This is a genomic window from Acidovorax sp. GW460-11-11-14-LB4 (genome assembly GCF_059423685.1).
The window spans coordinates 1-54,310 of sequence record NZ_JBWKYJ010000027.1 but is presented as its reverse complement, the minus strand read 5'-3'; the positions used below and the strand labels follow the sequence as shown (position 1 = coordinate 54,310).

The window sequence follows — 54,310 nt, the reverse complement described above, 5'->3', positions numbered from 1 at the left end:
GCCCTCAGCCCGATCGAATACCGGGTGAGTCTTGGACTTGCGGCATAAAACCAGTCCAAGTTTTTATCCGCACCCCCGGTGGCTCAATTTTGAATCGGCGCCAACACTCAGCCGCGATAGTTGCAGCAGCACGCGCGGTGCTCGCACGTCCAAAATACCCCCCACACTCTTGCACCCCAGCCGAAGACCAAGGCAGTTTTCATATGTCCGCCCAAAGCAAGCGAGCAATTCGCTGAATCGCCCACTGCAGTTCATCGCCTCCATGTTCGTCATGCAGGCGGTGGTAGGGCGGGGAACTCCCTTCAATTCAAGATACCTTGCCCGGACGTGTGCATTGCATTCATCTGGCGTGCAGATCAGAATGGGCCATGGCCCTCGAAGACGATATCGCTACCCTCTCCGCACTTGTTCAGCGTATGGTTGATGAATCAGGAACACCAGTAGGTTTTGACGCGCGGGCTTGGCTTGACCAATGGCTGTTGGAATTGGCACCGACATTTGGTCATCGTCGTCCACTGGATGTTCTCAGCGGACCCGGCGGGCTGGATTTGGTGCGTAGCCACCTCCTGCGCGCGCAATCCGGGGCCTATTCCTGAGCGCAATTGTGGTGCTCTCCATTCATTGAATGCGTCACTGCCCACTAATTCATTGGGCCATCGCACACGCCTTGAAAGCCGCCTTGGATTCCCGTGTGGGCCGACCAGCTTCTCAGCATCCCATCGTCGAAGCAGAAAGACTCGCATTGGCTGCCTCGAAGAACTCGACCACCTTGCCATCCTGATCAAGCCTGAAGACCTGATTCCAGCACCGGTTTCCGCCATGCACGACGATGTCCGCCAGAATTGCCTCACTGCGAAGAACACAACCGGAAGCCCAAGCCTGTTGCGCCAGATTCACGCTTGACTGGGACGAATACCATGCGCAAGAAAACCGATAAAAATATCGGCCACTTCGTCGCTTCCAAGGCTGCCATCGATATGCATCCATTGGGTAATCGAGCTAACAGCGCCCATGAACCAGAACACCGCCAATTTCACGTTGCACGGGGCAATGGAACCATCCTGAACACCCCCCTCGAGCACTTTGCGCAGCTCTTGATCAAACTTTCGCCGACGCAAAGTGATTTTTTTCTGATCCGCCACAGTCATACCGGAGAAATCCTGGAGGATCGCCGGTGCGCCCATTTCATCCGTTAGCAACGAGATGTAGTTCTTAATGAAGACCGAGATCCGACCGAAACCAGTATTTTCCGAAGCGATCGCGTCTTGCAAGACGCGATCTCCCAAATGCATGGCGAGCTCGTGGCATTCGTAGACAAGTTCCTGCTTGTTCTTGAAGTAGTAGTAGAGGGCAGGCTTGGTGACGTTGAGCGTTTTTGCAATCTCGTCCAAGGACACATTCTTGTACCCATGGCGGCCAAATGCGCGCGAAGCTTCCGCAATGACAGCTTGCTTTTTGAGCTGGTACTGCTCATCCGCGCCGCTGACCGCATTGTTCCATTTTGCGCCCTTGCCCGATCTTTTGGCAGCATTGCGTGTCAGTGACTTGGGCTTTGCCTCAATTGGCGTACTCATTGGTGTTGTTTTCCTTGAGGGCATTCGTATCGCTAACTGAGGCAAAGTGTATCGAACTGCTTTCGCCGATAGGCCTGCGGAGAAAGGCCGTGCTCATCAGCCAGCCAAGATACTGCGCGCAATGATCAACTTTTGAATGTGACTAGTGCCTTCGTAGATCTTTGTAACGCGCACATCGCGATAATAGCGCTCGACCGGGAAGTCGTTGACATACCCGTAGCCACCATGCACTTGCAGCGCCGCAGAGCAAACCTTTTCAGCCATTTCGCTGGCATAGAGTTTAGCAACGGAGGCCTCCTTACTGGTTGGCAGGCCCGCATCCGTAAGACGAGCTGCATACAGCATGTACTGGTGCGCCACCTCAACCTGCATGGCCATTTCCGCCAAATCAAAGCTAATGGCCTGCAGTTCGGTGAGTGGCTTGCCATAGGCCTCGCGCTCTTTGGCGTAGCGGATGGCTGCCTCCAGCGCTGCACGGGCAATGCCGATGGCCAGGGCGGCGATTGCGATGCGCCCATCGGACAACAGCGATAGTGCTTTGCCATACCCGCGCCCTTCCTCACCGATCATGTTCTGAACTGGAACACGCATGTTGTCCAGCTGAATCTGAGCCGTGTGGGCCGTGTGCTGGCCCAGCTTCCTTTCGATACGCAAGCATTGGTAGCCTGGATCTTCGGGGTCCGCGATGAACAGGCTGAAGCGGTGACGGGCACCTGGTTCCGCAGTTGCTGCCACGACGAGCGCAAAGCCCGCTTCACTGCCATTGGAAATCCATTGTTTGCTGCCATTGATCACATAAACGTCGCCGTCCCGCTTAGCCGTGGTCCGGATGGCTGCGGTATCCGAGCCTGCATGGGGCTCTGACAATAAAAAGGCACCAATGCGCTTGCCACTGGCCAGATCCGGCAGATGGCGGGCCATCTGTTGTTCGGTTCCAAAACTACGTAACACGTGCGCAGCTGAGTTGTGGACGTGCATCATGGTGGCGAAGCCACCATCGGCCGCTGCGAATTCTTCAATAGCCAGGCAATACTCCACGAATGAAAGCCCGGAACCGCCGTATGCTGGCGGGGCGAGCATGCCCATGAAGCCTACGTCGGCAACTGCCTTGATTTCGTCGTGTGGCCAAGCCCCCGTGCGATCACGTTCGGCGGCCGTGCTACCCACCACTTCAGTCGCGACACGCCGGGCAGACTCCCGAATAATGACTTCTTGTTCGCTCAGCAATGCATTGGAAACGATGCTCATAAACCCATCCTTGAAAACTTGGAAAACGACTGACCCAATGCGGTCAACCCAGCCAGCGCTTGCGGCGGCGGTAATGTTTCATGTCGCGGAAACTCTTGCGCTCCCCATCGACCGTCAGGCCGAGGTAGAACTCTCGAACGTCCTCGTTGGTCTTTAAGCTGTTGGAGGGGCCCTCTAACACGATCCGTCCGCTCTCCATCACATAGCCGTAGTCGGCTAAATCCAGAGCGACGCGGGTGTTTTGCTCCACGATCAGCAGAGTCAGACCGCTGGTCTTGAGGTCACTCAGCAAACCATAGACCTCATCGACCATCAGCGGAGCCAAGCCGAGCGAAGGCTCGTCGATCATCACCAACTTAGGCTTGGCCATCAGGGCCCGTCCAATTACCAGCAATTGCTGCTCGCCGCCCGACAGGTAACCTGCTGTGCGAGTACGCAAGGCTTTCAGACGCTTGATGCGGCTATACACCTCATCAAGCATTTCCTTGGCATCGCCAGCGCTGCCCATATGACCGCCCACCACCAGGTTCTGCTCCACTGTCATGTGGCGGAGAACCTTGCGCCCTTCCATGACATGTACCAACCCCTTGCGAACGACATCGACGGGGTTGGCACCGGTGATGTCCGCACCATCAAATTGAATACTCCCCGCCGTCACACGACCATCCTCTGTCCTGACCAGGTTGGAGATGGCCTTGAGCGTGGTGCTCTTGCCAGCGCCATTGGCGCCCAGCAAGGTCACGCACTGTCCAGCGGGGACTTTGGCGGTAATGCCTTTGACAGCAAGAATGACGTCGCTGTAGAGGACTTCAACGTTGTTCAGTTCAAGCACGGGTAGCTCCAGATGATGTGGCCTGGGTCTCGGTGGCCCGAGACCCAGGCCGATTTGCAATTACCACTTGTTCAACACAGGAACCGGAACGTTCTGCTCGAGAAGTTTGTACTTTCCCTTTTCGACGGTGCCGATGTTGACGGCTGTGCCCGAGGTCGGGAACGGCGCATCATTGTTGAACTTGATATTGGGCAACAAGCCAAAACTGCGCTCGGTAGGCATGGGGGTGGACAGCAGTGCAGCGCGAACCTCTTCGCCCGTCACACCGCCAGCACCTTTGACCTTGACAACATTTTCAACGGCACGAACCGTCAACATCGCTTGGCTCATGCCCATAATGCAGGCAGAGTTATAGGCGGCTTGCAACTTGTATTGGCTGCGCAGTTTCTCGAAGAAGTCCCGTGCCGGTGTTGCGCCTTCGGCGGCCATGGCCATGCCATAGACCTCATAGTTTCCATCCATTTGGCTCAGGTCACCCAGCGCTTTCCCCGACGAAAGCAACCCGTTATGAGCGCTAACCACTATCGGAATATTGGTTTTTCCAAGGCTTTGCAGGGCGCGCCGTGTCGCCACTACCGATGCTGTATTGTTGAACACCTGCAGTACCGTGGCCCCCTTGCGGACCAGGCGGCTGACCTGCTGGGTAAGGTCGGTCGGCTGTGCTTCGGTATAAATCGTTTCAACGACTTCAATGATCTTCGGATTGTCCTTAGCGAACTTCTCGACACCTTTGTGGATGTCCACGTAGGCCGGCGATACTTCCGATGAAATCACCCCCACCTTGAGAGGAGCAGACGAACCCGACTTCTTCTGCATCCACACATAAAACGCAGCCGCTTCGTGCGGGTAAGTGGCACGGGCATTGAACACCCAGTTATCACCCTTCCAAGCAAATCCATATCCTGCTGTCGACTGGACAAGAGGCACCTTGTCACTAGGCAAGCGCTGCTGCAGCGCATTGGTATCTGCACCGCCCACACCCAGAACAGCCACCGGGTTGAGCTCGGACTTGATGCCTGGCCAGAGGCTGGCCACTTGGGCGACGTCATAGCGGGTGTCGAAATCCTTGATTCGCAATGCGACGCCCTGCGCTTTACCGACCTCTTCGCTCCACCAGTCGAGCACCGCACGGCGGCATCCCGTCATATCTTTCATGATGTCTGCGAAAGGTCCGGTGAAGTCAGCCAGGCCAGCCACGTTGTAAGTAGTCTGAGCTTGTGCCATGCCGCCAAGGCACAAGGCTGACGCCAGTAAAGCGCCGCGTTGCCCCAGTTTGACCATTGCCGACAACTTTGCTCGATTCGTTTTCATAAAAAAAGTCTCCTTTTGTAGTAGCGCTTTGCATTGGAGCAGCCCTTCCCAGCGCCTAAGGTGGCTGCAGAAAACAGGATTGCGGTCAATATGGGTAAGGCCACATGCGATAAGACCGCTTGACGATGTTCCACCGGTGCATCAGACCGCGTGGCTCAAAGATCAGAAAGGCCGCGATGACTCCACCCAGGAAAATATTCATCACTGCGAAAACAACATCTCCGCTCAGGAAGGAAAAGTTCTCGACCAGTGAAGGGCCCACGATGGTGATCGTCTCCTGGGCAGTACGGATAACAAACACGCCGATCAGCGCGCCCGTCACCGACCCCATGCCACCCACAATGATCATCGCGATGAACCATATCGAGTGGATCAGGGTGAACTGGTCAATCGCCACGAACCTGACGTAGTAAGCCCAGAGCCCTCCACCGATGCCCGCGTAAAACGCACCCAGCAAGAAGGCAAGTACCTTGGTGCGCACGACATTGATGCCCATCATTCCTGAGGCCACGTCGTCATCGCGCACTGCCGCAAAAATTCGACCATGGCGGCTGCGTGCGACGCCGTAGGCGCCCGCAATCATGATGAAGGCCACTACCAGACACAGGTAGTAAATGCGGGTATCGGTGTTGAAAACGAAACCAAGGAGCTGTGCTGGTTCCAGAGTGATGCCGTTAGATCCCCCCAGCCACTTGGCAGGCAGGTTGAGCACAAAGAAGTGGAACAAAATCTGCGCAGCAATCGTGGTCAAGGCAAGGTAAAAACCCTTTATGCGCATTGCGGTTAATCCAAACACCAGCCCAAAAAGCGCCGCGCACAGCCCGCCGATGGGCAAAGCCAGCCAGAAAGGCAGGTGGCCTTTCGTCGCTAGGAGCGCTGTTGCATACGCACCAACCCCCATGAACGCAGCTTGACCCAAATTGATCTGACCCGCTAGACCAGTATTGATCTGCAGCCCCATGACCACCACTGCAGTAATCAGCATAGAGGTCATGATCGCCACCCAGCGGACCTCGCTGATCAGGGGCAGCGCAAACAACGCTATAACAAACAGGCCCAATGCCACCGCCTGGCTGCGCGTGCGAATTAGTGCTTGGTCTTTGGCGAAAGAAGTCGCGAATACACCTGCGGGATCCATGCTCATACCCTCTCAATGGTTTTCCACCCGAACATGCCGGTGGGACGAATTAACAACACCACCAGCATGATGATGAAAGGAAAGACGGAGCCCAGCGCTCCCCCCACCAGGGGATCGAGATAGGCCGAAGCCAAACCCTGAATCACACCCACCAAAACACCGGCGATCAGCAAACCTGCGAGGGACTCCAACCCAGCCAGCAAGGCCACCGGCAAGGCAGCCAGGCCGATGTCGGAGCTCATCATGTTGATGGAGCGGCCACTCAAATGCACTATCGCCCCCAGTGTGGAAAGCACGGATCCCAGCACCCACGCAAAGGCAATGGAACGCTGCACCGAGATGCCCATGGACATGGCCACCTGGTGGTCTTCCGCCACGGCCGTCATGGTCAAGCCAGCCCTTGTCCGGTTGAAAAACCAGGAGAGGCCAACGCCGATGAAGATGGTCATAATTCCACCGTAGAGCATCGAACGGGAGACGATGAGATCGCCAACGATGATCGGATCCAGAGGAAAGATGATCGGAAAAGCACGCACCTGTGGACCAAAAAGCACCAACACAACGCCTCGGATCAGAATCAAGAGACCGATCGTCACCATGACCATCGAGAAGACGGATTCCCCAACCAGACGGGCAAAAAATATCCGCTCAATCATGAAACCAAAAATTGCAGCACTAACGAATGCCACGGGCAATCCGACCCACAGCGGTAGACCCATCTGAATAATCGTCCACCACACCATGTAGCCGCCAAAGACCACCAACTCACCTTGTGCAAAGTTGAACACCTTTGACGCGCGATAGATCACGACGAAACCCATGGCGATCAACGCATACAGAAGCCCTGACAGCGCACCGTTTATCAGGTAGTTAATAAAATCGATCATTTCCGTCCTCTGCTTCGGGCTGCGCCCAGGTGGTCTGACCCTGCGGCGTCCGTGTCATGGATGGACACCAGAGCCTCGAAATTGCCGCGCCGACCGTCCTGGTAGGTCACAGGAATATCGATACGCACGGCGTGCAAGCCGTCATATAAACCGTTGATCAGCGTGGCGTATCGCACCTCCAGGAATTCGCGCCGCAGCTTTCTCGAACGTGTTAGTTCGCCCTCGTCCGGATCAAGCTCTTTTGGAAAATTGGCGAATCGCTTGACCCGCGCATGCGCCGGCAAAAACTGATTCACACGGGTAATTTCCTGACTGATCAACTCTGCGACCTCTGGCCGCTGTGACAAATCGGTAAAGGTTGAAAATCCGATCCGCTTGTCTTCTGCCCACCGCGACAGAACAGCCATGTCGATATTGATGAGAGCGGCCACGAAGTCCCTCGTCTCGTCTCCCACCGTCATGATGTCCTTGATGAAGGGACTGAACCGAAGGCGGGTCTCGACGAACTGCGGCGGGAAGGTTTCTCCGCTGCGCAAACGCTTGAGGTCCGACAACCGCTCCAGGAACACGAGCTCGCCTAGCTCAGTTTTCGTTACGGCATCGCCCGTGTAGAACCAGCCATCTTTCACCTTCGACTCTACGGAACCCTCTCTGCGGTAGTAGCCCAGAAACGGGCTTCCGCCACGAATCTGCAGCTCTCCGTCCGCACTCAAGCGCCATTCCAATGGTGGGCCCGCCTCTGGATGCGCCTTCATCCAGTGCCCTACGGTCTCCAGATCAAATCGGTCACCCTGGTGGCATGTCAGCAACCCGGTTTCGGTGGAGCCATAGATGTTGCGCAGAGGTATACCCATGGCATGGAACATGCGAAACACATCCGGTGCCATGGTGGCACCACCGCAGCTGGCACAGCGCAGCCGGGTCAGGCCGAGCAGATCTCGCAACGGGCGCAGAACCAGTGCATTGGCGATAGGAAACAGCAACCGGTCCAGCAGGCCAACGGGTTTTCCATCCAAGCGCCCCACATTAACGGTGTGACCGATCTTCATGCCCCACTCGTAGACACCTCGTCGAATGGGTCCTGCGTCGAGCATGTGCGCCTGCACAGAGGACGCCATGCTTTCCCACTGGCGCGGAGCAAATGTCATACCTTCCACCGCCAATTCCCGAATGTTGGACAACACCTGCTCCGGGCCCTCGGGGAAGTTCACTACCATGGGCAATCCCAATCCCATGGTGATGCCATATATTTGTTCAGTGGCCCAGGATGGCGCGATGTAACTCAGGTATTCCATACCCGGCTTCACATCCATGGAATCGATCAAGCGCTGGGCGTTGTCGATCAAAAAGCGATGCGTGAGGATCACGCCCTTGGGCTGCCCCGTCGTGCCGGAAGTGTAAGAAAGAACCGCTATGTCATCGGGGGCTCCCGCATCCACTAGCGCGTCGTACATCTTTCCGTTACGTTGATGGATTTCACGCCCTTGCCGCTGCATGCCATCGAAGGTTTGCAGGATGGGGTCGTTATACGACCACATACCCGTTTCATCCCAATACACAATGTGGCGCATCTTCAACGTCTTGTTCCGGACATCCAGGCCCTTGTCAACCTGCTCTTGGTCCTGCGCGAACAAGATGACTGCTTCGCTGTCGTCCAAAAGATAGGCCACCTCCTCCGAAGTGAGGTCCGGGTACATGGATACAACTTTGCATCCCAGTGCATGCGCGGCATACTCGGCCCAGTAATGCTGCGGCTCATTCTCACCAATGATGGCAATGGTCTCACCCGCTTTGACGCCTGCTTGGTGCATGCCCAGCGCAATCTCTCGAACGTTGCGCTGCACATCCGCAAAGCTGTACTCCCGCCAAATGCCGCGCTGCTTATGGCGCTGGGAAAGACGGTTGGGGTTAGCATGCGCATGCTTGCGCAGCAACTGGGGAAGGGTCGCGATTTCGAGTTTCATTGGACGCCCTCCCCAAGATAGGCTTTAAGCACTGCGGGATTAGCCTGGATCTCCTTGGGCGTTCCATCGGCGATCTTGCGTCCAAAGTCCAGCACAGCGATGCGGTCAGCCAGGTCCATCACCACACCCATGTCGTGCTCCACCAAAACAATAGGAATGCGCTTTGCCTCGCGCACATCCAGAATGAAACGTGCCAAGTCTTCTTTCTCTTCAGTATTCATACCGGCCATAGGCTCATCCATCAACAGAATCTTCGGGTCTTGGGCCAGTGCGCGCCCCAAGTCCACGCGCTTGCGAAGCCCATAACCGAGGCTGCCCACCGGCGCATGCCGGATGGATTCAATTTCAAGAAATTCAATGATTTCTTCCACCACCTCCCGATGCAAAACTTCTTCCCGTTTTGCCGGGCCGAAATGGAAAAATGACTGCACGAGATTGGCCCGCATGTGCATGTGGCGCCCCACCATCAGGTTCTCGATAACGGTCATGCCCGAAAAAATGTGCGTACCTTGAAAGGTGCGCGCTAGGCCCTGTGCCGCCACGTCGTGAACCGCCATGTCGCGCACGTTGTGCCCGGCCAGGGATATCTCGCCTTTCTTGGGGCGGTAGAACCCGCTCAGGCAGTTCATCAGAGAAGACTTTCCCGCTCCGTTCGGCCCGATGATTGCCAGCAGCTCGTCCTTGCGCACATCAATCGAAACATCATTCAGCGCCACAACTCCACCGAACTGCAGCAGCAGATTCTGGGCTGTCAGCACCACGCCTTCCCGCTGGCTTTGAATGGCTGCATTCATTGGTACCTCCACTCTGAATTCTTGGCTTTGTCCATCGAATTTCCTTCATAAGACCTTTGCAGGGTCTACGCATCCATTTGCGGGAATGCTCGCAGCGATCAATGGACCACGACTAACAACGGACACCCGCATCCAGGCTGATCGTGGTGGCATTCAAATAGGCGTTTTCCACAACGTGCCGAACCAGTCCACCGAACTCTTGTGCCTGCCCCATGCGATGAGGAAAGAGGATGACGTTGTCAATAATGTTTTGCGACACCTTCGTTGGCATGCCTGCAGACATGGCGGTCTCAAACAGACCAGGCGCCACGGCCACCACTCGGATTCCGTGTTGCGCAAGATCCCGCGCCACCGGAAGCGTCATTCCAATGACCGCCGCTTTGCTGGCGCTATATGCGGCCTGGCCCACTTGACCCTGCCACGCAGCACCAGATGACGTGTTCACGATGACCCCCCGTTCACCGTCGACATTGGGCTCGTTCTGCGACATGGCCAACGACGCATAGCGCACCACGTTGAATGTCCCGGTCAGGTTGATGGCGATCACCCGGTTCCAAAGATCCATCGGGAATAACTCGCCCTTTGAAAGCGTCTTGCAGGGACCCAGAATTCCCGCGCAATTTACCGCCACATGCAGCGCACCAAATTCCGCCACTGCCGCGTCTACGCCAGCCTTCACACTGGCCTCGTCCGAAACATCAACCTTCTGGATTCGCACGCGCTCGCCCATCGGCAGCACCTCGCTCGCAAGGCGCTCTTCGTCCAGATCAACCGCCATGACGCTCGCTCCGGCCGCAAGCAATGCCTTGCAAGTGGCGAGCCCCAGGCCTGAAGCAGCTCCTGTGACGAAGGCAATGGTATTTTTGACATCCATACTGTTTCTCTTGTCTCTTATTGAGTGCAGCGCTCAGCGCGCCAAGATGGTGATACAGGCAACAGCTTCTTCAATGCCCTCAAGACCGCCACCGTTTTCTGCCAGCGCAATCCTTGCGTCAGTCACCTGCCGCAGTCCGGCTTCCCCGCGAAGCTGAGTTACCAACTCATGGACTTGGGCAATACCGGTGGCCCCAACAGGGTGCCCCTTAGACTCCAGGCCGCCGGACGGATTAACGGGAATGCGGCCACCAATCCGGGTATCACCCCGCTCGGCAATCACACCGCCCATGCCGAACTCACAGAAACCGAGGTTTTCTGTCTGAATGATTTCACCCATGGCCGTGGCATCGTGCACCTCGGCCACCGAGATATCTGCTGGGCCAACACCTGCCAGTTCATATGCCCTGCGCGAAGCCAGTGCTGTGCAGTGGTTGGTGTAGTCGTCTTCGCTCCGGTCGGAACCGCTTTGCACTACTGCCGCCAACACCTTGATGGCACGCTTTTCATCGATGTTCAAGCGCATAAGCGCCGAGCGTGTGCAAATGATGGCTGCTGCTGCGCCATCAGACACCGGGGAGCACATGGGCAGAGTCAATGGGTAGGTGATCGGCGGCGCGGCGAGCACCTCTTCGATGCTGTAAGCCATCCGGTACTGCGACAGCGGGTTGTGCATGGAGTGCGCGTGGTTCTTGGATGAAACGGCGGCTAACTGGCGCTGCGTCGTCCCGAAAGTGCGCATGTGCGATCGTGCAAACGCCGCATACACGTCCATGAAAACGCTGTACGGCCTGGGTGAGGTACTCCCCTCGGGCACCGCCACGTCGCGCCCCATCTTCATCAACTCCCCACGAATCTCTTCTGCACGCGAGAGATCCCAGGCACTGTCAAACACCGAGAACATCTTGAGCTTGTCGGATGAGAACATCTTCTCTGCACCAACAGCCAAAGCGACATCGCCAGCACCCGACTTGAGGTGATTGCAGGCTAGAACGAACGCCGACGAGCCGCTTGCACAAGCGTTTTCGACGTTCACCACCGGAATGCGCCCAATCCCCATGGCCCGCAGCGCAATTTGCCCACGAATCATGTGCTGGCCATCCATATGCCCCTGGGAAGTGTTCCCAAAAAAGGCCGCTTCCAAGTCTTCTTTTTCCAATCCCGCGTCCGCCAAAGCAGCCGCCGTGGCCTCGCGTGTGAGCGCCTTGATGTCTTTGTCCAGATGCCGTCCGAATGGCGTCATCCCCACACCAACCACATAGATATCTTCCATCGCATTTCTCCGTGGCGGATCTTCTTGATCCATGAAAGTCAAATAAATTACTTTGCGTAAGATGTTTTTACTGTACAGTAAAATTCTCAACTGCTTGCCAGGGATTACCCTTGGTATCACATTCGCGGCTCAGCAAAGCGGCAGGAATCGCATGCCCCGCGCAGTCTCAATATCGCCCTGCTCAGTCACGCTGTACAAACCACGAGCCACGTTGTGGGGATGAGCGGCGGCTTCGGCCATGGTGAGCACCGGCGCAAAGCAACTGTCAGTGCCTTCCATCAGTGCATTCCAGTACGTACTAGGTTGGGAAGCAAAGCGCTGCGCAATCCGCGCCTTGAGAGACGGCCACAAAGTCTTGTCCATTTGCCGTGCGGGGTCGACATCCGTCAGCTGCAATTGCGTCAACAGCAATGCATAGAACTGTGGCTCGATTGCACCGACCGTGATGTATCGCCCATCGCTGCACAGATAGCGGTCGTAGAAGGGTGAGTCATGGAAGACACTGGGTTCGCTGCCTTCCAATCCGCCACCTTGACGAATCAGTTGCACGAGCGGCGACAGCATTGCCAACACATCAATGATGGCGCCGTCAACCACGCAGCCCTGGCCCTTATCCCGCGCGCCTAGCAACGCCGACACCATGCCAAATGCAAACCCGAGGGCGCCGGCAGCATCCCCAACCACTGTGGGTGGAAGCATGGGAGGGTGTCCCGGTTGCTCGGTGATCGACATGAGCCCAGTGAGAGCGACATAGTTCATGTCGTGCCCGGCGGCCTGAGCCAGCGGCCCATCCTGCCCCCAGCCCGTCATGCGCCCATACACAAGCCGCGGGTTGTATTCACCACATACATCGGGACCCAAACCCAGGCGCTCCATCACACCCGGGCGGTTGCCCTCAATCAACCCGTCGCTTTGCGCGACCATGTCCAGCGCCCGCGCCTTGTCCTCGTCGTTCTTGAGATTCAATGTGACGCGTCGTTTGCCGCGCGACAAGAGCGCCCCGTCCTTCGGAGTGAGCTCATCAGGCAATGCGCTCGCACCTGGCCGCCCGACCACAGTAACGTCAGCGCCCATCTGCATCAACATGAACCCAGCTAAGGGCCCTGGGCCGATCCCCTCGAACTCGACGATCTTGATACCCGATAGCGGGAACATGAGCGGGCTGCTCTTACTTCGCATGAAGAACTCCATTTGTTTAATTGTTTTACTTTAGGGTAGAATTTTTAACCTATGGGTAATGGAAAACCCCATGTCCCTCAAAACAGAGGCAAAAGCAGAATCGATCCATGAACACGCAAGCCAGCAAGGAACCCCTGATGTCGACACCGGTTGTGATTACAGACGTACGAAAAGGCACCATGTGGATTCGCCTGAACCGACCTGATGCAATGAACTCGCTGACCCCGGCGGTGCTTCGGGGAATAGACCACGCACTCAACGAAGCACAGAGCCGCGGAGACGTGATATCCGTCGTATTGACGGGCACTGGACGGGCCTTCTGCGCGGGCGCCGACCTCAAGTACGTCAAGACGCAAGCGGGCGAAAGTGGCACCAGTGGCTTTCTGGACAGCGTACTGTCCACCATGAACCGGATTGACCGCTTTCCAAAACCCGTGATCGCCGCCCTGAACGGCATAACTCTGGCGGGCGGGCTCGAACTGGTGCTGTGCTGTGATCTAGTGCTGGCGGCAAGGAGCGCCAAAATTGGCGACGCACATGCCAACTACGGCCTGATCCCCGGAGGGGGGGGGTCGGTGCGCCTGCCGCGGGTCATTGGCCCCACACGCGCCAAGTACCTTCTCTTCACGGGTGACTTCGTGGACGCGGCAGATCTTGTGGAAGCGGGCCTCGTCAACCAAGTGGTGGACGACGACCAGCTCGAAAGCGTTGCACAAGCCGTGGCCGACAAAATTGCCACGAAGAGCCCCCTTGGCCTGCGCCGCATGAAAACGCTGGTCGACGATGGTTTGCAACAGCCTCTAGACACCGCCCTGCGATTGGAGCTTCTGGCCTCTGAAGTGCATTCCCACAGCGCCGATCTCCACGAAGGCCTGGCCGCATTCAACGAAAAACGCACCCCGCGCTTCACGGGCCACTAGGACGGCAACGCCATGCATACGTTACCCACCACCGATCGATTCAGACTACTGCGTGCTTCGCAGCAATTCGCCTACGACCGCGCCCCGGCCATCCGCGCGGTCTATCAGCTTGCAATGATGACGCCGCAGGATCTCCAAGGCCCTGCCGACCTTGCACGGCTCGCCGTCACAAGTAAGGATTCACTGCTTGATAAGCAGCGCCAGTCACCGCCATTCGGTGGGTTTCTCGCTGCCGACGACACATCTATCCGCCGCATTTATGTCTCCCCAGGCCCCGTCTATGAACCCCATTCTTTCGACGAAGACACTGGCAAGGGCTTCTCGCATGTGTTCAGGCAGGCGGGAATCGGCCCCGGTGACCGTGTACTCAACACCTGGTCCTACCATCTTGTTCCAGCCGGCCTATTGCTAGATGCGGGCATTGCTGCCACCGGGGCGACGCTCATTCCCTGCGGGCCCGGCGGCGCCGAGCAACAAGCGCAGCTCATCATGGAACTGGGCATCACCTGCATTTGCTCCTCCACCTCCTTCTTCGTGACCTTGGTCGAAACGCTTGAGCGCATGGGCTACGACCTGCCTTCTCAATGGAAGGTCCGCTCCGCAATGCTGGGCGGCGAACTGGGTGACTGGATGGGCAAGCGCCGCGCATTGGAGCAGAAATACGCAATCCGCACGTTCTCGGCTTATGCCACCGGCGACTTCGGGCTGATTGCTTACGAGGAACTAGGACAACTGGGCTACACGGTCCAGCCTGACCGGCTCGTCCAGATCTGCGACCCGCACACCGGCGCACCCCTTCCGCCGGGCGAACCCGGCCAGATAGTGGTCACCACGCTGGACAGCGGTTGGCCTCTGGTCCGCTTTGGCACAGGCGATGTGGCGCAAGCGCTGGCCCATTCCCCGGATGGTCTCGTCGAACGAATCAGTTTGTTGCAAGGCCGAGTGGGCCAAGGTGTCAAAGTACGCGAAATTTTCATCTATCCACGCAACGTGGAAGAGCTGATCATCCGGATCCCGGCTATAGAACGTGCCCAGATCATCGTTGAAAAAAAGCAGCATCGGGAAACTGCAACCTTGCGCGCGGTGCTAACGCCAGGGGCTTCTCACTACGCCACGCAAAGCGATTTGATCGAAGTGTTCAGGCAATTGACCCGCCTGAGGCTCGACTCAGTCGAGTGGGTAATCCAAGAAGATATGCCCATTGACGCACCCTTGCTGGTTGACAACAAGCAGTGAAATTCTAAAAAGCCATTGGTCTGATGCACCTAGTGGCTATACCGTCGCTTACCTCATGAAACGATAGCAATGATTGAACTCGCAGCCAATCCACTTATTTATCCATTCAAGCCACCATCGTCACGACACTGGGTCGAGATCGCCCCGGGCGTACGCTGGATCCGACTGTCGATGCCATTCCGACTCGACCACATCAATGTATGGGCCATAGATACCCATGATGGCTGGGTGCTGGTAGATACCGGCCTGAATAACCCCGACACCGTGGCCGACTGGCTGGCCCTCATGGCGCACGGGCCGCTGGCACGGCCACTCCAAGGCGTTTTCGCCACACACATGCACCCAGACCACATCGGCTTGGCTGGTTGGTTCACGCGTCGCTTTGGTGTGCCGCTGCACATGAGCCGGCTGGAGTACCTGACCTGCCGCGTGATGCATGCCGACACGAACCGCGAAGCCCCGCCCGACGGCGTGCTCTTCAATAGATGCGCCGGCTGGTCGGAGGCAGCCATTGAAAGCTACCGCAGTCGCTTCGGCAGCTTTGGTAAACATATCCACGCTCTGCCTGACAGCTACCGACGGTTGCAGGACGGCGACCACGTCCAGTTGGGTAAATATGGCTGGCGGATCATCACCACCGGCGGCCACTCACCAGAACATGCCTCTCTGTACTGCCCCGACTTGAAACTGCTGATCTCCGGCGACCAGGTGCTACCGAAGATTTCGTCGAATGTTTCGGTGTTCGCCAGCGAGCCACAGGCCAATCCGCTGAAGGAGTGGTACGAAGGGCTCGACAAACTAATGAGGGATGTTCCCAACGATGTGTTGGTACTCCCCTCTCACAACGAGCCCTTTTATGGACTGCATGAACGCCTTGACTCGCTCAGGTCAGGCCAAAATAGTGCACTGAATCGGTTACGTCAGACATTGACTACCGGGCCTCAACGGATCATCGATACGTTCGCTGCACTCTTTCATCGCTCCATCGGAGAACAGGATGCGCAGCAACTGAGCCTGGCAACAGGTGAGGCAGTTGCTTGCATAAACTTTCTCATCGCACAGGCCACCATAGAAGTCACGATGGACGAAAACGGGGTCGCGTGGCACTCAACAAGATATTGACATTGAAGTGCCGCCCTACGCTCTATGGTGAATCGACCCGGTTGATCTAGACGCCGTCGAGCCTCGAACCGAAGCCCATTGGCAGGTGCAACGGTGTTTCGGCGGCAATCTGCGGAAATCTGACCGAGAAGTCCCCTGAATTTTTATTCGTTTGAGCGACCGTTTTGAGTCGTTATGCACAGTGCGCCGTTATGAGTAGCCCGGTGGGTGTGAACCGCCCCGGGGCGGTTCACCATGCCCATCCGGGATTGGAAAGCTGCCCTGACCCGATTTACCATTCAGTTCGGAGACCGCATCTCCATCAACTGTATGCGTCCGGCCAACCCATCTTGAATCGGATGAATGGGCTGTGATGCAACCAACATAAACTGCTATGTGTCGCATCCCGGACGATCATAGGGTCGCTTGTGGAACAGGTGCGGGTGCTCCTGATACCAATCCTTCATGGCTTGCATCGGCGTCTTGCTCTTGAGTGCTGACTGCGGCAGCTGGTGGTTGTACAAAACCACATAGCGCAGCAAGGTCTGCTCCATGTCCTCGCGGCTGTTGAACCGGTGGGTCTTGAGCACATCGGCAATGCGGCCATTGAATCGTTCGACCATGCCATTGGTTCTCGGTGTTCTGGGCTTGGTCAACCGGTGTTCGATACTCAGTTCTTGGCACAACTGGTCGAACTCATGGTTGCCGCTGGGCTCGCGCTCCCTGCTGGCAAACAGGCGGTCCGTGAACTCCTTGCCGTTGTCGGTCAGCAGCTTGGTGATCCTGATCGGACAGGCCTTGTGCAATGCCCTCAGAAAGGCCCGTGCACTGGCGGCTGTCTTGTTGGCCTTGAGTTGTACGAACACCCATCGCGTGGCCCGGTCGATGGCCACAAACAGGTAGCGCCGTTGCGATTCGTCCTGCATCTGGGGCAGGTACTTCACGTCCATGTGCACATAGCCAGGCTCGTAGCTCTTGAACGCCTTGTGCACAGGCTGTGGCTCCTGGGGCTTGAGGGCGTTGAGGTTGCCCGCCCCATGGCGGCGCAGGCACCGGTCCAGGCCCGAGTGACCTTGCCCCTGTTTCGTGTAGTTCTTAACCCACGATTCACGCGGCCTTTTTACGCTGTGCCTCGTACCAGCGCTGCTCGTATTTCTTGAGCTGCTTCAGCTGTCGCAGCTACACCGTGGTCGGCACCAGTGAAGACCTGCACCGCCTCTTCAGCTTCTACTGGTTCCTGGAAGCCGAGAGCAGGAACACGAGGTCCCGCGAATGGGCTGAATACTTCACGCTCATACGCACTCAAATTGACCTGTTCACCATGGACAAATTCGATGAGGAACTGGTGACCCAGTCCAGAGAGGCCGCCCGCAGCAAGCCTCTGAAATTCTGGAGTCGGTACCGCATCTCGGGAGGCGCACTTGCCTAGCCACGCACAACCATCGATGGCCCCGGCAACCGCCCCTGACGGCGCGCCAGCTGACCTGGTCGTCAGCTCTGCGCCGGGCCCGGCCGGCGCCACCCAAGTCCTGAGCCGTTACCGCGACGACGTGTGGGAGCTGTGGCCCTACTTCGAGCAGTCGAACCTGACCCCCAGCAGCAAGCGCATCGACTGGGCAAACGTTCCTGAGCAATTCAGGCCCGACACCGCAGATCCGGACCGTGTCCGGCCTGCATTGGGCCGGCCGGATGAAAGGCTTTGCCGCCTACGCCGGCGTTGATTGGCGCCTCTCGCCTCACCAACTGCGCCGGGCGTACGCCTGGACCTTCGTGCGGCATCGCCTGGGAAATGTCCTCTTCCTCAAGGAGCAGTTCAAACACTCGAGCATCGAGATGACGCAGCTGTATGCGGCGAACCCTATGCAAGATGACGCGCTGTTTGAAGACCTGTTCACGGAGATCAGTGCCCGAAAAGTCGAGCTGATCGAAGGCTGGCTCCACGCGGATACGCCCCTGGCGGGGCGCGCCGGCCAGCGAATCGTGAGCATGCGGGCCCACGACTTCCCTAGCCGCGAAACTCTCATCGAGGAGACGGCCGATTGGATCAATATCCGCAGCACCGGCCATTCGTACTGCTTGGCCCAGGATGATGGCTGTGGCGGGGCCGGTCTGTATGAGCCGTGGCGGTGCGGCGCCTGCAATGACTCTGTGATCGACAGTTCCCAGCGGATCGCGTGGCAGGCAATACACGCCCACCAACTGGAGCTCCAAGTGGAGGCCCGCGAGTTGGGACCGGCAGCGGTCCAGCGCGTGCAACGAGACCTCCACCGGGTCGAAGACGTCTTGAAGCAGCTGGGGCCGGGGATCGAACCGCTATGAAAGCCAGATGGGACCGACGCCAGGCGCCCGAAGAGGTTCGCGGGCGCAATCGAGACACAACGACCGCCGATCTGTGGGAGGCTCTGGCACGCCTGCAGCGTGCCGAGGCCGTTCCGACGATCACAGCCCTAGCGGTCGAGGTCGGCGTCACTCCAGCGTTGATTCACAACCGCTACCCGGATGTCGCGAAGGAGGTTCGCCGCCTGAGCGGCCGAGAGCCCGGCGCAAGCGAGGACAGCCTCAAGGCGGCGCTCAAACGCGAACAGGAGACTGCCCGTGATTTGCGCGCCGAGAACTTGGACCTGCGCAAGCAGCTTCAGGCCATGGCCTCGGTGAACGAAGCGCTGCGGCAGGAGGTCAGGATTCTGCATGCGACCGGCCACGCGAAGGTCGTGAGCTTCGTGCCCGGGGCACCGACACGCTAGTCGAATAGGGAAGCTGTTTGAGGAACGGCCTTAGCCGGCGCTCGCTCGACCGGCTCGCCGGTGGCTGCCAGGCGCTCAGGCGGACAAGCCTGCATGAAGTCCATCGAGCCTTCGGCGGGCGCGTCCAGCCAGGCGTCGTACTGGGATTCGTCCAGCAGGACGACCATACGCTTCTCTTCGCCTGGGCGGTGATAGTTGCACATGACGGGATGGGAGTCGGCGTTGACCGTCATGAGCGTGAAGGTATGAACGCGCTCTCCTGCAGGCGAATGCCAAGTGTTCCATAGCCCGGCGATCGCCAAGGGGCTGCCGTCGGCCGCGCTGATACGTGTGGGCACGTGCACGTTCGAGCGCCAGTCTGGCTCGTAGATGGCCTCAGCCGGGACAATGCAGTGCTGGGCCTTCTTCCAAGCGGCCTGGAACGGCCTCGCGGTGGCAACTGTTTCGGAGCGGGCGTTGTACGTCAGCTTCACCTTGCGCATATCGGTGGCCCAGAAAGGGATCAGGCCGAACCGCGCGACAACGGCCTCGCGCTCAGGAACCGCCTCGTCGCCCGATTCGAGCTCGGGCGGGCGCCTCACGATGGGCGCAAAGCGTCCTGGAAAGACATCTCGATCGAGAACATCCAAGCCGCTGTCGCGGATGGCTCGAAAGAATTCGCGCAGCCGCGCTGCGTCAAGAACCGAGTGGTAACGAGCGCACATTCTTTGAATTCTGCTTGGCCGCGCGCTCAAGTCCACCCAGGATGCCGCAGTTGACCGCGGCACGGCCAACCGAGCAGCTGCGGTGCAGTGAGCGCAATTCGGCTTCCAACGCCTTCAGCTCCCGGATGCGGACCACGACCTGCTCGATGTGACTTGCAATCAGCTCATCCACGACGCCGCAATTCTCGGAAGGAGCGTCTTTGAAGTGCAGCAGCGTGCGGATCTCAGCCAGCGTCATGTCCAGGCTGCGGCAGTGCCGAATGAAGGCGAGCCGCTGGGCGTGCTCAGCCGTGTAGCTGCGGTAGTTCCCCTCGGTCCGGGCGGGGGACGGCAGCAGTCCCTCGCGCTCGTAGAAGCGGACCGTTTCGGGAAGCGTATTGGTGGCCTTGGCCAGGTCGCCGATCTTCATGGATGAGCCGCCCTTGCAGCGGGCTTGACTTTGTAGTTGCTAGAGGGTTTCCAATTATGCAGTCCGAGGAATACCCATGAGCGCCACCACAAAATTCGAAAGTACCTTTGCCGTTCCGAAGATGGATTGCCCGTCCGAGGAGAACATGATCAAGATGGCCTTGCAAAGCGTCGAAGGCGTGCAGTCGCTCACCTTCGACCTGCCGGGCCGAAAGCTGGTGGCCGTGCATCGCGCGCCGGTCGCCGAGGTGTTGCAGCGTCTCGAACCGCTGGGCTTGGGCGCGAAGCTGGTGCATTCGGCCGCGGTAGACGATAGCGCCGCCGGCAGCTTCAAGAGCACCTTCCATGTCCCGAAGATGGATTGCCCATCGGAAGAGAACATGATCAAGTTGGCCCTGCAAGACGTTCCCGGGGTGAAATCCCTGTCCTTCGACTTGGCCAACCGCAAGCTGACCGCAGTGCATGGCGCTCCGGTGGCGCAGGTCCTGCAACGCCTGGAGCCGTTGGGTCTGGGCGCCAAGCTGCTGGAATCGGACGCGGTCATGGGTGACGACGATGAAATCGACCCGCCTGACAATGCGGCCGAGGCCAGGCTGCTATGGATACTGCTCTCGATCAATGCGGCCATGTTCGTGATCGAGATCGTGATGGGCTTCATCGCTCAATCGACCGGGCTCATCGCCGACTCGCTCGACATGTTCGCCGACGCTGCGGTGTATGGGCTGTCCCTGTTTGCCGTCGGCCGAGCAGCTGCCCTTAAGACGCGTGCGGCTCACACGGCGGGCTGGTTGCAACTGGCGCTTGCGCTCATGGCACTCAGCGAGGTCGTTCGACGCTTCATCGCCGGGAGCGAACCTGTCTCGGGCCTGATGATGGGGATGGGCCTGGTGGCCCTGATCGCCAACGTCATCTGCCTGGTCTTGATATCCAAGAAGCGGGATGCCGGTGCGCACATGAAGGCAAGCTACATCTTCTCGGCCAACGACGTGATCGCCAATGCGGGCGTGATCCTGGCTGGCTTCCTGGTGGCCATGACCGGATCCAACTACCCTGATCTGGTCATCGGCACCGTGGTGGGTCTGATCGTCTTGAACGGTGCCCGGCGCATCCTGAGTCTCAAATGACGAACCTGACAGCCATAGACGATCGGCAGCGCGGGGCAGCATTTGCTCACCTCGTGGAGCGGGCGAGATCCCGAGGACCTGACCGGTGGAAGGTCCTGGAGGCCGCGCACGTGCTTGGCCAAGAGCGCTTCTGGCTTCATCTGCGGAGTCATTGGTACATGCTGGCCCTGGCCGCGCGTGAGCGTGACGTGCGGGAAGCCGCGGGCCAGCTGTTTAGGATCCTGCTGGTGCCGCTTGGCCACCTCTCGGGCAGGCTGCCGCTTGGCAACCCTGGCCGGGCCACGGTCAGTGCCTTCGCGCCAATGCTGTGAGACCGGAACTCGCTGAAATTCTGTCCGCGTCAATAGCACTCACGGCCGAGCACGGTGCGGCAACGCGCTGAATCCAACCACGGCCCTGCGATCTGGTCTAACCAACAAGAACGATGAAGTATGTCAACCGACCAGCTCGCTGGTATTGCCTTGCGCTTGTAGTCTTTGCCGCAGACCAGACTGCCAAGACCTGGATTCATCTGACCACCCTGCTCGGCTGGTCGCGCGAGGTCGCACCGTTCTTCAGCCTGGTCCACGTACTGAACCCCGGCGCGGCCTTCAGCTTCCTGGCCGGCACCGGCGGATGGCAACGCTGGTTCTTCCTGGCCATCGCCCTGGGCGCGTCGGCCTGGCTCGCTTGGCTGCTCGCCAAGCCGGTGCGCAGCCTCGAGGGCTTGGCTTATAGCCTCATCCTGGGCGGCGCCCTGGGCAATGCCTTCGACCGGGCTGTGCGCGGGTCCGTGATTGACTATCTGGACTTCCACCTGCACGGCTGGCACTGGCCGGCATTCAACATCGCCGACATGGCCATCGTTGGTGGCGCCGTTGGTCTCATTGCATCGTCAGTTCTGGGGCACCGCGAGGCAAACACATCCTCTCGAAGGCACACGTAACTGTTGCCGCTTAGCAGTCCCGACAACAAGGGAGCCCCCCAACCCGCGCGTGCAGGCGTGCTCTGCTGTGCGAAACTTCCTGATGACCAAAGGAATCATCGCGCTTGACGCTGACGGAGTCCTCCTGGACTACGGCTTGGCCTATGCCAGCGCTTGGCAGAAGGCGTTCGGCACGTACCCTGGCGAGCGCGATCCGCTCGCCTACTGGCCCATCGACAGATGGGAAGTGGAGCGAGTTGAAGGGGATAGGCTTGATCTGCTTCGGCGGGCCTTCGACAACGAGTTCTGGTCATCGATCCCGCCGGTTCCAGGAGCGATTGAGGCGTGCCACAAGCTCGCCGCGGCGGGCTACGAACTGGTATGCGTCACGGCCTTGCCTGCGGAATTCAGGGCAGCTCGCGAGCACAACCTGAGACTGCACGGATTCCCGATTCACCTGGTCCACGCCACCGACAACGTGGCAACGGCCGCGAGCCCTAAGGCCGACACGCTCAACTCCCTAAAGCCGATCGCCTTCGTCGACGACTACTTGCCGTACTTCGTGGGCGTCGATGCCGCGATCCATCGCGCATTGATTTTGCGTGGGATTACCGGGTCGCCCAACGCGGGCGACCTGTTGGTACACACGGATTCGCATCACGCCGACCTTCTTGCGTTTGCGAATTGGTGGTCGCAGCGCGCTGGTGATAAGTGCCGGTAACAGTTACTGCTGTTGAGAAACCATGATCTCGCAGAACTGCGATGAAGTGCCGGTGCTCAACCTGATGCACAGGCCTGACCCCAAGCGCGCGCCGGACATGCAGGACAAACGTACGGTGGTTCCGCTGGAAAAGGGGGACTGGGACACTTGGCTGCACGGCACCATCGAACGGGCAGAGTCGCTGATCAAGGTGCCACCGGTGGAGCTGTTTGTGCACAGGGCGAAGGATCCGGCGCAGCAAGTCGAGTTACCTGTTGAGTCAGCATGACGCATGCGTGCAACAGCCGGTACTTGCGCCGACTGGACGCAGCGATATAAATTATTGGTTGTCCGGGCTAACGCGAACCCGGCCGCGTCCGGGTTACCTGGCGCATAGCCGAGTGGTGCGATGCCCCGGCGCCCGACCTGTCCGGATATCGGCAACGGGAGTAGCTTCAACACTACCCCTGCTGCCAAATGAACAAGCTGGCCAAACTCCGTATCCAGTCCGCGATCGCCCAACAGGGCTGCTGCTTTTACTGCGGGCTAAAAATGATTGAGCCCACGCTTCCTGAACTTTCGCAATCAAGCGCGCCCACACGGTGGCGTAAGTTCCTTCGGTGCACTGCAGAGCATCTCACTGCGCGCCAACAGCAAGGCCGCGATGTAGCGCCCAACATCGTCGCCGCCTGCTGGTGGTGCAATTCCCGTCGGCACAGGGGACGTGAGGAGAAAGCGCCAGATTCATTGAGATATCGGCAGCGCGTGCAAAGCTTGATGAAAAAGGGGTGCTGGCACCCAGCAGGCAGGCTAGTTGTTGATTTACACGCAAACCATAGCCGGTGAAAATTAACCCAGAATTGCTTATTCAGTTTCAGGCTGATTGCGGCGATCCAAATCAAGGCCATCAGCAACTGCTAGCTGGCTGCACCAGTCACCAGGTGAATCCAACTACTTCCCTGGACGCTTGTTCGCGAGATCTGGCTGGCGCACATGACAGAACTGACCTTGCCCCTGTTTCGTGTAGCTCTTATTGATCCGCCCCCTGTGAACTTGACTCAAGCAGCGTAGCGAACCGGGGCGTGGTCGAAGTACTTTCGAATGCGCTCGGGCTGACGTTGCACGCTGCGCAAGTGTTTGGCCGTGGCCTTCACCAACTGCATCTTCGTGCGCGCCGGGGCCAGCTTGGTCACCGCCTGTTTGATGTCTGCATTGGCCATCTCATCGGGGTTCAACTCCGGGCTGTAGCTCGGTAGGTAGAACACCTCGATGGCGTCAGCGTGCTCTGCCAGCCTGGCCTTGACCGGCTTGGCGTGGTGCACCCGCAGGTTGTCCAGGATCAGGAACAGCTTCCTGCTCTGGCCCTTGATCAGTCGGCGCAGGAAGTCGATCAGAATCGTGGTGTTGAGCGCCCCGTCAAAGCTGCTCCAGCGCATCTGGCCCTTGTTGGTCACGGTGGAGATCACCGACAGGCCATGGCGCTTGTTGTTGACCCGCACCACCGGTGTCTGGCCCTTGGGCGCGAAGCTCCTGCCGCGCACGTCGTCGCTGCGCAGCCCGCTCTCGTCGCCCCAGTGAATCTCGGCTCCTTCAGCCTTGGCGCGTGCGGCGATGACCGGGTAGTCCTCATCGAGCCATTTCTTGACCGCCGCTGGCGACTGCTCGTAAGCCTTCTTCATAGGCTTTTGTGGTGTGAAGCCCCAGCGGGCCAGGTACTTGCCCATGGTGCGCACTTGCAGCCGGATGCCAAAGCGCTGCTCAATGAGTTGGGCCACTGCCGCGCGGGTCCACAGCGCATAGGGCATCTTGAGCTGATCTGGCGTCTTGTCGGCAATGAGCTTTCGCACCAGGGCCTCCTGGTCGGCATCGAGCAAGCGGTTTTCTCCGAACTTGCGTCCGCCAATGGTGTCGTGCAGAGCCTTGGCGCCGTGTGCCGCATGGCGCCTGCAGATGTTGAAGACGCCCGTGCGGCTCAGACCCGTGAGCGCTGCAATCTCGTCGTAGGTATTACCGGCTTTACGCAGTCGGATGACCTGCACGCGGCGCTCGTGCCGCGCTTCGCGGCTCAGCGATCTCATGTCGGTTGCTTGCATGAATCTGAGTTGAGGGCGGTACAGATAATTTCAAATGCACAAAGGCCTGGTCAATAACCCACGGTTCACGCGGCCTTTTTACGCTGTGCCTCGTACCAGCGCTGCTCGTACTGCATCGGGCTGAGGTAAAAACTCCAGTTTTCAGGGGCAACCTCAGTCCAGCAAGTACAGCCTGGGCTGGATTCCATTCAAGGCTCGGGCGTTGCAATACAAGGCTCCAGGAGCTGGATACGGGGCTTGTCCATGGGGATGAGGACGGCGTCGTAATGCATCGCTTTACAGAATCTATAGTTAACTGAATTTTTAGGGCTCATTCTATAGTCTAGTATTCATCGCGAGCGATAGATGGCTATACTTATCTAAAGATTCGTTGTTTTTTCTTTAGTTTACTTATGAAAACCGTTGGTCAGTTCGCTGCTGCACTGTCAGCCGCCAAGCAAGAGCAGGGGGTGACCCTGGCGGCGCTGGCAACCAACACGGGGCTCACGCCACTGGCCGTGCGGCAGATCCTCGATGGCAAAGTCTCCCCGCGCATCAGCAATGCCATGGCGCTGGCGTCCGAGCTGGGCCTTGAGCTGGTTCTGATGCCCAAGACGGCTGCTGCATCGTTCGAATCCAAAGGGGGGGAGCGCACCTTGCTGAGTCCGCTGGAACGGCAGCTGGGAGCGCCATCCATTGGAATCGTGGGTGACCAGAATTCGGAAGTGAAGGAGGGCCGATGAAATACCGCGCGCTGGATGTGTACCTTGGGGAGGGTAGACGCCAGTGGCGCAGCGCGGCAGAAAGCGATCAGCCAAGGCGCAATTAAGCTGTATTTAAAAGCAGGCTGTATGTTTATACTGCGCTACTGGTAGTGTATTGACACTGGTTGATACCCATATATAGTGTTTCATAGCACTCGCCATCGCGGAGTGCTAGAAACAACCAGTTATCCCCAATGCCCCACAATGTGCGCAAGCCCTTTCAGATTCTCGCCCTCTCTGGTGGAGGCTTCCGAGGGCTGTACACCGCAAAAGTCATAGCGGATGTCGAGAAAGAGATCGAAGCGCCGCTTGCATCGCGTTTCGATCTGATCACAGGTACTTCAATCGGTGGGATCCTGGCGTTGGCACTTGCCCTTGAGATTCCGGCGCAAGATATCGTAGACCTGTTTGTCGACCACGGGGAGGAGATTTTCGACAAGCGCTGGTCACTCTTCGGATTCTGGCGGTCGCCTTATTCACCGGAGCCGCTGAAGAAGCTACTGTCTGACTCCAAGCTATTTGGCGACCGGCTCTTGGGTGCATGCAAACACCCTGTCATCATCCCGAGTCTGAATTACTCTACCGGTGAACCGGTAGTTTTCAAGACGCCGCATCATGTCGATTTCAAGCGGGATCGCCATTTCACCATCGTAGACGTCGCGATGGCCACCAGCGCAGCCCCGGCGTACTTCCCAAGACACTGCTTCAACAACAGCCAGTATGTCGATGGCGGCTTATACGCCAATGCCCCCGGGCTCCTTGGTTTGCATGAGGCCCACAAGTTCTTCGGCCAGGACATCGACAACGTCCGCCTGATGGCGGTCGGCACGATGTCGTCGCGCTTCACTGTGGACCCCAGACAAGACCGGCAAGGTGGGGTCCGAGACTGGGGCGGCGGGTGGCCGATCAAGATGTCCCGGCGTCTCTTCGGCCTCTCCATTTCGGCGCAGGAGGTCTTGAGCGATTTCATGCTGACGCACCGCCTGGGAAAACACTACTGCCATGTAGACGACGAACTTCACGACGAACGTGCCCGTGCTGTTGCATTGGACATTGCAGACAAAAACGCCCGCGAAGTTCTGCTGAGCGCAGCTACCCAACGCTCCAAAGTTTGCATCAGCAAGCCGGAATTCCAAACCTTTTTGGAGCATTCGCCCTCCAAACCGATCTTCTTCCACGGCGAGAACGCACGCACCTGAGGCCCAAGAAACATGCTCAAACTCAACCGCCTGCTCTTCGCTACTGCCGAAGAAGTGTTCATCAACAGTATCGAACCTACCAAGGACCAGCGCCGGGTGCTGGTTGAAGCCAAGAACGAGATCCGCGATCACTTGAGGCCACGAATCCGAGAAGCGACGATCAAGGCGCTGGGCATGGACAAGGCCGTCACCCCGCGTTTCCGGACACAAGGCTCGTGGTCGTACCAAACCTGCGTGCAGCCAGCCTGGCATCCGCCCCAGGAAATGGACTGGGACTTCGGTGTCTACCTGCCAGTGTCTGTGTGGGAGGAAAGTGGGCCTCCGCACGCCATGGCCCAGCTCTACTTCAAACTGGTCGAAGGCCTCTTGAAGGATCTTTGCAAAGAAAAGGGCTGGAAGCTGTACAGCGGCAAGGACACATGCATTCGGGTGCAGATAAATGCCTGGGCGCATATCGATATCCCGTTGTACGCGGCGCCGGAAGCACAGTTTGCGCAAATCGTCGAGAAACGCGTGTTCGATGCGGCCGCGAAATCGGACGCACGTGAAGCGCTCGCCGCAGAATTTGCAGAAGAGGATTTCACCCTGCAGCAGTGGGAGGACATGGTCGACATCATGATGGCGACGCGCTCGGGCGAATGGAAACCGTCGGACCCCGAAGAGGTATCTCGGTGGTTCCTTGACCGTGTCGAGGAGCACACCGAGCAACTGCAGCGCGTGTGCCGTTACCTGAAGGCCTGGCGTGACCTGCACTGGAAGGCCGGCGACGGCCCCACTTCAGTGTGCATCATGATCGCCGTGGCGCAAGCCTTCGAACCCAAGCGTGGGCGCGACGACGTGGCGCTTGAGAGATCCGCACGGGCGTTGTCGATCGCGCTGAAGGGCAACGTGCACGAGCCCGCTATCGCAGAAGGCAAGGAAGATTTCAACAAGCGCCTGGATGCCAATGGCCGCCAACACGCATCGACCCTTGCTGCAACACTGGCTTCCCAGATCCAGGCAGCCAGAATGAAAGCATCGCACTTGGCCGGTGACGCGATCGATATCCTCCGAGCACAGTTGGGCAGCCGCGTGCCCTACCGGACGGACCTGGTTGAGCCGGACAGCGGCGACGACGTCGTCCGGCTGGTCGGCGCAGATCGGGTATCTCGCCCAGTAGTGAATTCGACAAGCGCAGGCTGAGCAATGCCGGAGGCTGCGGCATCGCTCCTTGGCGAGGCGCTCCGGCTGCTGAGGTCGCGCGGCTTCACGCCCAGCGGCTATCGGCGAGGCACGCGGTCATTCGATGGAGCACTTCCGTGTAAGGGCGGGCCGATCAAGGTCAGGCTCAGCGTCACCGACTGGGACTTTCTGACCTACCCCTCGATCAGGATCCTCGATCACCTCGATGTCCTGCCGCCCCTATCGCCGCACGTGTATGCATCGGGAGGTCTGTGCTACTTTGCCTCTGGCGCAGTGGTGTTGGACCGGTTCGATCCGGCAGAATCGATTGCGCAGTGCCTGGACCAGGCGCAACTCGTGCTGGATCGCATCCGGCATGACCCTGATTTCAGGCACGACGACATCCAGGACGAATTCCTGCAGCACTGGTCGCACGGCGAATCCTCCGCCGTCTATTCGGTGCTGATCGGGAACGTTGACCGAACGACCCAGTCGTCGAACTACTGGTTCTTGGACATTGCAGGTGCTTCGCACGCCGTTGTCGCCGACAACAAGGAGGAAGTCGAAGCGCTTGCCTTGGCGTTAGGGGCCCAGCCTCCCAAAGAGACGAAGTGTCCGTGCTGGCTGTTCGCAACTCAGACGCGGCCTGCGGTACCGAAAGCAATCCCGGCGACCATCAAAGAGCTATTCGCGTGGCTCCAGGCATGGGATCACCGGCTGTACCAGCAACTTCAACGCGTGCTCGAACGCGAGACACAGTATCTCAAGTACTCCATCGCAACGTTCGCCATCCACACACCGCTGGGGTGGCTAGGGTTCGGTTTTGATCTGGATCCGCTACATCGGCTTGGCGCTGCCAGGAAGCCTAGGCTCTATCGCCAATTTCTCCACACGAGAGGGGGAACGAGCAAGATCAGTAGGCTGGCGATCACCGAGTTCGGCCCGGACTTCGTCCACAGCCGCAATCTGACGTTCCCCGACCTGAAAGGAAAGAAGATCACCGTAGTCGGCTGCGGTGCCATCGGCTCGCATGTTGCACCGGGTCTCGTGCGGCTGGGCGCCGGCACGGGTGCAGGATGTCTGGACCTTGTGGACTACGATGACATGAAGCCGGAGAACCTTGGCCGGCATGTGCTGGGCTACCCTGCGCTCTTCAAGAGCAAAGCCGAAGCATTGGCCGAAGAGCTCAAGCGACAGTTCCCATTCGCAAAAATCCGGGCCCGCGTCCGCAGTGTCAAGGGACTCCCAGACCTCTTCGATGCGGATCTGGTGATTGATGCAACTGGCGAGGAGATTGTGAGCGAGATGATCAACGCCATGCGCCTGGACAAAGGCACTGAAGTACCGGTGCTCCACGTACGGATCCGGGGGAACGGGGAATGCGTCCAGACTTTCTGGGCAGAGGGGCGCCGCCTCGGATGCTTCCGATGCCTGTTGCAGGCTGAGCACAATCACTATCGGCAGGAGCGCTTCCCGGTCCTGAAAGAGCTGCCCACGCGCAAACAACTGGGCTGCAATGGCTTCACGCCGTACGCGGTCAGCGCACCGATGGCTGCGGCGGCGCTGTGCTTGGAAGTTGTAGTCGACTGGCTTCAATACGGACGGGCAAGCCCGCGATTCCGAACCAGCGCGATGGCCAATGCGAACGTCTACGGCGTCAAAAATCAGGACGTCTCTCGATTGGCTGCCTGCCCCGCTTGCGGGCCTCGTGATGCTCAAGCCACTGCCATTCGGCCGTAATGGCGCGATGCTGCTCATTGAGCCGCAATTATTGGAGCGGCTATTGGGCCTCAGGCAGCTGACGGCGTCCGCACCCGAGGCTGGCGGCATTCTGATGGGCTACCGCCGCGGCCCCCACACCCACGTGACAGAAGCTACCTTCCCGACGGCGGCAGATGTTCAGCGGCGTTTCGGATTCTTCCGTCATGCCACACATCACCAGCGGGTGTCGCGGCGTCGTTGGAAAGAAAGCGGCGAGACAATAGACTACGTCGGCGAATGGCACACGCACCCTGAAGACGCCCCCTTGCCATCAGGCGTCGACCTCAAGCACTGGCAGGACATCGCGCAGGGGGTTTCTAAACCGATGGTCTTCTTGATCGTCGGCCGAGTTTCTAACTGGTGCGGAGTCGGTATGGGGGCAGAATTGACATGCGTCTCCGACATGTAGGCCTCAATTCAAATCGCCGACCAATCAAAGATTGCCCCCCTCCAAACGGCTCCATATTGGTGATCGTTTTTACAGCGTGCGTCGGAACTCGAAATGACCGCCGGATTCACGACTGGTGAAATAGTTGCCGCTGAGGCGATCATAGGTGGCGACATCGACGACCAAAGACGCGGCTCCCTGGTAAACCATGTTCTGCCCGGGCGATTGATACTTTTCCCTCACCTCGTAGATGTAGTGGAGCAAGGGCCGCGCGGATTCCGGATCTTTCTTGACTGAAAGCGCTATGGTGCGCGACTCAGATCGTGGGGCATCCATCTCAATAGAAAGCGTGAAAAAATTCTGTTTGATCGACACGGTACCCAGTGCAAGACCAGTTTTTCCATCCTTTACCCAGTCAATGGATGCAGCCCAGGTTCCGTTGAGATCGGGATAGAGCCATTGATTGAGACGGGGCACTTTTTCCCATATCCAGCGCCAACCAACGTAGACGAAGAACAGTAGTCCGAGATCGATCACTACCGCACCGCTAAACACGCGAAGGAAGCTGACCTCAATACCTAGCCGTTCCATTCCAAGCGCCACAAGAAAAGCCAGCAGCGCATACAGTCCAGCTAGCATCGAAATCACTTTTGTCATCGGAAGAAGGCTAAACATCACGCCACCTTTCCGTGCTCAAAAACTATCGGGCCATATTGCTTCGACACAACTCCCGTGCAAATCACGCCCTCAAGGCAAGACCCGAAGGCAGCTGCAAGGTAGCGCCCACCGAACCTCAGTCCGTTCGCAGGAGTCTCCACTTGCGCGGAAATCGCGGGTGAAAAATAGACTGACACCTGGATGAGCGCAAGAGCTGTGTCAACGACGTGAAATCCATCGTGAAAAGGGCTCCCCTCCCGCGAGATATTCATCAAGACTTCAAATGTGGTTTTGTCATGGATGCCCCTTGGCTGTTCACTTCGCATAGGGAGGATTGGTATCGTAGACACGCCATCCCACACAATGACCCCCAGTCCAGAGAACGTTGTGTCAACCTGGGTATGAATCCTATGGAGGAGCGCCTTGAGCTTAGTTTTAGGCTCCATGGACTCTGGGGGCTTAGAAATCATGTGATTGGGTGGGCACGAGTTGCGTGGCGTATTGTCCGCCAGTATCTCCCGCATGCTCGTAGCGAACGCCAGTAGGCTTACGCCACATCTCGTGGTAGATCTGATGTTGGCCGGAGCACAGGAACCATTTTTATACCCAGCAACTTTAACCGGCACCATACCCTGGTCTGGTCAAGTAGACACGGAACGCATGGTCACCTTGCAGTGTACTTTGTGGTCAAGTGCATCTAGCTTCCGCAGCAATATACCTCTGCCGTCACATGCCTCCTGTATGGCCACTAAGACAATTGCTTTTAAAACGGTTGGTCCTGTGGGTAATCGTCAATTTAGTCACTTTTGCTGCATCACTTAATTGATGTCTCACTTTTTAGGTTCAGCCGACGAGTGAATTACGCCCTGTCGTCATAATTTATGTGTTTGATGGTGCTGTAAATGCCGTCGTGGCCCCCTCGAAGTTCTAGGCGCTGAGGAGGTCGGGTTCGTCGGGGGCGGAATATCAGCATCGGCGGCAAGCCGCCTCCGCAGAGCAGTTGAAGGATTTTAGTCAGATGATTATTCGCGATATTTGACTAGAAGATGTCGCTTGTATTAATTCAGAGGTTTTAAGTCGACTCGGTTGAGGCGGTGTAATCGGGCTATCTGCTCTGGGTCTGTGTTAAAAGATTCACGAATTGCTTGACGACTTAATCCGCTTGAAAGCAAATCGATTGCAGAGCGCGCGTGTTCCCTGTTACGGGAAGTCGTGTTGAGCCCTGCCGCTAGCAGAACTGTTGTAGGCGTCATATTTGTCTCTGCAAGAGCTAACGCTTGTGCTGCCCACAGTGCCAATCTACGATCTTTGTCGGCGTTGATTTTGCTTATCATCGTGTGCAGCCTACTGCCGGGTGGGGTTGCTCTGGTAATTGAAGAAACTCCTCTTGATGATAGTTGAGAAAGTCTTGATCTGGTGATCTTATGAGGGCGCCGTTCTATGCGAATCGCCTTCATTAATGCGAATACGAGGTCTCTTTCAATGTCATCTATTTTTGGATTTTTATGTTCTTTTTTTCTGTTGGTGGGAGTGCTCAAATTTTTGGAGGCAGGGATTTTTGCTGATGTAAGTTTGGTGATCGGTTTGAGTGGGGGGGCTGTAAAATCTGATGGGCTTAATTTTGCGGTGCTTATCAGCCAGTTCTGGTCCCTTATAATTGCTCTAAAGAGGGGGCGCGATGCACTGGCGAATATTTTTTTAAAATCTCCATTTTTTTTTAATAGTCGACCTAACTTCTTTCTATCGCTCTCAATCGGCGGCAGTGTTTTCAACTTTGGACACCATCTTTTAATCGAATCTGGATGATGGATCCTCAGGAGCCAGTAGAGTCGAGGGTGAGATCTCTGGAATTTCGTAGCCACCTCGCCTGGGTATGCTTTTGAAAAGTTCAGGAGGACTTCTTCGGCGTGCTTCAAACCGTAGACGTACTTCGGACTCCTTTGCTTGATGTGAATGCCGACAGTTCTATTTTTTGAAATTAATAGTGCGGATTCGTCGAAGGTTAGTCCAGCGGCAGTGAAGAGGGATGCAAAGTCCTCAGCTTTAAACCTCCCCAAATCCAGATTGAGTCTGAGATGGCAGTCGCTGCTCGGCGGCGCGATAACGAATTTGTGAGGAGAAATGCTGATTGGCTTACCGTAAACTTTGATAAGAGATTTGATATATCCTGTGGAGAAGTCATGCGGCGATAGTCCAAGAGCTTCGCTGGCGGCGGACTTGACTTGAGCGTGCGACCACAGTGAATTTTTAGAAAAAATTGAATCCGCACAAAATTTACTCAATCGCTTGAAGGCACTGCTTACTGGCGATTTTCTGACCGGCAATGACCGTAGATCCGCGCCGCATTCGCAGACGATGGGCATAGGTCGAAGTACCATTCTGTTAATTGGCACAACAAGCATTTTGCACTTGGGGCATGAAATTCTTAACCATTCTTCATGAACTGTGCATGTCAATGCGGGCTGCATCTGATGAATTCGATGAAGATAGGGCTCACCGTATTTTTTGAAGTCCTCATCAAGACAGGATGGACAGAAACGCACAGCGGGTTGGTGATTGCAAGGAATGAATCCAAGGGACCGAAGTCTCCCACTTCGTGTTCCATACCCCGCTGTCTCTAGGTTCAGCGGTCTCTTGTGAGCCGTGTTGAATACTCGAAAGAATTGACTTGTAGTTAACCTATCGGTGACTTCATTTCCTGGTAGCCCCATTTGATCGGTGATGAATGCTACGACTGCAGGATGAGGCGGGCTTGCCTGATAAATTGAAAGATTGGGACTGAGGTGGGCTACAGAATTTGATATTTTTCGAAAAACACTCTCACCATTGTGAACTACAAATCTTGTGAGAACCGAGCACAGAACTTCGTCTGGGTAAGGGGTGGGAACGTATGGCAGGAATACCATGAAGGGGCTTAGAGAGTTAGTTGGTGCCCAAGACCTTTAGGTGTGCTCGTTGATTCGTCGTTGAGCGTACGCGATAAGGTCCGCAGGCCATATACGAAGGCCTGCAGCACGCTGAATTTTCCATAATTTAATGTCGGACTCTCGTTGCACTAAAAAATCGATTGCGAAGTTAACCCTCCGAATTCTGAACGACTCAGGTGTCTCCGAAAAACGTGATAAGAGCGCCTTAAAGTGGGGTAGTTTGTCGCGGCGCCATTGAGAGGATTGCCCCAGCCCTGAGCAAAGCCGAGCTACTGAGATTCGCATGGGTGGTTCAGCCCTTAATAGCAAGATCATCCTAGTGAGAACTTTCGAGCAGAGCTCCTGATCTCGGGCCGGCCAATTCACCGTACCACGCGTGCTCACCGATTTGCGATATTGCGCATTGGAAGTAAGTAGCCAACTGCGATCATGTCGATAGAGCCAAGCATAGTCAGAAAAGCCCAGAGACCTTGCTTTGGAGATTCCCTCAACGCCAGGCGTTTTTAACACTCCCATCCACCGGTCACGCCGAGACGTTCGTTGTGCCATGAAAAGTGAACGTTGGCGGTGCAGTTTGGTGCCCTTCTCGTACGCTAATTCCCGATATATAGTTTGCACGGAAACCCCATTACGAAGGGCAATAGACTGCAATTCCAAACCTGACAACAAGTCGTGCCCTATCGAAGTTCGAGTTTGGGCGCCGACGAATTTACGACGCTCTTTCACTTCGATTTTTCGCTGTCTACGATACTTGACGATGGTGCCGACACTCTTGCCCGTTTGTTGAGCTATCTGACGGCAGGACAATGACGGGTTGCGTAGGAGATGTTCTATTTCAAGGCCTGGTACTTGTAGGGATTTCTTTGTCTCACCACGAGGAATCGCGTGCGCACTTCCTCGTGTCGCTTCGCGTGAAGACCGCTCTGCGTCAACTGCCAAGCTGAACTCTGCTATGGAGCCAAATAAAAAATCAATCATCAGCAGGTGGCATATCGGATGCAATGAGCGGTCAGGACGCTCAACCAGATCTTCAATCCAGCGCAAAGGACTTCTGGCGGTCTGCAGCAGTCGTGATTGATGCTGAAAGTTAGCGAAGTCGGCAAAGTAGTGCCTCACCTCAGTTGCAACTAATTGGTAGTCGAGGCTTCGACGGCTCGACTGAAAGCCTTTTGCCGACAGGCGGTTTCGATATACGTTGGAGCGATCGGCATTGTTTATCGGCGGTAGTGCTGCCAGCAGGAGATCCGCTGATAGTTGCGCAAATCGGAATTGAAAACCACATTCAGGGGTTATGCATTCCTCGCCGCTAGGAAGGCCTGGATACATTAGGGGTTGGCCAAATAGGCCTTCCTTTGGGACACTTTGTTGTTGCAACTGCAGAGAATGGCGGACGCAGCAGTTCACTCCGGGTAGATGGTGCTGCCGATGCCAGTAGTGGCAGCCGTTCATCTCAATATCTTCGGCTACACATGCGGGGCAAAAGCGGTGTGGCGTGTTGATTCCGAACCGGTTTGCAACGAGACCAAGCCGCAGTTTCAAGTCAAGGGAGTTACTTGAGCGCGAGTCCTCCATTAGTTGTGCATAGCGCTCGTGATCCAAGAACGGCCTGTGATACGGTAGCAGCGTACTGGCTTCCATAAGAGCGGCGAAAGAGTCGTGTGGCAGCGCCCCCGCGTATCGCTCGTTCATGGCATCGAAGTGAGTGGGAAGGGTAAGGCTGGGTGTAACCGTCCTGCCACCAAAAATTTTCCTCACTGCGTCTCGGCCCGTTCCCCACGCATTCAAGATTGCTAACCTGCACAGCCATGAATACAGCAGTTCGTCATGGAGCAGCTCAGGCGTGTAGCAGATAGTTGTTGAAGCGAGGCGAGCGCGGTGCACGTTTGCTAACTCCAGTCAATCAGCAAGTAGTCTCAGCGGGCCAGCGGATCCTCTAAGGGGAGGTCAACCGGCCGAGGCGAGGCCCTTTTTTTGTTCTTTGTCGCAGCGGGACTGGGGGGCACGCTCTCTTCGTGTACATCGTCAAACTCATCGTTTTTTACCCCTTTGGGTCGAGCAGGCTCCTCTGCCCCAAGCAGGGCGCGCATAGCTTTGTACCTAGGACTGAACAGCAGATCGTCAAACATTCGAAGCTTTGCAGGGTTCTTGCTGAGCAAGGCTGCAATTGCCGGTCCAAGAAATGCCATGTCAGTCGCCGCGGTTCGCTGAAACGCAGTAGCGTCGATAATTTCGCGCCCGCCAATCTCATTGTGCTGAGATAGTGTGAACGCGAGCGCCGCGAAGGCCGTATTTCCCGCTGAGGCCGTGTACCAAGCATCAAGGATTTCTTTCGTCAGCTTTGTCTTTGTCTTGACAAACGTATAGTCCCAATACGTATCGCAGAATTCTTCCCACTGAGGGCTATTCCTTGCCATCGGCTCAATTACCAAGCTCCCGAAGGAAGCGAGTTTGCGGGTGTTTCGTACCGCTCCTTCTACGACAGCTTGGACCGCTGGTGTTGCAAGCGCCAACAAGCTAATGCCGAGCCGCTCAATGATTTCACTGAATAGGTTTAGTACAAGCTCCGCATTTTGGGCGCGCGCGCTGCGCAAATTCTGAACTTCATCAACGACAATAAAGCCCAAGGAGACAGCTGTTGCGACTTTGTTCATCAAGTCGACCATGGGCGCAATATTGCGTAGCGCTGCCGCCTTCCGCGAATAGTCGGTTCCTAGCAGTCGGTCGATCTCGTTGAAGAATTGCAGGCACAACGACTTGAGTGTTGCGTCGTGAGGCACTCTGAGAAGAACGTATACGACCTGATGGCATTTCAGATCAGCTCCGTGATAATTCGAGTGGCAAATAACCTGCTTGTATCTCAGCAAAGCTGCAGCTGCGAAAGTAGTCTTGCCTTGCCCGCTAACAGACATCATGAAGTAGCCTTTAGCCGAAGGTTTCCAGTCAGCGGGCATTGGTAGACCATTGGTTCCGGTGGTGGCAATGGCGTGCCTCCTCTGCCGGTCCATCGTAGTCAAAGGGTGGCGCGCTACATAAGTGTCGCGGGCCATCTTGGCCAGGGTGAAGCCAGCCTTTTGATATTCAGGGAAAGGGTAGACGATGTCGTTGATGGTGGACAGCTCCATCAGTCGAACGACCTCGCTACTCCTGCGAAGCGTTGCCGACGGCTTCGCTGGGTAGTGCGCGAGGTTAGTCAGAAAGTCACTTTTGCTTTGCTCCAGAGGCGGCATTGCCTCAATGAACGGATTGCCTGCAAATCGAGAAACTCCTGTATCGTGATACACCGCAGGGAATATCTCAACATCCTTCATCGCTTGCTCCTGTTTAGCTTCACTAGTTCTACCAATCGAGCCTTCTCCTCTCGCTCCACTTCACTCCAGCTTTTCCCAACGGACGCACTGGCCGTGTGCTCTTCGAACTCTGTGTGTGTTTGGGCATGCAACTTGTTTTTGAGTTTTGCGGTTTCTTGATACCTAGCTCGTTGCATATCAACATTAGGTAAACGTTCGGCGGGGGCGCTCTTATGCCGGTTGTTGACAGGCTTGGCCGCCTTTGCGGCAACCCGTACGCGTCGACTTTCATGGTCGGAGCGGGCCCAAAGGCGTGCATTGACAGCCGCGAAGGCCTCCTCCTCGTCAATTGAAATTCCTTCGCTGTCCCTTGCGTCACCAGCGCCCATCACGAAACACGGCCATTCGCCGTGTCTGCTCGCTATCATGATTACCGCTGGCTGCGTCTTGTCGAGTCGGATGTCCAGAGAAGGCCTGTTTCTGGGCGATCGCCTGATGTAGTCGATTGCGGCCTCGTTAGAGGGATGATATGCACGAGTCTTGTAGCGAAGAACACCTCCTGAAATACTCGCTTTATCTGAACTGAGTAACAGTCGGTAATAGTCTTCTTCCGTGTACGGTGCAGACCGAAGTCCCGTTATGTTTTCGAGTCCCCAAACATACGCATTTTTCGGCGTAGGTTCGATGCCGTGTTGTGTAAGGATTTTTCGACGCTTGAGGGCTTGATGGGGACGGTTGTTGTAGTCCTTCACAATTTCGATTAACGCTCGGTACGCATCCGCAAGTGTGTGCACTGCAGCAGCTTCAGCCTTACGTGCGGCCCTTCTTGATTGAGGATCTAAGGGACGGTCTGCGTAAACACCTTTCATCCCCGATGCCGCCATGCGCTGCTTGATAGTGCGGATTAGCCTCTCTACTATTGCTTTGCCGTCTGGGCATAGAGGGGGGAGTGGCGTCAGGTCGATGCGCAGATCATCGACCACGCTTTGCAACATAGATCCACTCATGAAGTCGGATCCACGATCAGGACAGATAACGGCTGGAATGCAGCCTATAGGCCATTGATTGTCAGAAACTTCTATGCCCAATCTCGAGAAGCGTTTTTCGCGAGAGGTAAATGCAATTAAGAGCGTATTGCGAACTTCCTCGTACGAAGGCGCGCGCAAAGAGATGTACGCTGAGACGACAAATCTACTCCACCGGTCAATTAGGAAGTAAATGGTTGGTTTGCCTACCACTACAGGATTTTTTTCGCTGGAGACTAGGTAGAGTCGCCCTCCGGTAGAATCGATCTCATATATTTCACCTGGACCTGCCGAAACTAGCGAGTTGGTGTTGGCAGGGTCACGACGAAGCCTGCGCTCATTTCGTGCTAAGTCTTCCGTAAGCTGCAACTCACCATTTATGTAGTAGCAAAACTGGCGATAGGTTACTGGCTCTGATATCTGTTTTTTTATGTACTGGCGATAAGTATCAGGGTGGCTCTTCTGGAAAAAAGTGCTTAAGTAGGTTTCGTGCGCAGTGGTCTTATTTGTTGGCCCCTTTCTGAGCAATTGCTTATAGCATCTGAGCATGTCGTCGACATCATCCGGAGTGACAACAAAATTATTAGGACCTAGTTCATCGCTCAGAATAGTTTTCCGGCCGCGGCGATTATTGGCCTTATCCGGAATTTCGCCATTTGCATGGTCTTTTTCACCTGACTCTTCACGACCCCTCGTGGTGCGCTTGGGGCCGCGAGGCAGTGCAACCAGTGCTATTTTTGTGCTGCCGAAGTAGTAGTAACGAAGGATGAGACGGTGCAGCGTCTTTTCCGCAACGTCTATGCTTAAAGCTCTCTCTCGAATTAAGGCGGTAAAGTGATGTCTCGATAGGTTCGTCCTATTTTCAAATGCTTGTATTACAGGCGCGATCTGGACCCATGCTGATTGAATTTTTCCTGCCTGAGAACTACCGCTTTCGGCTGGCACGGAGAGCTGTTGTGGAAGTACTATGCGACCCCATTTCGATGTAGGTGAGGTGAGCGCGCTAAGTTGATTCCAAGAATAGAAAATCGGTCGTTTGGCATACCTGGCTTCTTCGGGTGTGCCCACCCACATCGCATATACCCCATCCTCAAAAATATGAGTTAGGCGAAGATACCGACCTGGTCGTTCGGAGTCATGCAGTGCCAAGCCTACATGAAGGGTTGGCTGATTGGGTAGCGCACGAAAATCAGTCATCGCTTCTTCTGATTCAAAAACAGTGGTCGATTGAGCGCCAACGGATGACCAAGCGAGATATCTATTTGACCTGACCAAGCACAGTACCGAAACATGTCCAGCACCTGCGAATTGGGGAGTCGAAGAGTCTTGGTGAGCCTTGCCACTAACTCACTGAGCAACTCGTTGCTTTTGTAGAAGCTCTCGAAAGCAAGTAAGAAGCGTGGATCAAGTTGTGTTTCCGGATTGAAACGATGGCGAAACCACCCACGCATGAAGCGCAGGATTTCAAGTAGTGTCTTATTGAAGCGCGACGTATCTACCAACGTCCAAGGTATGCCTCGTTCTTGACACCATCTGTGCTCCACCTCTAAACGCAATCTCTTTGACGGATCGGCCGCATCTTCAGAAGTCTTAACGCTCGCTGCACGGTAGCTCTTTCCGTCCGCCGTCAGTTCCGTGATCAGAAAGTCGATCGTGAAGGGCTCCGGCAACCCTCTCTTATATATGTGTCGAACCTCAAGTTCCGTACAGAGCTCTAGAGTCCTATCCAAATCCAAGATAGGCCATTGCTCTCGAATGTCCACCACACTCTCACGACGTTCCATAAGGTACAGATAGGTGGCCTCCAGATCGGAAAGACCTTGATGCGGGCGACCCGTAACGATGCCATGCCCACCCAACGAAGTGCCGCGTGAAGGAACGTCGCGTATGTAAAGCCAAGGCAGGTACTCGGCGCCCTGGAGCAGGCCTCGTCCCCTCTTGACGCGTGCTCTTAAATGGCTGGGGTAGAGGAGGGGGTCTGGTTTCCAATGCACGCGTCCATTCTGAGGGAATCACCAAAAAAGTCCATAAAAATTGTTTAAAAAGTCCAAAACATTAGTCGAATAAGGGTTTTGATCGTAAAAATAAACTCTGTAACCTGTAAATAAAACCTGTAAGGGGTCAGTGCACCTGTACCGTTGGGTTCCAAGCGCCTCAGTTGAGGCGCTTTTTTGTCAAATCACCAAGCTATGGGAGAGTTGGATGGGCTGCTTCAGGCTGATTGCTGTCGTTGATCCGCTGTCATTGGACATACGCAATCGGTCCAAAGCAGACATTGGTGAAGTGGGCGAACGGGCGCGGCTTTAGGCGAATCCGCCGTTTACCCGCAGCACCTGCCCATGCACCCAGCCGCCGTCAGGGCCCAAAAGGAACGAGACGGCGCCTGCGATGTCTGTGGGTTCACCCAGCCGCTCCAGCGGCGCCATTTTGGACAGCATCGCCACCTGTTCTTCGGTCTTGCCCTTAAAAAACAACTCGGTGGCGACCGGTCCAGGTGCCACGGCATTGACGGTAATGCCGCGCCCGCGCAGCTCGTTGGCCAGCACATGGACCAAGCCTTCCACGGCAGCCTTCGACGCGATGTATGGACCATAGCCGGGCGAGGCCTTGGCAATGACGCTGCTTGAGAGCGCCACGATGCGTCCGCCTTCGGCCAGCGTTTCCGCTGCCTTCGCCAGCACCAGGAAGGTGCCGCGGGCGTTGACCGCCATCATGGAGTCGAAATCCGCGACGTTTTCCATTCGCACCGTTGCCATACCCATGACGCCGGCACTGCAGACCACCGCATCCAGCCGGCCGAAGGCCGATTGAGCGGTTGAGAACAGGCGTTCGACATCGTCCTGCGCGGACACGTCGGCCTGGATGGCGAGGGCGCGACCACCGCCGTTTACGATGGCGGTTACCACTTCCTGTGCCTTTGCCGGGTCGTGCGCATAGCCAACAGCCACGGCATGGCCGTCTTGCGCCAGCCGCAAGGCGATGTCACGGCCGATGCCGCGTGACGCACCGGTCACGATGGCGGCGCGGGTGGAGGGTGTGCTCATGGCGAACTTCTTGTAAATTTGGTTGGCTTAGGAGTGGTGCCTATGCGCATGGCAGGACCATATCTCCCAGGCCGAGTTGCTGCAGAAATGCGCTTTGCTTCTCGTGGTAAATGCGGTCGATGGCCTCCGTGCCCTTTTGCTGCCCATCCACAGTGATGCGATACGGTCGGCTGCCGCGCGGATGGGCCAGTGCATGCACAGCCGCCCTGCCGACGGCCGATACATCCAGTGCACCGCCGAGTTTTGCGTCGATAGCGTCTAGCTTGCCGCCGAGCGTTTGCAGACGTTCAGCCAAGGGGCCGTATTGCCGGACGATGGCCGGATAGGCTGGACCATGAGCATCTGCGAAATGCTCCGTGCCCTGCGTGAACGCGCCCGGAACCAGCATGACGCTCTCGATACCCATGGGCCGGACCTCCATGGCCATGGCTTCGGCCAACGCATCACCGGCAGCCTTGCTGGCCACGTAAGGGCCGATAAAGGGCTCGTGCAGGCGCGAGGTGGTGCTGCCGACATACATCAGTACACCGCGGCCCTGGCGCCGCATCACCGGCAATACCGCGCGGTTGACCCGCAGCCAGGACAGAGCGTTGGTGTCGATGATGCGAGCCACCTGCTCCACCGAGAAAGCTTCGGTAACGCCGGTCATCAGCATGCCGGCGTTGTTGACCACCACGTCGAGCCGACCGTGTTCGGCCTCGATGGCGTCCACTGCGGCGCGACACGCTGTCTCCGACAGCACGTCGAGTTCGAGTACCTGCAGGGGTAGCCCTTCCGTCTCGGCCAACTGGCGCAGAGCCAGGCTGCGCCCGGCGTTGCGGCCTTCAGGTTCCCGCATGCTGGCGACCACCTTGTGTCCAGCGCGCGCCAGTGCCAGGGCAATGGCACGTCCGATGCCGGAGCCAGCGCCGGTGACCAAAACCACTTCCGGATTCTTGGTTGTCATGGTTGACCTCCTTGTTCAGCCGGGGGTGCGAATCAGCACTTTGCCCCGTGCGTGGCCGGTGGCCTGCTTTTCAAGCGCCGCGCGGGCTTCGGCCAGCGGGTAGACGGAGTCAGTGATGATCTGCAGTTGACCGGCCTGGAAGTGCACCACGGCCAGTGCGAGGGTCGGTGCCGCGCTGACGAAAAACACCGAGCGTCCGATCTTCCCGTCGCGGTCCTGGATGCCGAACTCCACTAGGCTGGCGATGCGGCCACCCGCACGCAGCACCCCCCAAGACTTTTCCAGGGTCTCGCCACCCAGCGGATCCAGCACAAGGTCTATGTCCCGTAGCGCGCTGAAGTCTTGCGTACGGTAGTCGATGACCTCGTGGGCGCCCAGGCTCTTGACCAGCTCCACATTGCGCTCCGAGGCCGTGGCGATGACATGGGCGCCGGCTTGGCGAGCTAGTTGCACTGCCATGTTGCCGACGCCGCCGGCCGCCGCATGTACCAGCACTCGTTCGCCCGCTGCCAGTTCCCCGACAGCGAACAGCGCCTGGTGGGCGGTGCCGAAGGTGGTAGGCAGGGATGCGGCCTGCTCAAAGGACATGTCAGCCGGGATGGGACAAACCTCGGTGGCCGCGATCATCAATTCGGAGGCGAAGGCGCCGCCGACGACCGGGGACGTGCGGCCGTAGACGCGCTCGCCCACTTGCAGGTGCTGCACTTGGGCGCCAACGGCGACGATAACGCCGCTGAAGTCAGTGCCCGGTACGTAGGGGTGGGTGACCGGGAAGACCTGCTGCAGGTAGCCGGCGATCATCTTCACGTCCAGCGGGTTGAGGCCTGCGGACTCGACGCGGATGTGCACCGCGTCAGGCTGCAGGCTGGGCAACGACAGTTCGCCGGTGGTGATGACATCAGGTCCGCCGAAGCTGGAAATCATGGCTGCTTTCATGGGGATACTCCTAGGCTCAGGCCTGCAGCGGGAATTGGCCGAGTTGCAGGAACAGGCCGAACCAGTCCTCCATGTGCCAGGTCGTCTTGACCAAGCCGTTCTCGACTGTGTGGAACTCGTGCAGGCGGAAGCTGACCTTCTTGCCGGTAGCGGCAATGCCGAACAGCTCGCCCAGGTGCGTACCGGTGATCTCGGCGCGCACGCCAACGCGGCCGGGCGCCTGGATGACGTCATGGATGACGACGCGCATATCGGGGAAGGCCTTGGCCACGCTCTGGATGATGGGCTTGATGCCTGCGGGGCCGGACTCCTGGCCGGGTGCTAGCGGAATGTCGTCCCAGTCCGGGGCGAGCACGGTGTCAACGAGGTCTGGAGATTGTTCGCTGAAGGCGCGGTACAGGGTCTCGACGGCCAGGCGTTCGGTGCGCAGGCGTTCGGTCATGTCGAGGTCTTGGGTGATCATGGCTATTACTTTCAGGTTTGGAAGACCTGTAGTTTTGATGCCAGGATAAAATCTGTCCAACAGATATCTGATATATATGATTATTTGATTTATGGATTTTCATGGCGTCGATTTGAATTTGCTGGTGGCCTTCGACGCACTGATGGCTGAGCGGAATGTGACCCGCGCTGCGGCGCATGTGGGGGTTAGCCAGCCGGCCATGAGCGCAGCCCTATCCCGGCTGCGCCTGCTGTTGGGCGACCCGTTGTTCCACCGCAGCTCCGAAGGCCTATTGCCAACACCGCGGGCGCGCGAGCTGGCAGCGCCTATCCAGGAAGCGCTGGGCGGCATCCGGGCTGCCCTGGTGCGTCAACCGGGCTTCGTGCCGTCGGAGGCTCGGCTGACCTTCAACCTGGGCCTGACCGACTACGCTGCCTTCGTCGTGTTGCCGCCGCTGATGCAGGTGCTGGGCACCGAGGCGCCGGACATCTGCGTACAAGTGCATGGCTACCACGACCGGGACCATGCGGTGAGTCTGCTCGATGCCGGTGCCATCGACGCGGCCATCGGTGTCACGCCCACCCAGTCGGAAGAACGCATCCTGGCGCGCCCCATCCTGCGGGACGAGTTCATCACCATTCTCCGCCGCGACCACCCGGCGGCAAGACGCGGCATGAACTTGAAAACCTATCTCGCGCTGCCCCATGCCCTGGCTTCGCCGGAAGGCCAGCGCCACGGGCTGGTTGACGAGGCACTAGCGCTGCACGGCAAGCAACGCACCCTGAGCCTGACCCTGCCGCAGATGTTCGCCCTGCCGGCCGTCATCGCCCGCACCGACTTGGCCGCCACGGTCATGAAGCGTGTGGCGTCGCATGCGCTGGCCAGCAAGGAACTGGCCTTCTTCCCTCCGCCGGTCGCCTTGCCGGAAATCGTTCTTAACCTGATCTGGCACCGCCGGGCCGACGCCAACGCGGCGCAGGCGTGGATGCGTGGGCTCATCGAGCGGGTGTCCTCCGCATTGTGATCGCAGCGCTGGAAGCGCCTAGCCTACTGACTGCCACCAGGAGTGGCCGCTTTTTGGCCGACAGTACGCGTTCAACGACGCAGATCGGATGACAGCAACCGCTGCGTAACTGGCATTCCTGATAGCAGTAGGCAGAGTCACTGCTGCACTGACAGAGGGAAGAAACAGACCCCATGTGGTCTATCTAAATGCCTGAGCAATTGCCGTTCTCGGCCAGGCAAGTGACTGAAGACGACTACGGCAGGTTCTACAGTACGTGAACTGAGCTTGGCATCCGAAGACACTGCGCGTAGGCGCACCGTAAGGTTGAGTCGCATGGGGGCGACAAACAAAGGCTCAAGGCACCGCGTTGAGTACATGTGATTGAATCCGAGGCAACGCGCCGAACCTCGCGCACAGGCGTGTCTCTGCGGTGCACCGCCTGTACACCCTCGATCTCCCAATGTTCACTCGCCGTCTTGCCCTGCGCACTTTTCTGACACTCGCACTATTGGCGGTGTTGCTGCCCCTTGTACTTGCCAGCAGCAGTTTGTTTTATCGCTCTGCTACGGGTGCCATGGAAGAGTTCGCGCTGCAATTGGCTGACGAGGTCTCAGGCAGGGTCCGCGAGAAGGTGGTCTCCTTCTTTGATGTGCCGCAGCGCGTAGTCGCTTTCAATGTCGAGCAAGTGCGCGCCGGATATCTGATGGTTCAGCAACCTGACGTGTTGATGCGCCAGTTCATGCTGCAGATCGACCAGCAACCCCAACTGACCTTCATATCCATGGGCATGCCTGATGGTCAGTACTATGCCGGCAGCCGTCCCCCTTTGGGGGATGACCGCGCTTTGCGCATGCTGCGCGCACGGATCAGTGATGGCCGGGCCATGGAGGTTTTGCGTATCGACGCCGTGAGTCGCGAGCCAACGCTGATTTCCCGCAGCGAGGTGGGCTTTGATGCACGTACCCGTCCGTGGTACCAGTCAGCGATTGCCAATGATGGGGTCGCGTGGTACGCGCCTTATCGCTACATGATCAACGATGCGCAAGGCGCATATGCCGCAATTGGCATGGGGATTTCAGCTCCGGTCCGCTCACGCGATGGCAGTTTGATCGGGGTAGTCACCGCCGATGTGGCGCTGTCCCAGCTCAACGAGTTTCTGGCCGCGTTGGCCTCCGAGTCCGGGGGCAGGGCCTTTCTGGCCGAGGCCTCGGGAGAACTGCTTGCAATGTCCTCGCACGATCCGTCTGCAGGTGTATCGGCTTTGGTGGATGGGCAGCGTGTGCGCATCGATCAAAGCCACGACCCCGTGATGCGTGCGTTGGGGCAGCACATCCTGCAGAGCGGTCAACGCGAGGGCAACCGATTCATGGATGTGGACGGTGTGCGTCACCTGGCGCGTTGGTGGACGCATGCGCTGGATCGCGGTCCTGTGCTGACGATGGCGATCATCCTGCCTGAGAGCCGCTTCAACACGCCGTTGCGGGGAGTGCTACGCAACACGATCTACACCACGCTGGCCGTCTTGCTGGCTTCAGTGCTGTTTTCGGTATTTGTGGCCAGCCGGTTGGTGAGACCCTTGCAGGTACTCAGTGACTGGGCAGTCAGACTGACCCAGTCCGACTGGAATGCCCAGGCGCCGAAATCCAGCCCTATTCGCGAGTTACGATCTCTGGCGGATTCCATGGGCTACATGGCAGGGCATTTGAAGGAGCATGCCGAAGATCTGGAGCAAATGGTCGCGCAACGCACCCAGGAGTTGGAGAGTGCTGTGGCCTCGATTGAGCAGACGCTGACCGACCAGCGCCATTTCATCGCCATGCTGTCCCATGAGGTACGTTCTCCACTGGCGGTGATCAACACCGCCGGGCAGTTGCTTGCGCTGCGCTCCAAGGATGTGCCTGCGCCGCTGGCATTGGCGCAGCGCATCCTGCGGGGCTCGGCGCGATTGAGCTACTTCTTTGACAACTGCCTTACCCAGGACCGCATTGATAGCCACAACTTTGCGGTAGAGCCAGTACCCGTTGACGTGGGAGAGTTGTGCCTGTGGGTAACGGAAAACGGAGGCCAACTGTCTGCCGAGCACCCGCTGTACCTGACGGTGGAACCCGGGTTGCCATCATTGAATGGCGACCCCGTGCTGTTGCGCGTGATGCTCATGAACGTGCTGTCGAACGCATTCAAGTATTCCGAGGTGGGTGCAACGGTGTCTTTTAGCGTGCATCAACAAGAGGGCCAGTGTCGTTTTGTCATTGAGGACGAAGGTCCTGGCATTCCGCTGGAAGAGCAAACGCTGGTGTTTGAGAAGTACCGCCGCGGCCGTACGGCAGAGGGCAAACCCGGTGCCGGGCTGGGGCTGGCTTTGGTAAAACGGATCGTTGACTTGCATGGTGGGGCTGTCCAGCTACAGGCCGTCCAACCCCAAGGCACTCGCTTTGTGATCGACATCCCGTTGAACGTGACACCGGTGGCCTGAATGTTGCATTCCGGACAGGTGCCGGAGGTATTCGCAACATGACCCAATCCAAGCCCAGCATTGCAATCGTAGAGGACGACTCCGATCAACTGCACAGCATCGAGGAATTCTTGCTCGACTCGGGCTATAGCGTTTGGGGTGCGGGTAGCGCCGAGGCGTTTTACAAAGGGTTCACCGTTCAGCCGGTCGATGTGGTTCTCTTGGACCTGGGGCTTCCCGGAGAGGATGGCCTCAGCGTGGCGTCGCTACTCAAGTCCAGACCCGAGGTGGGGGTGATCATCCTCAGCGCCCGAGATTCACTTGACGATCGTCTGGCGGGAATGCGTGCTGGGGCAGATCGTTACTTGGTCAAGCCGGTCAACCTGCTGGAGTTGGCCGCCAATATTGACGCTACGGCGAGCCGACTTGCCCCCAGGACAGCCGTAGACCCCGCAGGATCGCTGGTTGCTGCGGCCATACCTGTCGCAAAGGCGGCGTGCTGGGTGCTGGCCATGAAGGACTGGGTTCTGTCATCGCCGCAGGGCAAGCGTCTGCAACTGACGACCCACGAGTTCATGTTCTTGCAGCAACTCCTGCGAGCGGATGGCCAGCCCGTGCCCAAGCGCGACCTCAGCACTCACCTGTTTGGTGCTCGAGCCCAAAACGGGGCTGAACGGCTCAACTTGCTTCTCACGAGGCTGCGCAAAAAGGCAGCGGAAGCGTTTTCTGAACCTCTGCCGGTCAAGACGCTGCACCAGATTGGCTACGCCTTTACAGCCTCAGCACAGCTCGTGCAGGACGCTCAACGGCTGCATTGACACTCCCGTGATCCTCTTGAGGCGGCGCTAAACCAGACGGGGAGCGCGCCGCGGCTTGGCCGTGCCAGCAACGAAAGCGTGCTGGGTTAACCCTGTGCTTGCATGAATCCAAATGAAAGATTTGGAAAGATCAGGAAGGTGGTTTCTTGTACACCATGGCGGTGGCAACTCTTGATCTCCCACTTCTACTCACTGGAGTCCTCCATGCAACGTCGTCATCTTCTGCAAGTCTCGGCACTGAGTGCGCTGTCCGCCTCTATCGGCCTGACCCGCAGCGCCTTTGCGCAGGCCCCGGGCGCCATTCAGTTTGGCTGTCCGGTACCGATGTCCGGTCCTTTTGCGGCCAACGGAAAGTTCGCCGACATGGGGATGCGACTGGCCATTGAGCAATATGGCAAAGCCCTCAATCGCCCGCTGGCCTACACACTCCTGGACACGGAAGGTAAGCCCGCTACAGCCGTGCGCAAGGTGCAAGAAGCAGCGCAGCAGCAAGGGGCTCGATTCTTCGCGGGCGGCATCCTTTCGGGCGAGGCCCTGGCCATGGGCAAGGAGGCCGAGAAGGCTGGCGGCCTGTTTGTGACCACGGCTGGGGCCGATGAAATCACTGGGTCGGACTGCAATGCTGCGACCTTCCGTTGGTCGGTACCCACTTTCGGCGCCATCGAGCAGACGGTGCGCCCGCTGATCGATTCCATGCCTAAGGCCAAGCGCTGGTACACCATCTCACCGCAGTACGTGTTTGGCGATGGCCTGCTGTCCGCGGCCAAGAACATCTTCAAGGAAAAGGGGATCGAGCATGTGGGTAACAGCTACCACTCGCTGACCGAGAAGGAGTTCAGCGGCTACATCACCAATGCTCTGGCCGCAAAGCCCGATGTCCTGCTACTGCTGAACTTTGGCGCGCAATGTGCCGACACGCTCCGCCAGGCCGTGAGCTTTGGTATGCACAAGAACATGACGATCCTGGTGGCCTGGGCCTCTGGTTTGGAGCAGTTCGAATCGCTGGGCGCTGACCTGTGCGACGGTATCTACTTTGGCGCCCAGTACTGGCACACGGTGGATTCCGAACTCAACCGCGATCTTGTCAAACGCACCAATGACAAGCTCAAGATGAACCCCAACTACAGCCTGGCGGGCTCCTATATCTGCACAAAGCTGCTGATCGACGGAATCATCAAGGCCGGATCCGTGGAGCAAAAAGCCGTGATCGCCGCACTGGAGGGCCACAAATACCAGGGTCTGACCGGTGAGGAAGAGGTGCGAAAGGCGGACCACCAGGTGCTCAAGAACTACTACCTGCTCAAGGGCAAGGCCAAGTCCAAGATGAAGAACAAGGACGACTACGTGGACGTACTCAGTTCGGGCAAGTCGTTCCTGCCTATCGACCAGACGGGCTGCAAGCGCGCCTGACCCTCGCGGCGTCCGCCGGGCTGGGCATAGCCCCATGCGCGCGCTGTGGCCGCCCCTTTTTTTGAGAACCCCAGCGGCACCGACAGGGTGCGGCTGGTGGTCGTTCGGCCGAGCACTTTATGAACATTTACCTTCTACAGGTCATCAATGGAATCGGCATTGGCATGCTGTATTTCCTGTTGGCGGTGGGCCTGTCCATTGTTTTTGGATTGCTGCGATTCGTGAACTTCGCGCATGGGGCGTTCTACCTGATCGGAGCGTATTTCTGCTACCAGATGACGCGATGGGGCATGAGCTTCTGGTTGGCTCTGGTAGTGGTGCCGCTGGTGGTGGGGGCGATTGGCTGGGCCACGGAAAAGCTGGTCCTGCGCCATGTGTATGCCTCGGACCATGAGTTTCACATCCTCGTGACGGTGGGCCTGGCACTCGCAGTCCAGGAGCTGGTGATCCTGCAATGGGGCCCACTGGGTGACAGCGTGGCGGTTCCCGACGCGCTGCAGGGAGTGGTGATGTGGGGCAGTTTCATCTACCCGAAGTACCGCCTGTTCGTAATCGGCTTTACTTCGGTGCTGGCAGTGCTGCTGTGGTGGGTTCTTGAGGGCACGCGACTCGGTAGTGCTGTGCGAGCAGGCAGCGAGTCGACCGAGATGGTCTCGCTGCTCGGCATCAATGTGCTGCGTATTTTCAGCCTGGTATTTGGTTTGGGTGCAGCCACCGCTGCGTTGGCTGGCGTGCTTGCATCCCCCATTCGTGGAGCAGAACCCTTCATGGGCATTGAAGCCCTGGCGGTAGCCTTTGTCGTGGTGGTCGTGGGGGGGCTGGGCAGTTTCAGTGGCGCACTGCTGGGCGGATTGATGATCGGCATTGTGCAAAGCGTCATGAGCACGCTATGGCCAGAAGGGGCCCGCCTGATGATCTATGTGGCCATGGCGGCCGTGCTGCTACTGCGTCCCCACGGCCTGCTGGGCCGCAAGGAGTGAACCCCATGAAGAAATACACGCATTTTCTGTTTGCAGCAGTGGTGGTGCTGGCCATGCCGTTGCTGATGCAGTCGGGCTCCTTGGCTAGCGAGGTACTCATCTTTGCGCTGGCGGCCATGGGTTGCAATTTGCTGCTCGGCTTCACCGGCTTGCTTTCGTTCGGGCAGGGCATTTTCTTTGGTCTGGGCAGTTACACCGTAGCCTTGCTACTCACCCGCTGGCCTGTTCCCGTGCCGCTTGCGTTGCTGCTCGCCACAGTCATGGGAGCGCTCGGGGCGGCCTTGGTGGGCTGGGTGGCCATTCGCCAGCGTGGCACCTACTTTGTGATGCTGACGTTGGCCTTTGCGCAGATGTTCTATTTCATTGCCTATACGGCTACCGGCTTGACGGGGGGGGACAACGGGTTGATGGATATCCCTCGTCCCAATGTGTCCATCCTGGGCTTTGACCTGTGGACGTTGGCGTCGCCTTGGCAGTTCTATGGTTTTGTTTCGCTGATTTTTCTGGTGGTGTTCTGGCTGCTGCTCAAGGTGTCACGCTCGACATTCGGGCGAACCTTGCTGGCAGTGCGAGACAACGAAGAGCGTGCGGCTGCCATTGGCTACAACCTCAGGCTGCTCAAGCTGCAGGCGTTTGTGATCTCGGGTGCTGTCACCGGTCTCGCGGGGGCGCTGCATGCCATGATGACCGGCCTGGCTCCGCTGTCCAACGCGGAGTACCACACCAGTGAAATGATCCTGGTGATGACCGTTATTGGCGGGACGGGCAACCTGTTTGCCTCGCTGTTGGGATCAGCGTTCTACCTGCTGCTGGCCGACTGGCTCTCTCAACTGTGGCCGCGTTGGCTTTTGCTGCTGGGCATTGCATTGATGGCCGTGAGCCTCTGGATGCAGCGCGGGCTGTGGGGCCTGGGTGAAACGGTCTGGAATCGGCTGCAAGGTCATCGCAAGCAGTCTGCTGACGCGGTGGTGACGCCTTCGGCAGCTGCAGTTCCTGCGAAAGGAGAACAGGCATGAGCCCAAAGACCCCGATCTTGTTGGAAGCTATTGATGTCGAAAAGCACTATGGCAAGTTTGCAGCGCTGGGCGGTGTAAGCCTCCAGGTGCGTGCGAATACCGTGCATTCGGTGATTGGCCCCAACGGTGCTGGCAAGACCACCTTGTTCCACATGCTCACCGGCACCAAGACAGTCAGTGGGGGCCGGATCCTTTTTGATGGACAGGATGTCACGCATGAGCCAGACCATCGGCGGGTGCAGCGAGGCATTGCGCGTTCATTCCAGGTGACCAGCCTGTTCTTGAGCTTGCCCGTGCGTGAGAACCTGCGCCTCGGCGCACAAGGCGTACAGCCTGCACGCGCCCTGAATCCTTGGCATGAGCCGGTAGGGGCGCGTGCGCAGTCGCAGGTGGTTGACGCCGTGCTGTCCAAGGTGGGACTGGAGAACCTCGCGGACATCCCCGCTGGCAATCTTTCGCATGGCCAGCAGCGCCGGCTGGAAGTGGGCATGGCCCTGGCTGCACGGCCCAAGGCCATTTTCCTGGATGAGCCCACTTCGGGCATGGGCATCGATGACCTGGACGACATGAAGCGCTTGATCAAGAGCCTGCGCGACGAACACACGGTGGTCTTGATCGAGCACAACATGAACATCGTGATGGACATCTCGGACACCGTGACGGTGATGCAGCTGGGGCGTGTGCTGGCCGAAGGCATGCCACACGACATACGCAGCGACGAACGGGTACGGTCTGCGTACTTGGGCAACATGATCACAGGGGGCAAGGCATGATTCTCGATGTTGACAACCTGCATGCCCACTACGGCAAAAGCCATGTGCTTCAGGGTGTGTGTTTCACGGTGGGTAACGGCGAACTGGTCACCCTGCTGGGGCGCAACGGCGCAGGCAAGACCACCACACTCAAGAGCATTGCCGGAGTAGTCGCTCCCACGCAGGGCCGTGTGGCATTTGCCGGCAAACCGCTGCAGGGTCAGGCTTCGCATGTGATCGCCCGGCAGGGGGTGTGTCTGGTACCGGAGCACCGGGGCATCTTCAAGCTGCTGACCGTGGAAGAGAACCTGATGCTGGGCCTGCGAAAAAGCTCACCCTGGCAACTGGACGACGTGTACCGCATTTTCCCCAGGCTCAAGGAGCGCAAGCGCAACGGCGGTGGGCAGCTCTCCGGCGGCGAGCAGCAGATGCTAGCGATCGGCCGCGCGCTGATGAACGACCCCAAGTTGCTCATGTTGGACGAGCCCGTGGAGGGGCTGGCTCCCGTGATCGTGGAGGAAATCGTGGCCCAGCTCAAGACCATCAAGGCCGCAGGCGTTGCCATCTTGCTGGTGGAGCAGAACCTGGAGGTCTGCACGCAACTGGCCGACCGCCATTGCATCCTGGAACAAGGACGCATCGTCTACACAGCCGACAACGCAAGCTTTCTTGCCGACGAAGAGGTCAAAGACCGCTATCTGGGCGTGGGCTTGGCCTGAGCTCTGGCCCATCCCGCACTGAATCCCGAAGGGCGTTTCATGAAGTTTCTGATTGCTCGTCTTAACCACGAGACCAATACCTTTTCTCCGGTGCCCACGCCCTTGAAGGCGTTTGCGCCCGAGTACGACGCGGCGGCCTTCCATGCCAACTTCGGCATGCGAACGGCGATGGCGGCTTTCATTGATGCAGCAAAGCGGGTAGGGGCGCAGTGCGTGACGCCCGTCTCCGCCACGGCAAACCCCAGCGGGCCGGTAGATGTCGACGCCTACCGCCAGTTGACGGACCGCATCGTCGCTGCAGCGGTGGGTTGCGATGCCATCCTGCTCGATTTGCATGGCGCGATGGTGGCGCAGAACACGCCGGACGGGGAAGGAGACCTGCTTGCCCGGGTGAGGGCGGCTGCGCCTGGCGTACCGTTGGGCGTAGCTCTGGACCTGCACGGCAACATCACGCAGAAGATGGTCGATAACGCCGATGTGATGGTGGGGTTCAAGACCTACCCGCATGTGGACATGTACGAGACGGGCGAGCACGCGGCACGTCTCGTGTTGCACATGTTGCAGCAAGGCACGCGCTATGCCGTGCGCTGGCGACAGTTGCCGCTGCTCAGTCACACCCTGCGCAGCACGACCTTGGGTGGCGCTATGGCCGCCGCCGTGTCCTCGGCGCGGCAGGCCGAAGGGGAGGGTGTGCCGGCCATGACCATCTTTGCGGGCTTCTCCTTGGCCGACATCGCCGCACCATGCGTGAGCGTGGTGGCCACGGCGGAATGCACTGTCGAGGGTGAAGCGCTGTGCGCCGCTGCGCTGGACCGCGTGGCTGCCCAGATCTGGGCGGAACGCGAATGCTACGTGTATGCCAGCGAGCCCTTGGCCGAAGCCTTCGTTCGGGCGCAGCGCATGACCGAAGGGGTGGGCAAGCCCGTGCTGCTGCTGGATCACAGCGACAACTGCATGTCCGGAGGAACCTGCGACACCATGGACGTGCTGCAGGCCGCCTGGCGGCATGGCATGACAGGTATTGCCACCGGCCCCCTGGCGGATCCGGAGGCTGTCGCGGAGCTCGTGGCGGCCGGTGTAGGGGCGCAGGTGTCGGTGCGCCTGGGCAACAAGGTGCCTTTGACCAGACTCGGCCTTGTCAAAGAGCCCGTGCTGGTGCAGGGCACAGTGCGTGCCATCAGCGACGGCAGCTACACCGTGACGGGCCCGATATACACCGGCCAGCGCTGCTCCATGGGGCGTGCCGTCTGGCTGGATGCCGGCGGCACGCAGATCGTGGTGGTGGAGCAGCCGCACGAACCGTGGGATCTGGGCGTTTTTTCTTGTGTGGGCCTGGACCCCACGGCATATCGTTACCTGCTGCTCAAGTCGCGCATGTACTGCCGACCGGTCTTTGTGCCGCTCTCTGCTGGATTGGTGGAGTGCGATAGCCCAGGCGTGACCAGCTCGGACTACCAGCTGTTCCCGTTCGAAAACCTGCGCCAGCCCGTCTACCCGTTGGGCGACGTGCTCACATATCCCTGACTGAGCTATATCTCTGGAGCTTCTATGGACACCAAAGTCAAACCCGACATCGAGAACCTGCGCATCAACGGCGAGCGCCTGTGGGCATCGCTGATGGAGTTGGCGCAGAT

The 54,310-nt window shown here is 57.9% G+C and carries 52 protein-coding genes and 2 pseudogenes; 27 read left to right on the top strand and 27 right to left on the bottom strand.

What is annotated here, in order from left to right:
• Positions 1–368 precede the first annotated feature (368 nt).
• Positions 369–596: an antitoxin Xre/MbcA/ParS toxin-binding domain-containing protein gene (locus AC07X4_RS12110; RefSeq protein WP_082564895.1), complete on the top strand. Its 228-nt coding sequence runs from the start codon at positions 369–371 to the stop codon at positions 594–596.
• A 112-nt stretch (positions 597–708) separates the two neighbouring features.
• Here AC07X4_RS12110 and AC07X4_RS12105 read toward each other — a convergent pair whose 3' ends face one another.
• The 12 genes from AC07X4_RS12105 to AC07X4_RS12050 all read right to left on the bottom strand — a co-directional run bounded on the left by AC07X4_RS12105 (position 709) and on the right by AC07X4_RS12050 (position 13,085).
• Positions 709–897 (bottom strand): hypothetical protein, encoded by a 189-nt coding sequence (locus AC07X4_RS12105; protein WP_146191287.1) that lies wholly within the window; start codon positions 895–897, stop codon positions 709–711.
• On the bottom strand, positions 894–1,574 hold the full coding sequence (locus tag AC07X4_RS12100) for a TetR/AcrR family transcriptional regulator (RefSeq protein WP_056743877.1): 681 nt from the start codon (positions 1,572–1,574) through the stop codon (positions 894–896). The genes AC07X4_RS12105 and AC07X4_RS12100 overlap by 4 nt, the downstream gene beginning before the upstream one ends.
• A gap of 96 nt (positions 1,575–1,670) precedes the next feature.
• Complete coding sequence (locus tag AC07X4_RS12095) at positions 1,671–2,822, bottom strand: acyl-CoA dehydrogenase family protein (protein ID WP_056743879.1); 1,152 nt, start codon at positions 2,820–2,822, stop codon at positions 1,671–1,673.
• Between the two features lie 43 nt (positions 2,823–2,865).
• A complete protein-coding gene (locus tag AC07X4_RS12090; RefSeq protein ID WP_056743881.1) occupies positions 2,866–3,654 on the bottom strand; it encodes an ABC transporter ATP-binding protein in 789 nt (262 codons plus the stop codon).
• Between the two features lie 60 nt (positions 3,655–3,714).
• Positions 3,715–4,965, bottom strand: coding sequence for an ABC transporter substrate-binding protein (locus AC07X4_RS12085; RefSeq protein ID WP_083235468.1), 1,251 nt, complete (start codon positions 4,963–4,965; stop codon positions 3,715–3,717).
• 85 nt (positions 4,966–5,050) lie between these two features.
• Positions 5,051–6,109 (bottom strand): branched-chain amino acid ABC transporter permease, encoded by a 1,059-nt coding sequence (locus tag AC07X4_RS12080; RefSeq protein ID WP_231940635.1) that lies wholly within the window; start codon positions 6,107–6,109, stop codon positions 5,051–5,053.
• On the bottom strand, positions 6,106–6,990 hold the full coding sequence (locus tag AC07X4_RS12075; RefSeq protein ID WP_056743883.1) for a branched-chain amino acid ABC transporter permease: 885 nt from the start codon (positions 6,988–6,990) through the stop codon (positions 6,106–6,108). Before AC07X4_RS12075 ends, AC07X4_RS12080 begins: the two co-directional genes overlap by 4 nt.
• Positions 6,987–8,954, bottom strand: coding sequence for an AMP-dependent synthetase/ligase (locus AC07X4_RS12070; RefSeq protein WP_056743885.1), 1,968 nt, complete (start codon positions 8,952–8,954; stop codon positions 6,987–6,989). Before AC07X4_RS12070 ends, AC07X4_RS12075 begins: the two co-directional genes overlap by 4 nt.
• Entirely contained in the window at positions 8,951–9,748 is a 798-nt protein-coding gene (locus AC07X4_RS12065; protein WP_056642819.1) for an ABC transporter ATP-binding protein, read from the bottom strand. The genes AC07X4_RS12070 and AC07X4_RS12065 overlap by 4 nt, the downstream gene beginning before the upstream one ends.
• 112 nt (positions 9,749–9,860) lie before the next feature.
• On the bottom strand, positions 9,861–10,622 hold the full coding sequence (locus tag AC07X4_RS12060; protein ID WP_056642823.1) for an SDR family NAD(P)-dependent oxidoreductase: 762 nt from the start codon (positions 10,620–10,622) through the stop codon (positions 9,861–9,863).
• Positions 10,623–10,655: 33 nt separating this feature from the next.
• Positions 10,656–11,894 carry a thiolase family protein gene (locus AC07X4_RS12055; RefSeq protein ID WP_056642825.1) on the bottom strand — a complete coding sequence of 413 codons (1,239 nt, stop codon included), beginning with the start codon at positions 11,892–11,894 and terminating at the stop codon, positions 10,656–10,658.
• Positions 11,895–12,023: 129 nt separating this feature from the next.
• Complete coding sequence (locus tag AC07X4_RS12050) at positions 12,024–13,085, bottom strand: CaiB/BaiF CoA transferase family protein (RefSeq protein WP_231940634.1); 1,062 nt, start codon at positions 13,083–13,085, stop codon at positions 12,024–12,026.
• A gap of 95 nt (positions 13,086–13,180) precedes the next feature.
• Here AC07X4_RS12050 and AC07X4_RS12045 point away from each other — a divergent pair, with 95 nt between their 5' ends.
• The 3 genes from AC07X4_RS12045 to AC07X4_RS12035 all read left to right on the top strand — a co-directional run bounded on the left by AC07X4_RS12045 (position 13,181) and on the right by AC07X4_RS12035 (position 16,351).
• Complete coding sequence (locus AC07X4_RS12045; RefSeq protein ID WP_231940633.1) at positions 13,181–13,993, top strand: enoyl-CoA hydratase/isomerase family protein; 813 nt, start codon at positions 13,181–13,183, stop codon at positions 13,991–13,993.
• 12 nt (positions 13,994–14,005) lie between these two features.
• Positions 14,006–15,229 (top strand): phenylacetate--CoA ligase family protein, encoded by a 1,224-nt coding sequence (locus AC07X4_RS12040; RefSeq protein WP_056642827.1) that lies wholly within the window; start codon positions 14,006–14,008, stop codon positions 15,227–15,229.
• A gap of 69 nt (positions 15,230–15,298) precedes the next feature.
• On the top strand, positions 15,299–16,351 hold the full coding sequence (locus tag AC07X4_RS12035; RefSeq protein WP_056642830.1) for an MBL fold metallo-hydrolase: 1,053 nt from the start codon (positions 15,299–15,301) through the stop codon (positions 16,349–16,351).
• A 371-nt stretch (positions 16,352–16,722) separates the two neighbouring features.
• On the opposite strand, the pseudogene AC07X4_RS12030 reads toward AC07X4_RS12035, so the two are convergent.
• Positions 16,723–17,397, bottom strand: a pseudogene (locus tag AC07X4_RS12030) (DDE-type integrase/transposase/recombinase); the annotation flags it as partial.
• A 119-nt stretch (positions 17,398–17,516) separates the two neighbouring features.
• Between AC07X4_RS12030 and AC07X4_RS12025 the strand changes: the two are divergent.
• The 3 genes from AC07X4_RS12025 to AC07X4_RS12015 all read left to right on the top strand — a co-directional run bounded on the left by AC07X4_RS12025 (position 17,517) and on the right by AC07X4_RS12015 (position 19,074).
• Positions 17,517–17,759 carry a hypothetical protein gene (locus tag AC07X4_RS12025; protein WP_056642833.1) on the top strand — a complete coding sequence of 81 codons (243 nt, stop codon included), beginning with the start codon at positions 17,517–17,519 and terminating at the stop codon, positions 17,757–17,759.
• 233 nt (positions 17,760–17,992) lie between these two features.
• On the top strand, positions 17,993–18,649 hold the full coding sequence (locus AC07X4_RS12020) for a site-specific integrase (RefSeq protein WP_108499779.1): 657 nt from the start codon (positions 17,993–17,995) through the stop codon (positions 18,647–18,649).
• Complete coding sequence (locus AC07X4_RS12015; protein WP_020228498.1) at positions 18,646–19,074, top strand: hypothetical protein; 429 nt, start codon at positions 18,646–18,648, stop codon at positions 19,072–19,074. Before AC07X4_RS12020 ends, AC07X4_RS12015 begins: the two co-directional genes overlap by 4 nt.
• Here the strand turns inward: AC07X4_RS12015 and AC07X4_RS12010 are convergent.
• Both AC07X4_RS12010 and cadR read right to left on the bottom strand, forming a co-directional pair.
• Positions 19,071–19,778: an SOS response-associated peptidase gene (locus AC07X4_RS12010; RefSeq protein WP_082564899.1), complete on the bottom strand. Its 708-nt coding sequence runs from the start codon at positions 19,776–19,778 to the stop codon at positions 19,071–19,073. The two genes, AC07X4_RS12015 and AC07X4_RS12010, sit on opposite strands and share 4 nt — an antisense overlap.
• Positions 19,750–20,187 (bottom strand): Cd(II)/Pb(II)-responsive transcriptional regulator, encoded by a 438-nt coding sequence (gene cadR, locus AC07X4_RS12005; RefSeq protein WP_020228496.1) that lies wholly within the window; start codon positions 20,185–20,187, stop codon positions 19,750–19,752. The genes AC07X4_RS12010 and cadR overlap by 29 nt, the downstream gene beginning before the upstream one ends.
• Positions 20,188–20,263: 76 nt before the next feature.
• Here cadR and AC07X4_RS12000 point away from each other — a divergent pair, with 76 nt between their 5' ends.
• From AC07X4_RS12000 to AC07X4_RS11975, 6 genes are all read left to right on the top strand, one after another.
• On the top strand, positions 20,264–21,310 hold the full coding sequence (locus AC07X4_RS12000; RefSeq protein ID WP_056642836.1) for a cation transporter: 1,047 nt from the start codon (positions 20,264–20,266) through the stop codon (positions 21,308–21,310).
• Positions 21,307–21,621 (top strand): DUF3703 domain-containing protein, encoded by a 315-nt coding sequence (locus AC07X4_RS11995; RefSeq protein ID WP_020228494.1) that lies wholly within the window; start codon positions 21,307–21,309, stop codon positions 21,619–21,621. Before AC07X4_RS12000 ends, AC07X4_RS11995 begins: the two co-directional genes overlap by 4 nt.
• Positions 21,622–21,734: 113 nt before the next feature.
• Positions 21,735–22,235 (top strand): signal peptidase II, encoded by a 501-nt coding sequence (lspA, locus tag AC07X4_RS11990; RefSeq protein ID WP_020228493.1) that lies wholly within the window; start codon positions 21,735–21,737, stop codon positions 22,233–22,235.
• A gap of 82 nt (positions 22,236–22,317) precedes the next feature.
• The gene (locus AC07X4_RS11985; RefSeq protein ID WP_020228492.1) at positions 22,318–22,935 is read left to right on the top strand and encodes a 5' nucleotidase, NT5C type; all 618 of its coding nucleotides are present in this window, start codon (positions 22,318–22,320) and stop codon (positions 22,933–22,935) included.
• Between the two features lie 22 nt (positions 22,936–22,957).
• Positions 22,958–23,203 carry an SOS response-associated peptidase family protein gene (locus AC07X4_RS11980; protein ID WP_199227788.1) on the top strand — a complete coding sequence of 82 codons (246 nt, stop codon included), beginning with the start codon at positions 22,958–22,960 and terminating at the stop codon, positions 23,201–23,203.
• 188 nt (positions 23,204–23,391) lie between these two features.
• A complete protein-coding gene (locus AC07X4_RS11975; protein WP_082564900.1) occupies positions 23,392–23,760 on the top strand; it encodes an HNH endonuclease in 369 nt (122 codons plus the stop codon).
• A 212-nt stretch (positions 23,761–23,972) separates the two neighbouring features.
• Here AC07X4_RS11975 and AC07X4_RS11970 read toward each other — a convergent pair whose 3' ends face one another.
• Positions 23,973–25,007, bottom strand: a complete 1,035-nt coding sequence (locus AC07X4_RS11970) for an IS630 family transposase (RefSeq protein WP_056642839.1) — start codon at positions 25,005–25,007, stop codon at positions 23,973–23,975.
• A 392-nt stretch (positions 25,008–25,399) separates the two neighbouring features.
• On the opposite strand from AC07X4_RS11970, the gene AC07X4_RS11965 reads away from it, so the two are divergent.
• The 5 genes from AC07X4_RS11965 (at position 25,400) to AC07X4_RS11945 (ending at position 30,280) form a co-directional block, all read left to right on the top strand.
• Entirely contained in the window at positions 25,400–25,729 is a 330-nt protein-coding gene (locus tag AC07X4_RS11965; protein ID WP_056642842.1) for a helix-turn-helix domain-containing protein, read from the top strand.
• Between the two features lie 215 nt (positions 25,730–25,944).
• Entirely contained in the window at positions 25,945–26,949 is a 1,005-nt protein-coding gene (locus AC07X4_RS11960; RefSeq protein WP_056642845.1) for a CBASS cGAMP-activated phospholipase, read from the top strand.
• A 12-nt stretch (positions 26,950–26,961) separates the two neighbouring features.
• Positions 26,962–28,131, top strand: a complete 1,170-nt coding sequence (locus AC07X4_RS11955) for a CBASS cGAMP synthase (protein ID WP_056642848.1) — start codon at positions 26,962–26,964, stop codon at positions 28,129–28,131.
• A 3-nt stretch (positions 28,132–28,134) separates the two neighbouring features.
• Positions 28,135–29,850 (top strand): ThiF family adenylyltransferase, encoded by a 1,716-nt coding sequence (locus tag AC07X4_RS11950; protein WP_056642852.1) that lies wholly within the window; start codon positions 28,135–28,137, stop codon positions 29,848–29,850.
• On the top strand, positions 29,822–30,280 hold the full coding sequence (locus AC07X4_RS11945; RefSeq protein ID WP_158276489.1) for a Mov34/MPN/PAD-1 family protein: 459 nt from the start codon (positions 29,822–29,824) through the stop codon (positions 30,278–30,280). The genes AC07X4_RS11950 and AC07X4_RS11945 overlap by 29 nt, the downstream gene beginning before the upstream one ends.
• 69 nt (positions 30,281–30,349) lie before the next feature.
• Here AC07X4_RS11945 and AC07X4_RS11940 read toward each other — a convergent pair whose 3' ends face one another.
• The 11 genes and pseudogenes from AC07X4_RS11940 to AC07X4_RS11890 all read right to left on the bottom strand — a co-directional run bounded on the left by AC07X4_RS11940 (position 30,350) and on the right by AC07X4_RS11890 (position 43,544).
• Positions 30,350–30,916: a Cap15 family cyclic dinucleotide receptor domain-containing protein gene (locus tag AC07X4_RS11940; RefSeq protein WP_156391408.1), complete on the bottom strand. Its 567-nt coding sequence runs from the start codon at positions 30,914–30,916 to the stop codon at positions 30,350–30,352.
• 1,058 nt (positions 30,917–31,974) lie between these two features.
• The gene (locus AC07X4_RS11935; protein ID WP_233250702.1) at positions 31,975–33,279 is read right to left on the bottom strand and encodes a hypothetical protein; all 1,305 of its coding nucleotides are present in this window, start codon (positions 33,277–33,279) and stop codon (positions 31,975–31,977) included.
• A gap of 84 nt (positions 33,280–33,363) precedes the next feature.
• Positions 33,364–33,822, bottom strand: a pseudogene (locus tag AC07X4_RS11930) (TniQ family protein); the annotation flags it as partial.
• A 36-nt stretch (positions 33,823–33,858) separates the two neighbouring features.
• Complete coding sequence (locus AC07X4_RS11925) at positions 33,859–35,724, bottom strand: TnsD family Tn7-like transposition protein (protein ID WP_082564902.1); 1,866 nt, start codon at positions 35,722–35,724, stop codon at positions 33,859–33,861.
• Positions 35,725–35,756: 32 nt separating this feature from the next.
• Positions 35,757–37,151, bottom strand: coding sequence for an ATP-binding protein (locus AC07X4_RS11920; protein WP_056642864.1), 1,395 nt, complete (start codon positions 37,149–37,151; stop codon positions 35,757–35,759).
• A complete protein-coding gene (locus AC07X4_RS11915; protein WP_082564903.1) occupies positions 37,148–39,352 on the bottom strand; it encodes a TnsB C-terminal domain-containing protein in 2,205 nt (734 codons plus the stop codon). The genes AC07X4_RS11920 and AC07X4_RS11915 overlap by 4 nt, the downstream gene beginning before the upstream one ends.
• Positions 39,349–40,149: a TnsA endonuclease N-terminal domain-containing protein gene (locus AC07X4_RS11910; protein WP_158603295.1), complete on the bottom strand. Its 801-nt coding sequence runs from the start codon at positions 40,147–40,149 to the stop codon at positions 39,349–39,351. Before AC07X4_RS11910 ends, AC07X4_RS11915 begins: the two co-directional genes overlap by 4 nt.
• 309 nt (positions 40,150–40,458) lie before the next feature.
• Positions 40,459–41,199: an SDR family oxidoreductase gene (locus AC07X4_RS11905; RefSeq protein ID WP_494740185.1), complete on the bottom strand. Its 741-nt coding sequence runs from the start codon at positions 41,197–41,199 to the stop codon at positions 40,459–40,461.
• Between the two features lie 40 nt (positions 41,200–41,239).
• Positions 41,240–42,145, bottom strand: a complete 906-nt coding sequence (locus AC07X4_RS11900; RefSeq protein WP_494740184.1) for an SDR family NAD(P)-dependent oxidoreductase — start codon at positions 42,143–42,145, stop codon at positions 41,240–41,242.
• A gap of 15 nt (positions 42,146–42,160) precedes the next feature.
• Positions 42,161–43,081, bottom strand: coding sequence for an NADP-dependent oxidoreductase (locus AC07X4_RS11895; protein ID WP_494740183.1), 921 nt, complete (start codon positions 43,079–43,081; stop codon positions 42,161–42,163).
• Positions 43,082–43,097: 16 nt separating this feature from the next.
• Entirely contained in the window at positions 43,098–43,544 is a 447-nt protein-coding gene (locus tag AC07X4_RS11890; RefSeq protein ID WP_494740182.1) for an ester cyclase, read from the bottom strand.
• Between the two features lie 91 nt (positions 43,545–43,635).
• Between AC07X4_RS11890 and AC07X4_RS11885 the strand changes: the two genes are divergently transcribed.
• The 9 genes from AC07X4_RS11885 to AC07X4_RS11845 all read left to right on the top strand — a co-directional run bounded on the left by AC07X4_RS11885 (position 43,636) and on the right by AC07X4_RS11845 (position 54,200).
• Positions 43,636–44,547, top strand: coding sequence for a LysR family transcriptional regulator (locus AC07X4_RS11885; protein WP_494740181.1), 912 nt, complete (start codon positions 43,636–43,638; stop codon positions 44,545–44,547).
• Between the two features lie 442 nt (positions 44,548–44,989).
• Positions 44,990–47,002, top strand: a complete 2,013-nt coding sequence (locus AC07X4_RS11880) for an ATP-binding protein (protein ID WP_494740180.1) — start codon at positions 44,990–44,992, stop codon at positions 47,000–47,002.
• A gap of 38 nt (positions 47,003–47,040) precedes the next feature.
• Positions 47,041–47,799 carry a response regulator transcription factor gene (locus AC07X4_RS11875; RefSeq protein ID WP_494740179.1) on the top strand — a complete coding sequence of 253 codons (759 nt, stop codon included), beginning with the start codon at positions 47,041–47,043 and terminating at the stop codon, positions 47,797–47,799.
• A 204-nt stretch (positions 47,800–48,003) separates the two neighbouring features.
• Entirely contained in the window at positions 48,004–49,209 is a 1,206-nt protein-coding gene (locus AC07X4_RS11870; protein ID WP_494740178.1) for an ABC transporter substrate-binding protein, read from the top strand.
• Between the two features lie 119 nt (positions 49,210–49,328).
• Positions 49,329–50,189 (top strand): branched-chain amino acid ABC transporter permease, encoded by an 861-nt coding sequence (locus AC07X4_RS11865; protein WP_056058931.1) that lies wholly within the window; start codon positions 49,329–49,331, stop codon positions 50,187–50,189.
• A 5-nt stretch (positions 50,190–50,194) separates the two neighbouring features.
• Complete coding sequence (locus AC07X4_RS11860; protein ID WP_494740177.1) at positions 50,195–51,205, top strand: branched-chain amino acid ABC transporter permease; 1,011 nt, start codon at positions 50,195–50,197, stop codon at positions 51,203–51,205.
• Positions 51,202–51,978: an ABC transporter ATP-binding protein gene (locus AC07X4_RS11855; protein ID WP_494740176.1), complete on the top strand. Its 777-nt coding sequence runs from the start codon at positions 51,202–51,204 to the stop codon at positions 51,976–51,978. The genes AC07X4_RS11860 and AC07X4_RS11855 overlap by 4 nt, the downstream gene beginning before the upstream one ends.
• The gene (locus AC07X4_RS11850; RefSeq protein ID WP_056058922.1) at positions 51,975–52,676 is read left to right on the top strand and encodes an ABC transporter ATP-binding protein; all 702 of its coding nucleotides are present in this window, start codon (positions 51,975–51,977) and stop codon (positions 52,674–52,676) included. Before AC07X4_RS11855 ends, AC07X4_RS11850 begins: the two co-directional genes overlap by 4 nt.
• A 39-nt stretch (positions 52,677–52,715) precedes the next feature.
• Positions 52,716–54,200, top strand: coding sequence for a M81 family metallopeptidase (locus AC07X4_RS11845; RefSeq protein WP_494740175.1), 1,485 nt, complete (start codon positions 52,716–52,718; stop codon positions 54,198–54,200).
• The last annotated feature ends 110 nt before the right edge of the window (positions 54,201–54,310 follow it).

Bases quoted from the DNA above. Each gene is read 5' to 3' on its own strand.
- AC07X4_RS12110 (WP_082564895.1), top strand. From the start codon at position 369: ATGGCCCTCGAAGACGATATCGCTACCCTCTCCGCACTTGTTCAGCGT.
- AC07X4_RS12100 (WP_056743877.1), bottom strand. From the start codon at position 1,574: ATGAGTACGCCAATTGAGGCAAAGCCCAAGTCACTGACACGCAATGCT.
- AC07X4_RS12095 (WP_056743879.1), bottom strand. From the start codon at position 2,822: ATGAGCATCGTTTCCAATGCATTGCTGAGCGAACAAGAAGTCATTATT.
- AC07X4_RS12085 (WP_083235468.1), bottom strand. From the start codon at position 4,965: ATGAAAACGAATCGAGCAAAGTTGTCGGCAATGGTCAAACTGGGGCAA.
- AC07X4_RS12080 (WP_231940635.1), bottom strand. From the start codon at position 6,109: ATGAGCATGGATCCCGCAGGTGTATTCGCGACTTCTTTCGCCAAAGAC.
- AC07X4_RS12075 (WP_056743883.1), bottom strand. From the start codon at position 6,990: ATGATCGATTTTATTAACTACCTGATAAACGGTGCGCTGTCAGGGCTT.
- AC07X4_RS12070 (WP_056743885.1), bottom strand. From the start codon at position 8,954: ATGAAACTCGAAATCGCGACCCTTCCCCAGTTGCTGCGCAAGCATGCG.
- AC07X4_RS12065 (WP_056642819.1), bottom strand. From the start codon at position 9,748: ATGAATGCAGCCATTCAAAGCCAGCGGGAAGGCGTGGTGCTGACAGCC.
- AC07X4_RS12060 (WP_056642823.1), bottom strand. From the start codon at position 10,622: ATGGATGTCAAAAATACCATTGCCTTCGTCACAGGAGCTGCTTCAGGC.
- AC07X4_RS12055 (WP_056642825.1), bottom strand. From the start codon at position 11,894: ATGGAAGATATCTATGTGGTTGGTGTGGGGATGACGCCATTCGGACGG.
- AC07X4_RS12050 (WP_231940634.1), bottom strand. From the start codon at position 13,085: ATGGAGTTCTTCATGCGAAGTAAGAGCAGCCCGCTCATGTTCCCGCTA.
- AC07X4_RS12045 (WP_231940633.1), top strand. From the start codon at position 13,181: ATGAACACGCAAGCCAGCAAGGAACCCCTGATGTCGACACCGGTTGTG.
- AC07X4_RS12040 (WP_056642827.1), top strand. From the start codon at position 14,006: ATGCATACGTTACCCACCACCGATCGATTCAGACTACTGCGTGCTTCG.
- AC07X4_RS12035 (WP_056642830.1), top strand. From the start codon at position 15,299: ATGATTGAACTCGCAGCCAATCCACTTATTTATCCATTCAAGCCACCA.
- AC07X4_RS12015 (WP_020228498.1), top strand. From the start codon at position 18,646: ATGAAAGCCAGATGGGACCGACGCCAGGCGCCCGAAGAGGTTCGCGGG.
- AC07X4_RS12010 (WP_082564899.1), bottom strand. From the start codon at position 19,778: ATGTGCGCTCGTTACCACTCGGTTCTTGACGCAGCGCGGCTGCGCGAA.
- cadR (WP_020228496.1), bottom strand. From the start codon at position 20,187: ATGAAGATCGGCGACCTGGCCAAGGCCACCAATACGCTTCCCGAAACG.
- AC07X4_RS12000 (WP_056642836.1), top strand. From the start codon at position 20,264: ATGAGCGCCACCACAAAATTCGAAAGTACCTTTGCCGTTCCGAAGATG.
- AC07X4_RS11995 (WP_020228494.1), top strand. From the start codon at position 21,307: ATGACGAACCTGACAGCCATAGACGATCGGCAGCGCGGGGCAGCATTT.
- lspA (WP_020228493.1), top strand. From the start codon at position 21,735: ATGAAGTATGTCAACCGACCAGCTCGCTGGTATTGCCTTGCGCTTGTA.
- AC07X4_RS11985 (WP_020228492.1), top strand. From the start codon at position 22,318: ATGACCAAAGGAATCATCGCGCTTGACGCTGACGGAGTCCTCCTGGAC.
- AC07X4_RS11980 (WP_199227788.1), top strand. From the start codon at position 22,958: ATGATCTCGCAGAACTGCGATGAAGTGCCGGTGCTCAACCTGATGCAC.
- AC07X4_RS11975 (WP_082564900.1), top strand. From the start codon at position 23,392: ATGAACAAGCTGGCCAAACTCCGTATCCAGTCCGCGATCGCCCAACAG.
- AC07X4_RS11970 (WP_056642839.1), bottom strand. From the start codon at position 25,007: ATGCAAGCAACCGACATGAGATCGCTGAGCCGCGAAGCGCGGCACGAG.
- AC07X4_RS11965 (WP_056642842.1), top strand. From the start codon at position 25,400: ATGAAAACCGTTGGTCAGTTCGCTGCTGCACTGTCAGCCGCCAAGCAA.
- AC07X4_RS11960 (WP_056642845.1), top strand. From the start codon at position 25,945: ATGCCCCACAATGTGCGCAAGCCCTTTCAGATTCTCGCCCTCTCTGGT.
- AC07X4_RS11955 (WP_056642848.1), top strand. From the start codon at position 26,962: ATGCTCAAACTCAACCGCCTGCTCTTCGCTACTGCCGAAGAAGTGTTC.
- AC07X4_RS11950 (WP_056642852.1), top strand. From the start codon at position 28,135: ATGCCGGAGGCTGCGGCATCGCTCCTTGGCGAGGCGCTCCGGCTGCTG.
- AC07X4_RS11945 (WP_158276489.1), top strand. From the start codon at position 29,822: ATGCTCAAGCCACTGCCATTCGGCCGTAATGGCGCGATGCTGCTCATT.
- AC07X4_RS11940 (WP_156391408.1), bottom strand. From the start codon at position 30,916: ATGACAAAAGTGATTTCGATGCTAGCTGGACTGTATGCGCTGCTGGCT.
- AC07X4_RS11935 (WP_233250702.1), bottom strand. From the start codon at position 33,279: ATGCCCATCGTCTGCGAATGCGGCGCGGATCTACGGTCATTGCCGGTC.
- AC07X4_RS11920 (WP_056642864.1), bottom strand. From the start codon at position 37,151: ATGAAGGATGTTGAGATATTCCCTGCGGTGTATCACGATACAGGAGTT.
- AC07X4_RS11915 (WP_082564903.1), bottom strand. From the start codon at position 39,352: ATGACTGATTTTCGTGCGCTACCCAATCAGCCAACCCTTCATGTAGGC.
- AC07X4_RS11905 (WP_494740185.1), bottom strand. From the start codon at position 41,199: ATGAGCACACCCTCCACCCGCGCCGCCATCGTGACCGGTGCGTCACGC.
- AC07X4_RS11900 (WP_494740184.1), bottom strand. From the start codon at position 42,145: ATGACAACCAAGAATCCGGAAGTGGTTTTGGTCACCGGCGCTGGCTCC.
- AC07X4_RS11895 (WP_494740183.1), bottom strand. From the start codon at position 43,081: ATGAAAGCAGCCATGATTTCCAGCTTCGGCGGACCTGATGTCATCACC.
- AC07X4_RS11890 (WP_494740182.1), bottom strand. From the start codon at position 43,544: ATGATCACCCAAGACCTCGACATGACCGAACGCCTGCGCACCGAACGC.
- AC07X4_RS11885 (WP_494740181.1), top strand. From the start codon at position 43,636: ATGGATTTTCATGGCGTCGATTTGAATTTGCTGGTGGCCTTCGACGCA.
- AC07X4_RS11880 (WP_494740180.1), top strand. From the start codon at position 44,990: ATGTTCACTCGCCGTCTTGCCCTGCGCACTTTTCTGACACTCGCACTA.
- AC07X4_RS11875 (WP_494740179.1), top strand. From the start codon at position 47,041: ATGACCCAATCCAAGCCCAGCATTGCAATCGTAGAGGACGACTCCGAT.
- AC07X4_RS11870 (WP_494740178.1), top strand. From the start codon at position 48,004: ATGCAACGTCGTCATCTTCTGCAAGTCTCGGCACTGAGTGCGCTGTCC.
- AC07X4_RS11865 (WP_056058931.1), top strand. From the start codon at position 49,329: ATGAACATTTACCTTCTACAGGTCATCAATGGAATCGGCATTGGCATG.
- AC07X4_RS11860 (WP_494740177.1), top strand. From the start codon at position 50,195: ATGAAGAAATACACGCATTTTCTGTTTGCAGCAGTGGTGGTGCTGGCC.
- AC07X4_RS11855 (WP_494740176.1), top strand. From the start codon at position 51,202: ATGAGCCCAAAGACCCCGATCTTGTTGGAAGCTATTGATGTCGAAAAG.
- AC07X4_RS11850 (WP_056058922.1), top strand. From the start codon at position 51,975: ATGATTCTCGATGTTGACAACCTGCATGCCCACTACGGCAAAAGCCAT.
- AC07X4_RS11845 (WP_494740175.1), top strand. From the start codon at position 52,716: ATGAAGTTTCTGATTGCTCGTCTTAACCACGAGACCAATACCTTTTCT.